The sequence below is a fragment of the Burkholderiales bacterium genome (genome assembly GCA_015075645.1).
Classification (GTDB): Bacteria; Pseudomonadota; Gammaproteobacteria; order Burkholderiales; family Casimicrobiaceae; genus VBCG01.
This window is the reverse complement of the sequence record JABTUF010000003.1, coordinates 55,780-113,450: the sequence shown is the minus strand read 5'-3', so window position 1 is coordinate 113,450 and position 57,671 is coordinate 55,780. Positions and strand designations below refer to the sequence as shown.

At 71.1% G+C, this 57,671-nt stretch carries 41 protein-coding genes and 1 tRNA gene (2 of these 42 only partly in view); 16 read left to right on the top strand and 26 right to left on the bottom strand.

Annotated features, from left to right (window positions below; genetic code table 11):
- Nucleotides 1-4,549: the 5' portion of a PASTA domain-containing protein gene (locus HS109_07410; protein MBE7522197.1), read on the bottom strand. Its footprint begins 4,541 nt before the window's first position; the window shows 4,549 of its 9,090 coding nt (coding positions 1-4,549); its start codon is at nucleotides 4,547-4,549; the stop codon falls past the left edge of the window.
- A gap of 112 nt (nucleotides 4,550-4,661) precedes the next feature.
- Here HS109_07410 and HS109_07405 point away from each other — a divergent pair, with 112 nt between their 5' ends.
- Entirely contained in the window at nucleotides 4,662-6,443 is a 1,782-nt protein-coding gene (locus HS109_07405) for a tetratricopeptide repeat protein (protein MBE7522196.1), read from the top strand.
- A 7-nt stretch (nucleotides 6,444-6,450) separates the two neighbouring features.
- Here the strand turns inward: HS109_07405 and HS109_07400 are convergent, their stop codons facing one another.
- The gene (locus HS109_07400; GenBank protein ID MBE7522195.1) at nucleotides 6,451-6,900 is read right to left on the bottom strand and encodes a RidA family protein; all 450 of its coding nucleotides are present in this window, start codon (nucleotides 6,898-6,900) and stop codon (nucleotides 6,451-6,453) included.
- A gap of 67 nt (nucleotides 6,901-6,967) precedes the next feature.
- On the opposite strand from HS109_07400, the gene HS109_07395 reads away from it, so the two are divergent.
- Nucleotides 6,968-8,122 (top strand): alpha-hydroxy-acid oxidizing protein, encoded by a 1,155-nt coding sequence (locus tag HS109_07395; GenBank protein ID MBE7522194.1) that lies wholly within the window; start codon nucleotides 6,968-6,970, stop codon nucleotides 8,120-8,122.
- A gap of 232 nt (nucleotides 8,123-8,354) precedes the next feature.
- A tRNA-Ala gene (locus tag HS109_07390) sits at nucleotides 8,355-8,430 on the top strand.
- A gap of 249 nt (nucleotides 8,431-8,679) precedes the next feature.
- Here HS109_07390 and HS109_07385 read toward each other — a convergent pair.
- Genes HS109_07385 through HS109_07375 form a run of 3 tightly spaced genes read right to left on the bottom strand, consistent with a single transcriptional unit; the run spans nucleotide 8,680 to nucleotide 11,453 of the window.
- Entirely contained in the window at nucleotides 8,680-9,489 is an 810-nt protein-coding gene (locus tag HS109_07385) for an enoyl-CoA hydratase/isomerase family protein (protein MBE7522193.1), read from the bottom strand.
- 26 nt (nucleotides 9,490-9,515) lie between these two features.
- Complete coding sequence (locus tag HS109_07380) at nucleotides 9,516-10,808, bottom strand: FAD-binding oxidoreductase (GenBank protein MBE7522192.1); 1,293 nt, start codon at nucleotides 10,806-10,808, stop codon at nucleotides 9,516-9,518.
- 9 nt (nucleotides 10,809-10,817) lie between these two features.
- Nucleotides 10,818-11,453: a helix-turn-helix transcriptional regulator gene (locus HS109_07375; GenBank protein ID MBE7522191.1), complete on the bottom strand. Its 636-nt coding sequence runs from the start codon at nucleotides 11,451-11,453 to the stop codon at nucleotides 10,818-10,820.
- Between the two features lie 99 nt (nucleotides 11,454-11,552).
- Here HS109_07375 and HS109_07370 point away from each other — a divergent pair, with 99 nt between their 5' ends.
- From HS109_07370 to HS109_07330, 9 genes are read left to right on the top strand one after another with little or no spacing between them, the layout of a single operon-like run.
- Entirely contained in the window at nucleotides 11,553-13,136 is a 1,584-nt protein-coding gene (locus tag HS109_07370; protein ID MBE7522190.1) for an NAD(P)/FAD-dependent oxidoreductase, read from the top strand.
- Complete coding sequence (locus HS109_07365) at nucleotides 13,133-13,975, top strand: ABC transporter permease (GenBank protein MBE7522189.1); 843 nt, start codon at nucleotides 13,133-13,135, stop codon at nucleotides 13,973-13,975. Before HS109_07370 ends, HS109_07365 begins: the two co-directional genes overlap by 4 nt.
- Nucleotides 13,972-14,748: an ABC transporter permease gene (locus tag HS109_07360; protein ID MBE7522188.1), complete on the top strand. Its 777-nt coding sequence runs from the start codon at nucleotides 13,972-13,974 to the stop codon at nucleotides 14,746-14,748. Before HS109_07365 ends, HS109_07360 begins: the two co-directional genes overlap by 4 nt.
- The gene (locus HS109_07355; protein MBE7522187.1) at nucleotides 14,745-15,806 is read left to right on the top strand and encodes an ABC transporter ATP-binding protein; all 1,062 of its coding nucleotides are present in this window, start codon (nucleotides 14,745-14,747) and stop codon (nucleotides 15,804-15,806) included. The genes HS109_07360 and HS109_07355 overlap by 4 nt, the downstream gene beginning before the upstream one ends.
- Before the next feature lie 14 nt (nucleotides 15,807-15,820).
- A complete protein-coding gene (locus tag HS109_07350; protein MBE7522186.1) occupies nucleotides 15,821-16,879 on the top strand; it encodes an ABC transporter substrate-binding protein in 1,059 nt (352 codons plus the stop codon).
- Between the two features lie 3 nt (nucleotides 16,880-16,882).
- The gene (locus HS109_07345; protein ID MBE7522185.1) at nucleotides 16,883-18,958 is read left to right on the top strand and encodes an acetate--CoA ligase family protein; all 2,076 of its coding nucleotides are present in this window, start codon (nucleotides 16,883-16,885) and stop codon (nucleotides 18,956-18,958) included.
- Between the two features lie 9 nt (nucleotides 18,959-18,967).
- A complete protein-coding gene (locus HS109_07340) occupies nucleotides 18,968-20,140 on the top strand; it encodes an acyl-CoA/acyl-ACP dehydrogenase (protein ID MBE7522184.1) in 1,173 nt (390 codons plus the stop codon).
- Entirely contained in the window at nucleotides 20,137-21,261 is a 1,125-nt protein-coding gene (locus HS109_07335; protein MBE7522183.1) for an aminomethyl transferase family protein, read from the top strand. The genes HS109_07340 and HS109_07335 overlap by 4 nt, the downstream gene beginning before the upstream one ends.
- Nucleotides 21,262-21,292: 31 nt before the next feature.
- Nucleotides 21,293-22,192, top strand: coding sequence for a DMT family transporter (locus HS109_07330; GenBank protein MBE7522182.1), 900 nt, complete (start codon nucleotides 21,293-21,295; stop codon nucleotides 22,190-22,192).
- Nucleotides 22,193-22,250: 58 nt separating this feature from the next.
- Here HS109_07330 and HS109_07325 read toward each other — a convergent pair whose 3' ends face one another.
- The 6 genes from HS109_07325 to HS109_07300 form a co-directional block, all read right to left on the bottom strand.
- Nucleotides 22,251-23,828, bottom strand: a complete 1,578-nt coding sequence (locus tag HS109_07325; GenBank protein ID MBE7522181.1) for a cbb3-type cytochrome c oxidase subunit I — start codon at nucleotides 23,826-23,828, stop codon at nucleotides 22,251-22,253.
- 3 nt (nucleotides 23,829-23,831) lie between these two features.
- A complete protein-coding gene (gene coxB, locus HS109_07320; GenBank protein ID MBE7522180.1) occupies nucleotides 23,832-24,506 on the bottom strand; it encodes a cytochrome c oxidase subunit II in 675 nt (224 codons plus the stop codon).
- A 55-nt stretch (nucleotides 24,507-24,561) separates the two neighbouring features.
- Nucleotides 24,562-25,377, bottom strand: coding sequence for an SCO family protein (locus HS109_07315; protein MBE7522179.1), 816 nt, complete (start codon nucleotides 25,375-25,377; stop codon nucleotides 24,562-24,564).
- 44 nt (nucleotides 25,378-25,421) lie between these two features.
- Nucleotides 25,422-26,216, bottom strand: a complete 795-nt coding sequence (locus tag HS109_07310) for a heme-copper oxidase subunit III (GenBank protein MBE7522178.1) — start codon at nucleotides 26,214-26,216, stop codon at nucleotides 25,422-25,424.
- A gap of 116 nt (nucleotides 26,217-26,332) precedes the next feature.
- Nucleotides 26,333-27,154, bottom strand: a complete 822-nt coding sequence (locus HS109_07305) for a helix-turn-helix domain-containing protein (GenBank protein ID MBE7522177.1) — start codon at nucleotides 27,152-27,154, stop codon at nucleotides 26,333-26,335.
- Between the two features lie 345 nt (nucleotides 27,155-27,499).
- Nucleotides 27,500-32,074 carry an Ig-like domain-containing protein gene (locus tag HS109_07300; GenBank protein MBE7522176.1) on the bottom strand — a complete coding sequence of 1,525 codons (4,575 nt, stop codon included), beginning with the start codon at nucleotides 32,072-32,074 and terminating at the stop codon, nucleotides 27,500-27,502.
- Between the two features lie 368 nt (nucleotides 32,075-32,442).
- Here HS109_07300 and rnk point away from each other — a divergent pair, with 368 nt between their 5' ends.
- On the top strand, nucleotides 32,443-32,856 hold the full coding sequence (rnk, locus tag HS109_07295; GenBank protein MBE7522175.1) for a nucleoside diphosphate kinase regulator: 414 nt from the start codon (nucleotides 32,443-32,445) through the stop codon (nucleotides 32,854-32,856).
- 34 nt (nucleotides 32,857-32,890) lie between these two features.
- Here the strand turns inward: rnk and HS109_07290 are convergent, their stop codons facing one another.
- A complete protein-coding gene (locus HS109_07290; protein ID MBE7522174.1) occupies nucleotides 32,891-34,264 on the bottom strand; it encodes a tetratricopeptide repeat protein in 1,374 nt (457 codons plus the stop codon).
- 385 nt (nucleotides 34,265-34,649) lie between these two features.
- On the opposite strand from HS109_07290, the gene HS109_07285 reads away from it, so the two are divergent.
- The 3 genes from HS109_07285 (at nucleotide 34,650) to HS109_07275 (ending at nucleotide 43,080) form a co-directional block, all read left to right on the top strand.
- Nucleotides 34,650-40,487, top strand: a complete 5,838-nt coding sequence (locus HS109_07285; protein ID MBE7522173.1) for an alpha-2-macroglobulin — start codon at nucleotides 34,650-34,652, stop codon at nucleotides 40,485-40,487.
- A 26-nt stretch (nucleotides 40,488-40,513) separates the two neighbouring features.
- Complete coding sequence (gene pbpC, locus HS109_07280; protein MBE7522172.1) at nucleotides 40,514-42,682, top strand: penicillin-binding protein 1C; 2,169 nt, start codon at nucleotides 40,514-40,516, stop codon at nucleotides 42,680-42,682.
- A 173-nt stretch (nucleotides 42,683-42,855) separates the two neighbouring features.
- Nucleotides 42,856-43,080 carry a dodecin domain-containing protein gene (locus tag HS109_07275; protein MBE7522171.1) on the top strand — a complete coding sequence of 75 codons (225 nt, stop codon included), beginning with the start codon at nucleotides 42,856-42,858 and terminating at the stop codon, nucleotides 43,078-43,080.
- A 45-nt stretch (nucleotides 43,081-43,125) separates the two neighbouring features.
- Here the strand turns inward: HS109_07275 and HS109_07270 are convergent, their stop codons facing one another.
- The 14 genes from HS109_07270 to HS109_07205 form a co-directional block, all read right to left on the bottom strand.
- A complete protein-coding gene (locus HS109_07270) occupies nucleotides 43,126-43,803 on the bottom strand; it encodes a hypothetical protein (GenBank protein ID MBE7522170.1) in 678 nt (225 codons plus the stop codon).
- A 10-nt stretch (nucleotides 43,804-43,813) separates the two neighbouring features.
- On the bottom strand, nucleotides 43,814-46,159 hold the full coding sequence (locus tag HS109_07265; GenBank protein ID MBE7522169.1) for a xanthine dehydrogenase family protein molybdopterin-binding subunit: 2,346 nt from the start codon (nucleotides 46,157-46,159) through the stop codon (nucleotides 43,814-43,816).
- Complete coding sequence (locus tag HS109_07260; GenBank protein ID MBE7522168.1) at nucleotides 46,156-46,458, bottom strand: MerR family transcriptional regulator; 303 nt, start codon at nucleotides 46,456-46,458, stop codon at nucleotides 46,156-46,158. Before HS109_07260 ends, HS109_07265 begins: the two co-directional genes overlap by 4 nt.
- Before the next feature lie 4 nt (nucleotides 46,459-46,462).
- The gene (locus HS109_07255; protein MBE7522167.1) at nucleotides 46,463-47,407 is read right to left on the bottom strand and encodes a DnaJ domain-containing protein; all 945 of its coding nucleotides are present in this window, start codon (nucleotides 47,405-47,407) and stop codon (nucleotides 46,463-46,465) included.
- Between the two features lie 91 nt (nucleotides 47,408-47,498).
- Nucleotides 47,499-48,380, bottom strand: a complete 882-nt coding sequence (locus tag HS109_07250) for a hypothetical protein (GenBank protein ID MBE7522166.1) — start codon at nucleotides 48,378-48,380, stop codon at nucleotides 47,499-47,501.
- On the bottom strand, nucleotides 48,373-48,642 hold the full coding sequence (locus HS109_07245; protein ID MBE7522165.1) for an acyl carrier protein: 270 nt from the start codon (nucleotides 48,640-48,642) through the stop codon (nucleotides 48,373-48,375). Before HS109_07245 ends, HS109_07250 begins: the two co-directional genes overlap by 8 nt.
- Before the next feature lies 1 nt (nucleotide 48,643).
- Complete coding sequence (locus tag HS109_07240) at nucleotides 48,644-50,104, bottom strand: long-chain fatty acid--CoA ligase (protein ID MBE7522164.1); 1,461 nt, start codon at nucleotides 50,102-50,104, stop codon at nucleotides 48,644-48,646.
- Between the two features lie 70 nt (nucleotides 50,105-50,174).
- Entirely contained in the window at nucleotides 50,175-51,131 is a 957-nt protein-coding gene (locus HS109_07235) for a tripartite tricarboxylate transporter substrate binding protein (GenBank protein MBE7522163.1), read from the bottom strand.
- A 122-nt stretch (nucleotides 51,132-51,253) separates the two neighbouring features.
- The gene (locus HS109_07230; protein ID MBE7522162.1) at nucleotides 51,254-52,531 is read right to left on the bottom strand and encodes an amidohydrolase family protein; all 1,278 of its coding nucleotides are present in this window, start codon (nucleotides 52,529-52,531) and stop codon (nucleotides 51,254-51,256) included.
- 29 nt (nucleotides 52,532-52,560) lie between these two features.
- A complete protein-coding gene (upp, locus tag HS109_07225; GenBank protein MBE7522161.1) occupies nucleotides 52,561-53,196 on the bottom strand; it encodes a uracil phosphoribosyltransferase in 636 nt (211 codons plus the stop codon).
- Nucleotides 53,197-53,210: 14 nt separating this feature from the next.
- Nucleotides 53,211-54,374 (bottom strand): DUF1688 family protein, encoded by a 1,164-nt coding sequence (locus HS109_07220; GenBank protein ID MBE7522160.1) that lies wholly within the window; start codon nucleotides 54,372-54,374, stop codon nucleotides 53,211-53,213.
- Between the two features lie 92 nt (nucleotides 54,375-54,466).
- Nucleotides 54,467-55,720: a GTP cyclohydrolase II gene (locus HS109_07215; protein MBE7522159.1), complete on the bottom strand. Its 1,254-nt coding sequence runs from the start codon at nucleotides 55,718-55,720 to the stop codon at nucleotides 54,467-54,469.
- Nucleotides 55,721-55,796: 76 nt separating this feature from the next.
- A complete protein-coding gene (locus tag HS109_07210; protein ID MBE7522158.1) occupies nucleotides 55,797-56,849 on the bottom strand; it encodes an ABC transporter ATP-binding protein in 1,053 nt (350 codons plus the stop codon).
- Nucleotides 56,846-57,671, bottom strand: the 3' portion of a protein-coding gene (locus HS109_07205) for a carbohydrate ABC transporter permease (GenBank protein ID MBE7522157.1). 14 nt of this gene lie beyond the right edge of the window; the window shows 826 of its 840 coding nt (coding positions 15-840); its start codon lies off the right edge, out of view — the gene reads right to left on this strand; it ends in the stop codon at nucleotides 56,846-56,848. The genes HS109_07210 and HS109_07205 overlap by 4 nt, the downstream gene beginning before the upstream one ends.

The following is a 57,671-nucleotide window of genomic DNA, read 5'->3' as shown; positions in this document are numbered from 1 at the left end:
CCGCGATGGTCGCCTGACCGGTCCTGCCGCCGATCGTCGCCGAGACCGTCGCCCCGCCTGCGGTCTTCGCAAGCGCGACACCGGTCGCGTCGACGCTCGCGATCGCCGGTGCGGAAGACAGCCAGGTCGCCGCGTACGTCACGTTCGCGCTGGTGCCGTCGTCGAACACCGCGGTCGCCTTGAACGCCTGCGTTTCGCCCGCGAGCCGCGCGAGCGGTCCCGGCCCGGGCTCGACGACGACCTGCGCGACCGGCTTCGCGAGCGGCGCGCCCGCCGACACCGTCAGCGCGACCGGCGGCGCGGAACCGGGCAGCAGCATCGTGCCGAAGTCCGGCGACTGCGCCAGCACGTCGCCCGCGGGCACGGTCGGCGAGAACACGGTCGACACCGACGTCGTGAGCCCCAGCGCGCCGATCGCCGCGTTCGCCTGCGCGAGCGTCTTGCCGACGACGAAGGGCACCGCGACCGGCTGCGGACCCTTGGACACGGTGAGGAACACCGCGGCGCCCTGCGCGATGTTCGGCGCGCCGGCCACCGGATCCTGCGCGAGCACGGTGCCGGCGGGCGACGCGTCGGCCACCTCCTGCAACAGCTGCGGGTCGAGCGCCGCGGCCACGACCGCCGCATTCGCGTCCGCGAGCATCAGGCCGACGACGTTCGGCACCGCGGCGCCGGTCGTCGTGAGATTCACCATGAACGACTGCTCGGCGTACGCGCCCAGCGAATCGGTCACGCGCAGGACGACGAACGTCCAACCCCAGCCGCACGGGTAGCCGTAGGAGCCGCAGGTCGGCTCGAAGCGGATGCGTCCGCCCGCCTCCATCGTCACCCACGCCGGCGCCGAGACGAGCGACCAGGTCAGCGTATCGCCCGCATCCGGGTCGATCGCGGTCGGCTGGTAGTAGTTCGTGACGAGGCCGCCCGGCGGCGTCGGGGCGAAGCGCTGCAGCAGGCCGGACGGCGGCGTCGACGTGATCACCGGCGGCCGGTTCGCCGGCGCGATCTTCACGAACACGGTCGCAGGCGCGCTCTCGCCGGCGCCGTCGTCGATCGCGTAGGTGAAGCTCGTGCCCTCGGTCTCGCGCGGGTCGCCGACCGTTCCCTGCTGCGCCGGGTTGCGGATCTGCACGGGAACATTGGCGTTGAGCTCGGCGTGGCCGTTGCCCGAGAAGTCGCCGTTGACGAAGTTGACCTGCGGATGGATCGCCGGACCGGGGAGCCAGTCGTTCGGCGCGCCGCGGAGCATCAGGTAGCTCAGCCGGTCGGGACCGGATACGTTGGTCGCGACGATGTCGACGTGGCCGTCGGCGTCGGCGTCGACGAGCTGCACGTCGTGTCCGGTGTAATAGCCGCCGTGCAGCCCCGACGAGGGATGCGACGCGCGCACGGCGCCGGTGCGACCGTTCAGCACGACGATCTCGCTGTGCGAGTTCGTGACGACTTCCGGCACGCCGTCGCCGTCGAGGTCGTACACCTGCGCGTTCGCGGTCCCGGAGTAGGCGGCCGCACCCATGCCGATCTGGCCGGGGATGAACGCGTAGGTCCAGCGGATGCGCCCGTCGGCGCCGATCGCGTACACCCTGCCCTGCGTGTTCCAGACGAACTCGGGCGCGCCGTCGCCGTCGAGGTCGGCGATCGTGAGCCACGAGGTCCAGTAGGTCGGCAGCCGGATGCGGCGCTTCTCGGCGCCGGTCGCGCCGTCGAGAATCAACAATCCGTTGAACTTGTAGAGGTCGCCTCCGTATTGCCCGCGCGGGCTCGCGCCGCTGCCGGTCTTGTCCATCGCGAGGACGTGGACGACCTCGGGGCGGCCGTCGCCGTCGAGGTCCGCCGCGAGCGCCTGGATCGGCTCGATCTCCGATTGCCACAGCAGCGTCCAGGCGCCGCCGACCTTCTTCCAGACGTCGCTGCCCGACACGATCTCGGGCGCGCCATCGCCGTCGACGTCGACGGTGAACGGGGCGAGCTCGCGCGTCGGGTCCCACGATGCCTGGGAGAGATTGCTCGGATTGGGCGCGGTCAGGATCGACTCGATCGTGCCGTCGCTGCGCATCAGGATCGTCGCGCGGCAGGCGACGTTGTCGTCGGCCGCGAGTCCGGTGAGCGCCCGGCAGCCGGTGCTGCGCGCGGGGCCGGTCACCGGCTGGTAGTAGCCGGCGTCGGCGCGCAGCGTCTGGCGGAACAGGATCGTCGGCGCGGCGCCCGGCGCGAGCCGCGCGACGTGCATGCTCGCGTACTGCGCGCCCGCGTACACGTGCTGGAAGCGATCCTCGGTCGACGGCGGCGCGCCCGGCGCCAGCACGTCGCCGAGCGGCCGCGAGACGCGCTCGGACATCCACTTGACCGCGCCCGTGCGTCCGTCGAGCGCGAAGATACGGTCGGCCGGCGCGTAGCCGGCGGCGAGGATGTTGCTGTCGCGCTCGCAGGACCCCAGGTTGCCGATGTACTCCGGCACACCGTCGTCGTCGACGTCCGCGAGCGCGGGTGCGGTGGTGGTCGCGAATCCGAAGCCGCAATCGGCGTAGCCGGTCCGATCGATGTCCCACAGCGTCGCGCCGGTGCGCAGGTCGACCGCCCGGTGGCCGACGAACTGGCTCGACAGCACGAGGTCCGGATAGCCGTCGCCGTTGACGTCACCCACCACCGGGAACGTGTTGACGATCTGGCCGGATGCATCGTTGCGCCAGGCTTCGGCGAGCCCGAACGCGGGGGCGGGCACGCTCGAGGGCGCGACGAAAGTGAACGCGCCGTTCGCGTCGAACGCCGAGAGCGTGCCGAGCGCGGGGTCGGTCTTCTTCACCGCCGACACCGGCCCGCCCGACGGGTTCTGGTCGTTCGCAAGCACGCCCGGCGCCGGAACGACCAGCGTTTCGCCGACCCGAACTTCGTAGGCGTCGTCGACCGCGACCGGAGCCGCCGCGGGCAGGAGCGTCAGGGTGAACGACGTCTGGTCGGTGAGCCCCGCAACGTCGCGCACGCGCACCGTGACCGTACGGTCACCCGCGCTCGCGCCCGCCGTCGGCCAGCGCAGTTCGTTGCCCGAGATCGTCATGCCCGGAGGGCCGGCGACGAGCGAGAAGGTCAGCGTGTCGCCCAGGTCGGGATCGCTCGCGACGATCCGCCGCACGAAGGTCGCGCCGCCGCGCACGACTTCGTTCGTCTGCGGCGCGATCGTCGGCGGCCGGTTCGTGTGCACGACCGTGACGTTGAAGCTGCGCGACGCGCTCGCGCCCGCTCCGTCGGTCACGCGCACGGTGAACGGATGCGTGCCGAGTTGCGCGGACGTCGGCGTCCAGTCGAGGAGCGGCGGCGGCGCGAGCGATGCGCCCGCGGGCGCGGCCGGCAGCGAGTAGGCGAGCGCGTCGCCGGCGTTCCCGTCCTTCGCCTCGAGCACGATCTGCAGCCTCGTTCCCAGTTCGATCGTGCGGTCGGCGATCGAGGCGAGCTGCGGCGCGCCGTCCTGCACCGTGACCGTCGTCGTCGCGCTCGCCGAGAGAGCGCTGTCGTTCGCGGTCAGGCGCAGCACGTAGGTGCCCGGCGCGTTGAACGACACCGACGACGTCGGCGAGGCCGGGTTCGCGAAGCTCGCGAAGGCGCCGGGCGGCCCAGAGTCGAGCGTCCACGCGGTCGAGAGCGCACCCGGCGGGCTCGGTAGCCCATCGTCGGTGGCGCTGCCCGAAAGCGTCGCGGCGGCCGGCAGCGTGATCGTCTGGCCCGGCCCCGCGCTCACGATCGGCGCGAGGTTCCCCGTGCCCCCGTTGTCGGTCCGAACATCCGCGTCGATGCGCAGGTGCAGGTACGTGTCGTCGACCTGCACGAACACGGCGACGATGTCGGCGTTCGGCGCGCCGTCGCCGGTCGGATCGCCGACGGCCGGAGGCACGCCCGCCCAGTCGCCGATCGCGCCATCGCGCACGACGTCGGAGGCGGCCCACGCGAGCCCGGCGAACGCGAACACGAACAGGATGCCGGCGAGCCTCGCGCGTTCCGGATGACGGCGCGCGAACCGGACGGCCAGCCACGCGACCGCGAGCGCCAGCGGAATCGCGGTCCAGGGCGCGAGCGGCACCGCAACGGCGGCGCTGCTCGATCCGTTTCGGAGCGTGACGAGGAACGAAGGTGTCGCGTCCGCGCCCGCAGCGCCGTCGCTTGCAACCGCCACTGCCTTCATGACGCCCGACGGTGGCAGCAGGGACCTCGGAATCGACCACTCGACGACGGCCGAGCCGCCGGCTCCCGCGCCGAGGCCGACCGGCCAGTCGCCCGGGTCGACGACGACCGGCGCGCCGAGCGAGCCACCGGTGCAGGTCTGCCGATCGACGCGGTCGACGTAGGCGCCGGTCGCCGTCGTGACGATTCGCGCGGTGACGACGAGTTCGATGCCGGTCAGCGCGCCGTTCGCCGTCGCGACCGGGCATCCGGTCGCGCCCTGGTCATCGGTGTCCAGCAGCACCCCCACCGAATGCGTGGCGGCGGAGGTCGCCCCGACGAGTGCGCAGGCCGCGAGACCGAGGGCCAGCGAGCGCAGCGACGTCAGCAACGAAGGCATCCGGTGTGTCGGGCAGGTAACGCGAGCACGCTACCGAACGCCTGTCCCGGCGGAACGTAACAACAGGTAACATGGCCGACGCCCCCTTGGTTCCTGTCGGCTACAGTGCCCCATGGCCGCCTCGGCGACAGCACCGCCCGATCTCGTCCGGGAAGAACTCGGACGGCTGATGGACAGCGAGTCGATGCGGCGCGCGCCCAGCCATGCGCGCCTGCTGCGCTACCTGGTCGAGCGGCGGGTGGCGGGCGACGAAACGGCATTGCGTGAGACTTCGATCGCACTGGAGGTCTTCCGGCGCGATCCCGCGACCTACGATCCGCGCACCGACCCGATCGTCCGCGTCAGCGTGCGGCGCCTGCGCGACCGGCTCGAAGCGCACTATGCGCACTACGATGCGCCACCCAAGCTTCGCATCGTGCTGCCGCGCGGAGGCTACGCTCCTGAGTTCGTGCCGCTGCCGGGTGCGTCGGCGGCTCCGGCGGGACTCGCCGTCCTTCGCACGCGCAACCTGACCGGCGAGGACGCGTTCGATCCGATCGCTCACGGCTTCGCCGAACAGCTCGCCGACCGGCTGGCCCATGCCGGACTGCCGCGCGTCGTCGCGCGTGCCTCGGTCGATCGGGCTCAGGCGACCACCGACGACCCGCGCGCGCTGGGATCGGGACTCGGCGTGCCGTGGCTCCTCGACTCGACGCTCGCGCGCGAGCCGCAGAACGCGCTGCGCCTGTCGGCGCGACTGCTCGCGTCCGACGGGGCGGTGCGCTGGGTCGAGACCGCCGTGGCGAACGACGGCGACCGTTACCGTCTCGTCGATCGGATGCTCGACTCGGTTGCGCTGCGCGTGCTCGACACCCTGCCCGGGGGTGCGCGTGCGCTCCCCGCCGCGGCGCAGGCGGACGCGCTGCCCGATGCCGCACGCACCGCGCTTTTGAGGTCGCGGATGATGCTCATGCAGCGCTCCGTGCCCGCCACCGACGAGGCGCTCGCGCTCGCCGAGACGACGGCGTCGTCGCATCCGCGGTCGGCCGACGCCTGGGCGGCGCTCGCCGCCGCGCTCTACAGCCGGCTCTCGTTCTGCGACCGGGATCCGGAACCGCTCGCGGCGCGCGCGATCGAGGCGGCGACGCGCGCGCTCGCGCTCGATCCGGAGCACGTGGTCGCGCTTCGCACCCGGGCGATCTTCGTCGCCAAGGCCGACGGCGATTTCGACGCCGCACGGGATCTCTTCGAACGGGCGTTGCGCTCGTTGCCGAGCGACACGTCGACGCGCCTCAACTACGCGGAACTGCTGACCTACGCCGGCCGGTTCGACGAGTCGCTCGTCCAGTTGAACCTCGCGCGCGCGCATGATCCGCTGTCGTCGTCAGTGCACATCGCCCGCGCGGCGTGCCTGTACCTCCAACGCCGATACGAGGATGCGGACGAGGCGTGGCTGCTGTGCCGCGCGTCGGGGGACACGAGCCTTTGGACCGTCGCCGGGCGGGGCATGAACGCCCTCGCCGCCGGACGTCTCGACGACGCGCAGGCGATGATCGGCGAGGCGCTCGCGCAGGCGCCCGGCCAGCCGCGCCTCGTCGTCTGGCAGGCCTGCATTCACGCCGCGCGCGGCGAGCACGATCGCGCGCTGGCGTGCGAACGCGAGTGCGCCAAGCAATCTCCATGGCTCTCGCCGGCGCATCGCGCGATGCCCGCGGCGATTCGCCGCGACCGCGAGACCACGCTGCGTCTGATCGCCGAGGCGCTCGACCGCCGCGACCTGGGGCTGCCGTTCGTGTCGATGGACCGCGCGCTCGACTGGCTGGCAGGGGACCCGGACTACGAGCGGCTGAGGCAGCGCTCGCCGATGTGGGCCGCGCGCGCGGCCCGGATCAGTCCGGTTCCGGACCGCCCGTAGCCCCGGGCTACTGCCCCTTCGTCTGGTCGAAGGTCCCGCGCCAGCCGGCGTCCGCCGATGTCGATGCGCCCGCGGGCTCCAGCACCGCGATCGCCTCGACCTCGATGCGCGCGCCGCGCGGCAGCGCCGCGACCTGGTAGGTCGAGCGTGCCGGATACGGCTCCCGGAAGCACGCGCCCATGATCTCGTTGACCTTCGCGAAGTCGCCCAAGTCGGTGAGGAGGATCGAGAGCTTCACGATGTCGTCGAGAGCACCGCCCGAGGCCGCGAGCACCGCGCGCATGTTGTCGAACACGCGCTTCGCCTGCGCCTCGATTCCGCCCTCGACGATCTGCATCGTCGTGGGGTCGAGCGGGATCTGGCCGGACATCCACAGCGTGTGGCCGCTGCGGATAGCCTGCGAATAGGGGCCGATGGCGGCGGGGGCGTCGGGGCTCTGGACGGCGTGCTTGGTCATGGCGGGGCTCCGGGTCGGAACGCCGAGTCTAGCAGGGGCATAATGCGCACTTCGGGAGGGAGTCACGATGGCCGTCATCACCTGCATCGAGGACCTGCGCGTCCTCGCCAAAAAGCGCGTGCCGCGCATGTTCTACGACTACGCCGACACCGGCTCGTGGACCGAGAGCACCTACTTCGCGAACGAGTCGGACTTCCGTCCGATCCGGCTGCGGCAGCGCGTCGCGGTCGACATCGACAAGCGCTCGGTCGCCGCGAAGATGATCGGCGTCGATGTCGCGATGCCGGTCGCGATCGCGCCGGTGGGCTCGACCGGCATGCAGCACGCGGACGGCGAGATCCTCGCCGCGCGCGCGGCGCAGAAGTTCGGCATCCCGTTCACGCTCTCGACGATGAGCATCTGCTCGATCGAGGACGTCGCGCAGGAGGTGGGCTCGCCGTTCTGGTTCCAGCTCTACGTGATGCGCGACCGCGGCTTCACCGAGCGGCTCATCGACCGCGCGAAGGCCGCCGGCTGCGGCGCGCTGGTGCTGACGCTCGACCTGCAGATCCTCGGGCAGCGCCACAAGGATCTCAAGAACGGTCTGTCGATCCCGCCCAAGCCGACGTTGCGCAACCTCGCGAATCTCGCGACCAAGCTCGGCTGGTGCATGCAGATGGCCGGCACGAAGCGCCGCGCGTTCCGCAACATCGTCGGCCACGTCGAGGGCGTGAACGACATGAGCTCGCTCTCCGAGTGGACCGCGCGCCAGTTCGACCCGCGTTTGAACTGGAGCGACGTCGAGTGGATCAAGCGCCGCTGGGGCGGCAAGCTGATCCTGAAGGGCATCCAGGACGTCGAGGACGCGCGCATCGCGGTCGACACCGGTGCGGATGCGCTCATCGTCAGCAACCACGGCGGGCGCCAGCTCGACGGCGCGGAATCGTCGATCCGCGCGCTGCCCGCGGTCGTCGACGCGGTCGGCTCGAAGATCGAGGTGCACATGGACGGCGGCGTCCGCTCGGGACAGGACGTGTTCAAGGCCTGGGCGCTCGGCGCGCGCGGCGTGTACCTCGGGCGCGCGATCGTTTACGCGCTCGGCGCGATGGGCGAGGCCGGCGTGACCAAGGCGCTCGAGTTGATCCGCAACGAACTCGACCTCACGATGGCGTTCTGCGGCAAGACGCGGCTCTCCGACGTCGGGCCGGACGTCATCCTGCCGGGGACCGCCCCATCACGCTGATCGCCCCCAGGCGGACACGCCAAAGCGCAAGGCGTGGCGGTCGAGCCCGCCCCGAACGCGGGACCCGGAACTCCCGCTGCGGCGGTTGCGCGAATCGACCGGCGGGCCGGCCGGCGCGAGATGCCCGGACCAACGATTCGAACCGCCGAGCCGAACCGCGCTCCGATGCCCCCGGGCGGTTCCGCGCCGTTTGCCGGCGCTCCCCATCACCGCTATAATGGAGGGCTCACGTGGGGACGTAGCTCAGCTGGGAGAGCGTCGCGTTCGCAATGCGAAGGTCGGGAGTTCGATCCTCCTCGTCTCCACCAACCCAATTCTGCGCCTCGGAGCCCGCATCCTGCGGGCTTCTTCGCGAAAGCGGCCACCAATCTGGGGGGCTGCCTGAGGGGACAGCCCCGCTCCGCGCATGTCCCATCGGCAGATCGGCGGTCAGAGGGGTCCGGCTCGAATGAAGGCGAGCGTCGCCGCTTCGGAACCGATGCAGTTGCGGCTCCGCGAATGTATGGGTGCCCGGACCGGGTTCAATCGAGTCTGACCCCATTGACCCGCCCGCGCTCCTAGCGCTTCCGGTCGCGCCACGCGAGCGCCGCGTTCAAGCCCTCCTCGCGCCGGATGCGGTCGAACTCGGCGCGCTCCGCGCCGCCGGCCGCCTCGATGTAGATGTCGAGTTCGAGCGCGGAAGCGAGCGCCTCGCGCAGGCCCATGGCGTCGTAGCTGCGGTTGATCGCGAGCTTGGACAGGCGCACGGCTTCCGGCGCCGCCGCGGCCATCGACCGCGCGAGCGCGCGCGCGCGCTCGAACTCCTCGCCGTCGGGCACGACCTGGTTGACGATCCCGAGCGCGAGCGCGCGCTCCGCCGTGATCCGGTCGTCGCCGGTCAGGAGCAGTTCCTTGGCGGCCTTGGGTCCCGCGACCCACGGCAGCAGCAGCGCGACCGCCCCCGATCCGAACTTCACTTCGGGCGAGCCGAACTTCGTCGACTGCGCGGCGACCGTCACGTCGCAGGCGAGCGCGAGTTCGAACGCGCCGCCGATGCAGTAGCCGTGCACCGCGGCGATCGTCGGCTTCGGCGCGTGCCAGAACGCCATGATGAAGTCGAAGTCGGCCTCGAGCACCTCGCGCCACTGCGCGAGCCCGCGCTGGCCCGCGGTGGCCGCGCCCGCCTTGAGGTCGAAGCCGGCCGAGAACGCGCGGCCCGCGCCGCGGACCACGATCGCCGACACCGCGTCGTTCGCGCAGAGTTCGTCGAGCGCGGCCCGGGTCTCCCGCACCAGCACGACGTCGAACGCGTTCAGCACCTTCGGACGGTTGAACGTGAGGACGGCGATGCGTTCCGCGATCTCCACCTCGATCGTGTCGTAGCTCATGGTCTGCGGCTCCACGCCAATGATCGTCAGGACACGCCGAGGCGGTCGAGCGCGCGCCACAGCGCGATCGCCGAGGCGACGCCCGCTGCCTTCAGCGGGTGGAACGGAATCGGCCGCACCGGCGTGACCGGAAGCACGGCGTCGTAGTCCGGATCGAGCGCGAGCTTCGCGAGTTCGCCGCCCATCGCGGTCTGCCACGCGACGCCGCGGCCCTGGCAGCCGATCGCCGCGAGCAGGTCGGGGCGCGGCCGATGCAGCCGCGGCAGGTAGTCGACGTGCACCGCGACGCGTCCGCCCCAGCGGTGGGTGATCGGCAGGTCCGCCAGCGCGGGGAAGTGGCGCCGGACGTGGGCGGCGAGGTGCTCCCAGTCGCTCGCATCGCGCGTGTCGCGGTAGGGCCCGCGTCCGCCCATCAGCAGCCGCCCGTCGTCGTCGAGCCGCCAGTAGCGGATCACGCGCCGGGTGTCGGCGAGCGTCTCGCCGTTCGGCAGGAACCTCGCGCGCAGCGCGGCCGGAAGCGGCGCGGTCGCGATCTGCAGCGAGTTGAGCGAGACGATCGAGCGCGCGAGCCCGGGCACGAGGCCGTCGGAGTACGCGTTGGTGGCGACGATCGCGGTCGTCGCGCGCACGCGCGCGCCCGAGGCGGTGGCCGCGCGCCAGCTCCCGCCGTCGCGCGCGAGTTCGATCACCCGCGCGCCGCGGTACAGCTTCGCCCCGGCGGCGAGCGCGACACGCGCGAGTTCGCGCGCGTAGGAGAGCGGCTGCAGCGCGCCCGCGCGGTGGTCGACGAACGCGCCGAGGTAGAGATCGGTGCCGGCGATCGCCGCGGTCCGCGCACGGTCGAGATACTCGACCCTCGCACCGCACCGCTGCCAGTCGTCGACGCGTCGCCGCGCGCGCAGTGCGGCAGGCTCCGAATGGATGCCCTGGATCCATGGGACGCGGCGCGCGCCGCAGCGCAGCCCGTGGCGCGCGACCAGGTCGAAGACCACGTCGGCGGTCGCGCCGGCGAAGCGCCAGAGGCGCTCGCCCCGCTCCGGGCCGAACATCGCCTCGAGTTCGGCGGGATCGTGCTTGAGGCCCGGGATGACCTGACCGCCGTTGCGGCCGGACGCGCCGAAGCCCGGCTCGTGGGCGTCGAGCACGACGGTGTCGACACCGGCCTGCGCGAGGTGCAGCGCCGCCGACAGCCCGAGGTAGCCCGCGCCGACGATGAGCACGTCCGCGCGAACCTCGCCGTCGAGCCCCGGGACCGCGGGCGCGGCGACCGCGGTCTCCTCCCAGACGTTCGCCTCGCGCGCCTCGCGCAGGGACGCCATGGCGTGCGATCAGTAGCTCGGCGGCGTGATCGCCCAGATCACTTCCGCTTCCTCGGCGTCGGGATTGCGGTAGCGGTGCTCGAGCGTGCTCGGGAAGCCGAAGCTGTCGCCGGCTTCGAGCAGGAACACCTTGCCGTCGACCCACAGTTCGAGCTTGCCGCGGATCACGACGCCGGCCTCCTCGCCGTTGTGCGCGTACGGCGCCGCGCCGGACGACGCGCCGGGCGGAAACCGGCTCGCCAGGAGTTCGAGCTGGCCTTCGAGCGTGGGACTCAGCAGTTCGTCGACGATCCCCGCGGAGAAGTCCAGCCTGCGCCGGCGGTTGCGCCGGACCACGTAGTCGCGCTCCCCCGGGGGGATTTCACCCGCATCGAAGAACCAGCTGATCGTCACGCCGAGCGCGCGGCTGATCGCGTGCAGCGCGTTGATCGACGGCGTCGCGAGGTCGCGCTCGAGCAGGCTCAGGTAGCCGACCGACAGCTCGGTCTTGCCGGCCAGCACCGCCAGCGTGTAGCCGCGCGCCTTGCGCAGGCCCCGGATCTCGCGGCCGAGGTGGCGGACCGGGTCGGGGGCGGCCGGCGCGGGGCGGCGCGAGGCCTTCGCGCGGGGGCGTGGCGCATGGTGCGGCGCGGCAACGGTCGACATTTTGTCCAGTTAAAAAAAGTGGCTGGAATTTATATTGACGAAAAACCGGCCCCAGTATAGTTTGCGCTGGCTTCGGCGTGCAACCGGGGGAGCGTGGGTATGTCCGACCGCTACGACGCCATCGTCCTCGGTGGCGGCCACAACGGACTGGTGTGCGGCAGCTATCTCGCGCGCGCGGGGCTCCGCACCGTCGTGCTCGAACGCCGCCACGTGATCGGCGGCGCCGCGGTGAGCGAAGAGATCGTTCCCGGCTTCAGGTTCAGCGTGTTCAGCTACCTGATGAGCCTGCTGCACCCGAAGGTGATCGCGGACTTCGACCTCCGCAACCACGGCTTCGAGGTCCTGCCGGCGACCGACATGTTCGGTCCGCTGCCCGGCGGCGACCACATCGTGTTCAGCGACTCGGTCGAGAAGACGCAGAAGAGCTTCGCGCGCTTCTCGGCGAAGGACGCGGCCGTCTATCCGGCGTTCGACCGCTACCTGATGGAATCGGTGGTGATCCTGCGCAAGGTCCTGCTGGACACGCCGCCCGACCCCTCGTGCCGCGACTGGAAGGCGTTCAGGCAAACCGCGTCGTTCCTGTGGAAGTACCGGCGCGTGCGCGGCAAGCTCTTCCGGCTCATCGATCTGTTCACGATGAGCGCCGACGACTACCTGTCGGAGTGGTTCGAGAGCCCGGTCGTCAAGGCGGTGCTCGCCTACTACTGCGGCATCGGCACCTTCGTCGGGCCGCGAAGCCCGGGCTCGGCCTACGTCGTCTCGCACCACCTGATGGGCGAGCACGCGGGCGCGGGCGGCTGGGGCTTCATCCGCGGCGGCATGGGCACGATCACGCAGGCGATCGCGTCCTACGGCCGCACGAAGGGGCTCGAGATCCGGACCGACGCGGAGGTCATCGGCATCGACACCGCCGACGGCAAGGTCACCGGCGTGACGCTCTCCGACGGCAGCCGCCTCCACGCGCCGATCGTCGCGAGCAACGTGTCGGCGAAGCTCACGTTCCTGAAGTTCCTGCCGCGCACCGCGCTCCCCGCCGAGTTCGTGCGCGACATCGAGACCTATCGCACCTACTCGACCGCGTTCAAGCTCAACATCGCCTGCGAGCGCCTGCCCTCGTTCACGTCGTTCGACCCCGCGGCCTGCGGCTTCGCCTACCCGACCTACACCCACATCGGCCCGACGATCGACTACCTGGAGCAGGCCTACCAGGACGCCCGGGCGGGCGACTGGTCGCGCGATCCGTTCGTCACCGTGGTCACGCCGAGCTACGTCGACGACACGGTGAGCCCGCCGGGCAAGCACGTCGTGCATCTCTTCGGCGGGCACGCGCCCCACACGCTGCGCGACGGCGACTGGCCCTCGCGCAAGGAGGCGTTCGCGAAGAACGTGCTGCGCATCGTCGATGAACACGCGCCGGGATTCTCGGACGGCATCATCGGCATGCAGGTGCTGACCCCGCCCGACATCGAGGCGATCATCGGCTCGCCGCACGGCCACATCTTCCACGGCGAACTGCAGGTCGACCAGTTGTTCTTCGCGCGCCCGGCGCCGCACTACGCCGACTACCGGAGCCCGATCCGCGGTCTCTACCAGTGCGGCTCGTCGGCGCATCCGGGCGGCGGGGTGGGCGGCGTGGCCGGCCACAACGCGGCGCGCGAGATCCTGAAGGACCGCGTGCGATGACGCCCACCGGCGGCAGGCTCGGGACCGTCGCGCTGCTTCTGCCCGCCGCGCTGGTCGGCCTGCTCGCGTTCATCGTGCCGCTCGTGCGACTCGTCGGACTGAGCTTCTCGGCGCCGGCGGGGCCGCTCGACGCCTACGCGCACGTCCTCGGCGACGACATCTACCGGCAGGTGTTCGCCAACACGCTCGTGATCGCCTTCACGGTCACGTTGATCGCGCTCCTGATCGCCTTTCCGATCGCCTTCGCGCTCACCCGCCTTCAGGGCGGCTGGCGGACCCTCGTGTTCGCCTGCGTGCTCCTGCCGCTGTGGATCAGCGTGCTGGTGCGCACCTTCTCGTGGATGCTGGTCCTCGAGCGCAACGGCCCGGTCAACCGGCTCCTGGTCGGAAGCGGGCTCATCGACGCGCCGCTCTCGCTGCTGTTCAACCAGACCGGCGTGCTGATCGGCATGGTGCACGTGCTGCTGCCCTACTCGGTGCTGCCGATCTACGCGGCGCTCGCGCGCGTCGACCCCTCGCTGCTGCGGGCGAGCGAGGGTCTCGGCGCGTCGGCGGTCACGACCTTCCTGCGCGTGCTGCTGCCGCTGTCGTCGCGCGGCGTCGCGACCGCCGCGACGTTCACGTTCCTGCTGTCGCTCGGCTTCTTCGTCACCCCGGCGCTCCTGGGCGGCGCGTCGAGCATGACGCTGTCGATGCTGATCGACAGCTTCGTGAGCGACCGTCTCGACTGGCCGCTCGCCGCCGCCGCGTCGGTGGTGCTGCTCGTCGCCGCGCTCGCGATCGTCGCGGTGGCGAGCCGGTTCATCCGTGTCAGCAACCTCGCCCGGGTCCACCGATGAGCGGCCGGCTCGCGCTCAACGGGTTCGTCGCGCTGGTGGTGGCGTTCGTCGTGCTGCCGATCATCGCGATCGTCCCGGCGGCGTTCAGCGCGCAGAGCTTCATCCGCCTGCCGCCCGAGGCGTGGTCGCTGCGCTGGTGGGACGCGTTCTTCCGCGACGCCTCGTGGCGGGTGACGCTGGTGACGAGCCTCCAGGTCGCCCTGCTGACGACGTCCGTCTCGGTCGTCTTCGGCACCGCGGCGGCGATGGGCATCGCGCGCTCTACGGCGCGCGCGCAGGCGCTGCTGACCGGACTCTTCCTCGGGCCGGTGGTCACGCCGGCGATCGTGCTCGCGGTCGCGCTCTACAGCATGGCGCGCGCCACCGGGCTCGTGTCGACGGTGACCGGGCTCGTCCTCGCGCACTCGATGCTCGCGCTGCCGTTCGTCGTGCTGAACGTCGGCGTGTCGCTCTCCTCCCTCGATCGGCGGCTGACGATGGCCGCGGCGGGCCTCGGCGCGGACGATTTCCACGTCTTTCGCACGGTGACGCTGCCGCTCATCCTGCCCGGCGTCGTCGGCGGCGCGGTGTTCGCGTTCGTCACCTCGTTCGACGAGGTGGTGCTGTCGATCTTCCTCGCCGGTCCGACGGTCAAGACGCTGCCGGTGCGCATCTGGGAGGAGATCCGCGTCGAGTACACGCCGGTGGTGGCGGTCGGCGCGACCGTGATGCTCGCGCTCGCGCTCCTCGCGGCGGCGACGAGCCGACTCGTCGGTCGAAGGAGCCGCGCGTGAGCGAGGTGCGCTTCTCGGGCGTCAGCAAGGCGTTCGGCGCGGTGCAGGCGCTGCACCCGACCGACCTCGAGATCCGGGCCGGCGAGTTCCTGACGCTGCTCGGACCCTCGGGGTCGGGCAAGACGACGCTCCTCAACATCTGCGCCGGCTACCTCGCCCCGAGCGGCGGACGCCTCCTCGTCGGCGGGCGCGACGTGACCGGACTGCCGCCCCGCCGGCGCAACATGGGAATGGTGTTCCAGAACTACGCGCTGTTCCCGCACATGAGCGTGGCGCAGAACGTGGCCTACGGCCTCACGGTGCGCCGCCTGCCGAAGCCGGAGATCGCGCGGCGCGTCGACGAGGCGCTGCACATGACGCGGCTCGACGGCTACGGCGGACGCGCGATCCGGGAACTCTCCGGCGGCCAGCAGCAGCGTGTCGCGCTCGCCCGCGCGATCGTGATCCAGCCGGACATCCTGCTGATGGACGAGCCGCTCGGCGCGCTCGACCGCCAGCTCCGCAAGGAGGTGCAGCTCGAGATCCGCCGCATGCACGCCGCGAAGCCGCGCACGACGATCTACGTGACGCACGACCAGGAGGAGGCGCTCGTCATGTCCGACCGGATCGCGGTGATGCGCGCCGGGCGCATCGTGCAGGTCGGCACGAGCGTGGAGCTCTACGAGCGTCCGGTCGACACGTTCATCGCGCGCTTCGTCGGCGAGTCGAACCTGCTCGAAGGCAGCGTCGCCGCACTCGCGGGCGGGCGCGCGGCGCTCTCGGTCGAGCGCCTCGCCGCACCGCTCAAGGGCCGTGCGGCGGAGGGCCTGCGGATCGGCGGTCCGGCGTCGGCGCTGCTGCGGCCGGAAGCGGTGCGCGCAGAGGCCGGCGGCCTGCCGGCGCGCATCGTCGAGCGCGTGTACCTGGGGGAACTCGTCGCGGTGCGCCTCGCGCTCGCGAGCGGGCACGAATTGTGGTCGCGTCGACTCGCCGGCGAGTGGGCCGGCGGCGACACCGTGGAGGTCGGCTGGGATGCGGGCGCGGTCTCGATCCTGCCGAATGCGTCGTTCGAAAGTTGAGCCAGGAGGAAGCCATGCAGAGGAAAAGACGGTTGCTGCTGTCGCTCGGTGCCGCGTCGCTCGCGAGCGGGACGCTCGGCCTCCCGGCCGGCGTCGCGCGCGCCCAGGGGCGGCCGCTCACGTTCTGTTCGTGGGGCGGCGCGCTCTCGGATCTCGAGAAGACGGCGTTGCTCGAGCCGTTCGCGAAGCTGAAGAAGATCGACATCGCGTTCGCGTCGCCGACCAACTACGCGAAGATCAAGGCGATGGTCCAGGCGGGCGCGCCGGAGTGGGACCTGGTGAACGTCGGCGGTCGTTTCATCGACCAGGGCAAGGACGTGCTCGAAACGCTCGACATGAGCCTCATCCCCAATGCGAAGGCGCTCGATCCGGGCTGGGTCACGAGCCGCGGGATCTTCACCTCGACCGGGGCCACGGTGGTGGCCTGGAACACCAAGGCGTTCCCGGCCAACAAGGGGCCGTCGTCGTGGAAGGAGTTCTGGGACGTCAAGGCGTTCCCCGGCCCGCGCGGCCTGTACAAGCAGCTCTACTACAACTACGAAGCGGCGCTGCTCGCGGCCGGCACGCCGCGCGACCGGATCTATCCGGTCACCGACGACAAGATCAAGCTCGTGTTCGAGAAGCTGCGCGAGATCAAGCCGCACGTGAAGGTGTGGTGGACCGCGGGCGCGCAGCCGCCGCAACTGCTTTCGAGCGGCGAACTCGCGCTGTCGTCGGCCTGGAACGGACGCATCCTCGCCGTGATGAAGGAGAACGCGCCGGTCACGATGACCTTTTCCGACGGCATCGCCTGGGGCAATGCGTGGGTGGTGCTCAAGGGCTCGCCGCACGCGAAGATCGCGATGGAGGCGATCAACTACGCCGTCTCCGAGGAAGCGCAGCTGCGCCTGCTCGAGGTGGGGACCTACGGCCCCTCGCTCGGGTCCGCGGCGGCACGGGCCACGCCCGAGCAGCAGAGGATCCTCGTCACCTCGCCGCAGAACGCGCGCCAGATGCTGATCATCAACGAGTCGGAAGCGGCGCGGTACTCGGCGAAGTACGAAGACGAGTGGAACCGGTTCATGCTCGGCTGACCGATGCCGCAGCACGCCCTCGCACCGCTGCTGGCCCCGCGCTCGATCGCACTGGTCGGGGCCAGCCAGCGGGCGAACACGCCCGGGCACGACATGGTGCGGATGCTCGCGCGCGGCGGGTTCCGCGGCACGGCGCACGCGGTCAACCCCGGCTACGACGCCATCGAAGGCATGCGCTGCGTGCCGGCGTTGAGCGACCTGCCCTCCGCGCCCGACCTCGCGGTGCTGTCGGTGCGCAACGACCGCCTCGAGGACACGCTGCGCGAAACGATCGCGGTCGGCGCGCGTTCGGCGGTGATCTTCGCCTCCGGCTACCTCGCCGGCGATCGCGCGCCGCCGCTCGCCGAACGGCTCGCGGCGATGGCGCGCGCGGCCAATCTGCCGATCTGCGGCGGCAACTGCATGGGGTTCTACAACGACCTCGACCGGGTCTGGATCTGCGGCTTCCCGAGCCCGCGCGAACCGCGGCCCGGCGCCATCGCGCTGATCGCGCATTCCGGCAGCGTGTTCGGCGCGCTCGCGCACAACGATCCGCGGCTCGCGTTCGCGCTCACGATCTCGCCGGGCTCGGAGCTGACGACCACCGTCGCCGACTACATCGACTACGCGCTCGAACGCCCGGAAGTCAAGGTGATCGGCCTCTTCCTCGAGACCGCGCGCGACCCGGCGGGATTCTCGGCCGCGCTCGCGAAGGCGGCGGAGCGCGGCGTGCCGGTCGTCGCGCTGAAGCTCGGGCGAACGGCGAAGGCCGCCGCCGCCGCGCTCACCCACACCGGCGCGATGGCGGGGAGCGACCTCGCCTACGAAGCGCTGTTCGACCGCCACGGCGTCGTGCGCGTCGAGACGCTCGACGAACTCGCCTGCACGCTGCTGCTCCTCTCGACCGGGCGGCGCGCGGCTCCCGGGGCGCTGGTGTCGATCCATGACTCCGGCGGCGAGTGCGAGATGTTCATCGATCTGGCCGATCGGGCGGGCGTGACGTTCGCCCCGCTCGCGGAGACGACGCGGCAGGCGATCGCGGCGCGGCTCGACCCGGGACTCGTCGCCACCAACCCGCTCGACGCCTGGGGCACCGGAGCCGATTTCAGCGCGTCGTTCGAGGCATGCTTTCGCGACCTCGTCGCCGACGAGGGCGCCGCGCTCGGCGTGTTCGTCAACGACATCCGCGACCGCTACTACCTGAGCGACGGCTTCGCGCGCGCGGCCGCGGCCGCCGCCGCGACCACGGAGAAGCCGGTCGCGTTCGTCACCAACTACACGCAACTGCGACACGACGACGTGGCGATGCGGCTCACGCAGGCCGGCGTTCCGGTGCTCGACGGCACGGCCAACGCGCTCGCGGCGATTCGCGGCGCGCTCGCGTTGCGCGACTTTCGCGCGCGGCCATCCGATCCGCTCCCCGACGCGGGTACGGCGGACACCCGCCGCGCGGCGCGAGAGCGCATCGCCGCCGGCGGATTGGACGAAGCCTCGGGTCTCGCGATTCTCGCGGCGTACGGCGTGCCGGTGGCCGCGCACGAAGTCGTGGACGCCGAGGACGCCGCCGCGGCCGCCGCGGCGCGCATCGGCTATCCGGTGGCGCTCAAGACCGCGATGCAGGGGGTGCTGCACAAGACCGAGGCGCACGGCGTCCATCTCGCGCTGGCCGGCGAGGACGCGCTGCGGCGCGCGTGGCGCGATCTCGCCGCGCGGCTCGGACCACGCGCGATCGTCGCGGCGATGCTGCCGCCCGGTGTCGAGATCGCCCTCGGGATGATCCGCGACCCGCAGTTCGGGCCGGTGGTGACCGTGGGCGCCGGCGGTGTGCTGGTCGAACTCTTGCGCGACCGGCGCGCCGCGCTGGCGCCGTTCGGCGTCGCCGCCGCCACCCGGATGCTCGACGGTCTCGCGATCCGGCGCCTGCTCGACGGGCATCGCGGCGCGCCGGCGGTCGACGTCGGCCGTCTCGCGCTGGCTGTCAGCCGCTTCTCGATGCTCGCCCACGACCTCGCCGACGTCGTGGCCGAGATCGACGTCAATCCGCTCGTCTGCGGCCGCGACCTCGCCGCCGTCGATGCCCTCGTCGTACCTCGCTCCTGACCGGCCCGCATGGATCTCACGCTCCCCGCCGAAGACCTCGCCTGGCAGGCGCGCGCCAGGACGTTCGCCGAGACCGTGCTGTTCCCGCACGAACTCGCGCTGGAACTCGACGGCGCGCTGCCGCAGACGACGAAGGACCGATTGCGCGACGCCGTCGTCGAGCATGGATTCAACGCCATCAACCACGCGCGCGAGGTCGGCGGGCAGGGCTTGACCCAGTTGCAGCAGACGCTCGTCAACGAGGAACTCGGCAAGGCGACCGGCGCGCTGTGGGCGGTCGTCTGGCATCCGGCCGTGCCGCTCAGACACGGGACCCCCGCGCAGATCCGCGACTACCTGACGCCGAGCTGCCTCGGCCGGCGGCGCGCGTGCGTCGCCGTGACCGAACCGGATGCGGGATCCGACACCGGGCTCATCCGCACTTCCGCCGTCCGCCGCGGCGACGGCTATCTCATCTCCGGCGAGAAGTGGTTCGTCACCAGCGCGGACGCCGCCGACTTCATCATCGTGCACGCGCTCGTCGACGGCGACCCGGCGCGGCCCACGCTCTTCCTCGTGGACAGCGACGCCGCGGGCATCACCGTCAAGCGCGAGCCGAAGTTCACCCACACCTACGTGTTCGGGCACCGCGAACTCGTGTTCGACGAGGTCGCGGTCGGTGAGGACCGCGTGCTGGGCGGCGTCGGCCAGGGCCTCGAACTCACCAAGGACTGGTTCGTCGAGGCGCGGCTGCAGATCGCCGCCAACTGTCTCGGCGCGTCGATCCGCGCGTTCGAGCTCGCCAACGCCTGGGCGTCGAAACGCGTACAGTTCGGCGTCCCGATCCGGCGCCACCAGGCGATCGAGTTCATGCTGGCCGACATGTCGGTCGAGATCATGGCGGCGAAGAGCATGATCTACCGGGTCGCGTGGCAGATCGACCAGAAGATCGACCGCAAGGTCGCGCACGCGCACGCCAGCGTGATCAAGCTCCACGCCTCCGAGATGGCCGGCCGCGTGCTCGACAAGGCGGTGCAGATCTTCGGCGGTCGCGGTTACATGCGCGAGAACGCGGTCGAGCGCCTGAGCCGCGACGTGCGCGTCGACCGCATCTGGGAAGGCACTTCCGAGATCCAGCGCGCGATCATCGGCGGACAGCTCGAACGGCGCGGTCCGCAGCTCTTCACGGGATGGCATCGATGAACCTCATCAAGCGTTCGCCCTACCACCACAAGTTCGTCGCGGCGGGCGCGACCTTCGTCGACCGGCTGGGGTTTCCCTCGCCGATGAGCTTCACCTCGACCGAGCGCGAGCACCGCGCGACCCGCGAGGCCGTGGGCGTGTTCGACGTCTACTACCAGGTCGCGGTCGAGGTCGCCGGGACGGACGCCGCGTCGTTCCTGCAGACGGTGGTCGTCGCCGACGCGGCGGGGCTGCCGGTGCATCGCGCGCTCTACACGTCGCTGTGCGCCGAAGCCGGCGGCATGATCGACGACCTCACCTGCTTTCGCCTCGCGCCGGACCGCTACTGGCTCTTTCCCACGCCCTCGCGCGTCGACGCGGTGCTCGCCACGCTCGACGCCGCGCGCGCGGGTCACGCGGTCGTGGTCACCAACCTCGGCTACCGCAACGCCTACCTGTCGATCCAGGGCCCGCAGTCGCGCGCGCTGCTCGCGGCGCTGACCGACGCCGACCTGTCCACGCCGGCGCTGCCGTACTACGCGTTCACCTTCGCGCGGGTGGCGGACGTGCCCGAGGTCCTCGTGTCGCGCACCGGCTACTCGGGTGAACTCGGCTACGAGATCTTCTACCCGGTCGAGTACGCCGAGCACGTCTGGGATCGCGTGTTCGAGGCCGGCGCGAGCCTCGGCGCCGAGCCCTGCGGACTCGGGGCGCTGCGCACGCTGCGGCTCGAAAAGAAGTACGTGCTCTACGGGCTCGACGCGAACGAGACGACCACGCCGCTCGAGGCCGGCCTCGCGTGGACGGTCAAGTTCGACAAGCCGTGCTTCGCGGGCAAGGCGGCGCTCGAAGAGCAGCGCATGACCGGGCCCGCGCGGCGGCTGGTGCAGATCGAGTTGCCGACGCTCGACGCCGTGCCGCCGATCGGGGCGCGGATCGTCGCCGACGGCGAGGAGGCCGGAAGCGTCACGTCGGCCGACCGCGGCTACACGGTGGGCAGGGCGCTCGCGCTCGCGTACGTCGCGAGCGCGCACGCGACGGCGGGCCGCGAGGTGGACGTGGCGTGGTCCGACGCCACGGTGCGCGGCCGCATGCACCTGCGGCCGATCTACGATCCGGAAGGCCGGCGCCTGCGCACCTGATGGCCGATGGCCGCGTGGTAACGTCGCGCCCGTGAGCGATCACGACACGCGTGCTCGCGCGAACCGCGCCGGCATCCTGGCGATGGTCGCGGCGATGGGCTTCTTCGTCGTCAACGACACGCTGGTCAAGGTCGTCAGTCAGAGCCTTCCGGCCGCGCAGCTCATCTTCATCCGCAGCGCGATGGCCTCGCTGCTGGTGCTGACCGTCGTGCTGGCGACCGGAGCGCGCTCGCACATCCGCGAGATCGGGCGCGGCTGGGTGCTCGTCCGCGCGGGCCTCGACGCGGTCTCGACGCTCCTCTTCCTCGTGTCGCTGTTCCACCTGCCGATCGCCACCGCGACGTCGATCATCTCCTCCGCGCCGCTCGTCATCGCGCTGCTCGCGGCATTCACCCTCGGCGAGCGGGTGCCGGCAGCGGTGTGGCTCGCGACGGCCGCCGGCTTCGGCGGCGTGCTGATGATCGTCCAGCCGGACGCGGGAGCGCTCAACCCCTACGCCGCGGTGTGCTTCGCGTCCACCTGCATCGTCGCGGTGCGCGACCTCATCACGCGGCGCGTGCGCGATGCGGTACCCTCGATCGTCATCACGCTGTCGACGGCGCTCGCGGTGACGCTGCTCGCGCTCGTGCTGTCGGCGTTCGAGGGCTGGCGGCCGATCGGCGCGCGCGATCTCGCGATGCTGGCAGCCGCGGCGATCTGCCTCGCGGGGGCCTACGTGATGATCGTGCGCAGCACGCGGCGCGGCGACCTCTCGGTGGTGGGCCCGTTCCGCTACTCGCAACTGCTGTTCGCGGTCGTCGTCGGCTACCTCGTCTGGGGGGACGTGCCGAACCCGCTCGCGTGGTGCGGCCTCGCGCTCCTGGTCGTTTCGGGCGTCCACGTGCTGCGCGCGAGCCGAAGACCGGGCGTCAGCTCCCGCCCCGGCGATTGACGCGGATTGCAGGTGCGCGGGCGGTGCACGGCCGGCGCCCCGCGCCGGCGACCCGTCGCTACTTGCGCCCGTATCCGTACGGACTCCAGTCGGGTCCGATCCGGGGCGGCGTCGGAAAATTGCCCGGCGGCGGCGGCGAAGGCGTCGTCCACTCGAGCGAGCGCGAGCCCCAGGGATTGTCACCGGCCTTCGGACCACGCAGCAACCCGTCGATCCAGCTCCAGAGCACGACCACCGATCCGATCAGGATCACGACCGCGCCCCCCGACATGAACGCCTGCAGCCCGGCGACCTGCGGGAACTGCTCGAAGTCGAAGTAGCGCCGCGGCATGCCGTACAGGCCGGCGATCATCATCGGAAAGAACACCAGGTTGATCCCCGCGAAGGTGAACAGGAACCCGATCCAGCCCAGCGCTTCGTTGTACATGCGCCCGGTCATCTTGGGGAACAGGTAGTAGATCGACGCGAAGATCGCGAAGGTCCCGGACACCGCCATCACGTAATGGAAATGGCCCGGGATGAAATAGGTGTCGGAGAGGTTGAGGTCGAGCGAGGCCATCGCCAGCGGAATCCCGGTGAGCCCGCCGATCAGGAACGTGAAATTCACCGCCAGCGCGTAGAGCATCGGCGTGCGGAAGCTGATGGAGCCCCGGTACAGCGTACCGAGCAGACTGATCATCAGGAGTCCGACCGGCACCGAGATGAGGAGCGTCGTGACCATCTGTCCCAGGCGCAACCAGTCGGGCATGCCGGCCGTGTAGAGATGATGCACCCAGACCTCGCCCGACAACAGCAGCACGCCGCCGATGCCGCCGTACACGGCGGCCTTGTAGTTGAACACGCGGTTGCGCGCGAACGAGGCGATGATGTCGAACGTGATGCCGATGAACGGCAGCAGGATCACGTACACGGCCGGATGCGAGTAGAACCAGAACAGGTTCTGGTAGATGAGCACGTCGCCGCCGTTCGCCGGATTGAAGAAATGCGTTCCCAGATACTTGTCGAACGCGAGCATCGTCACCGCGACGCCGAGCACCGGAACGAAGATCAGCTGGATGATGAACGCCGCGACGATCGACCACACGTACATGTTGAGCTGGTTCCAGCCCATGCCCGGAGCCCGCAGGTAGGTGACGGTGGTCAGGAAGTTGACGGCGCCGAGAATCGAGGAGAAGCCGATCAGCAGCACGGTGAACGTGTAGAACGCGGTGTTGCCGGCGGTCTTCAGCGAGTAGGGCGGATAGCCGGTCCACATGAGGTCGGGCGGGTCGGGAACGACGAACGTCAGCAGCGCCATCACGATGCCGGCGAAGAAAAGCCACACCGAAAGCGCATTGAGGCGCGGGAACGCGACGTCGCGCGCGCCGATCATCAGCGGCACGCAGTAGTTCGCGAGGTAACCGGTCAGCGCCGGAATCTGGAACCCCAGGATCATCGCCGCGCCGTGGAAGTACAGCCAGACGTTGTAGTCGCTCGGGTTCGCCGTGAGGTCCGGACCCGGACTGTGCAGTTCGTAGCGCATCAACATCGCCATGATCCCGGCGACCGTGAACGCCGCGAGTGCGCCGATCAGGTAGAGGACGCCGACCCGCTTGTGGTCGGTGGTGAAGATCCATGCCTTCCACGAGAACGCCATCGCTCAGCCTCCCGGCGTCGCCGACTTCGCGTCGGCGACCTTCTTCGCCTCGGCGTCGTACCACGCGGCGAATTCCGCCGGCGGAACGACGACGACCTTGCCGAACATCTTCGAGTGCATCATGCCGCAGTACTCGGCGCAGGTCGCGATGTACTCGCCGGTCTTCTGCGGGTAGAACCACAAATAGGTCACCCGCCCGGGCATGCTGTCCTCCTTCACCCTGAAGTCGGGCAGGTAGAACGAATGGACGACGTCGATGGCCGTCATCCGCAGCATGACCGGCCTGCCGGCGGGCACGCGAAGCTCGTTGGTGACCTGCACGCCGTTGGGGTAGGTGAAGTCCCAGCGCCACATCGCCGACTCGAGTTTGATCTCCAGCCGGTCGGCCGGAACCTCGCGATACCAGTTCCAGAGCTGCCAGCTGCGCGCGGCCAGAAACAGGTCGTCCGCCATGAACACGAATACCGGAATCACGACCCAGCCGACGGCCGCCATCTTCGACAGCGGCGGTCCGTCGCCCTCTTCGTCGGTCGAGCGGCGGCGATAGCGCAGCATGAAGACGAGGCCGACCAATGCGAACACCGCGAAGATGACGCCCACGTCGAGCAGGTAGTCGCGCCACAACCGATCCCACCCCGCCGCCGGGTCGTTGATCGCCGCGGTCGCGACCGAGGGCATGGCCAGGGCCGGGATCACCCATCGTGCTGCGGGCCGGAGACGTCGAGGGACTGGACTAGGCACCGTGGGCCTCCTTGCGGCGAAAACGGCGGAACAGCGAGAACGCCGCGACGATCGCGGCGAACCCGAGCGTGAGCGACCCGGCGGCGATGAACAACGGGGCGTTGAGCACGTACCGGCCGTCCTTGTAGCTGTAGCTGAAGCAGACGCCGGAGAGGATGTCGAGTACCCGCGTGGACTCGGAGACACGGCCCCAGTCGCTCTCGATCATGGCGAGTTCGACGTCGCGCTTCCCGATGCTGGCGGCGGGCAGATAGCGGACGACGCGTCCCTCCGGCGAGAGGACGATCAGCACGTTGGGGTGCAGGAACATCCGGTCGCGGACCGACCAGAAGTATCGGTAGCCGACCGACTCGGCGATTCGACGTATGTCGTCGCCCTGCTCGAACAACGCGAAGCGCCACCCGCGTGCCGCTTCGCGCTCGAGTCCGACGGTGCGCACGAAGCCGCGAACCGAATCCGGCCGATCGCGCCGGTCGAACGAGAGCGTCAGCACGCGGAAGTCTTCGCCGGGCAGGAACCGATCGACTTCGCCGATCGCCTGGGCGAGCCGGCGGTTCACTGTCGGACAGGCCCCGTCGCAGCTGTAATACGAGAGGAGCAGCAGCAACGGCTTGCCGAAGAGTTCGCCCAGCACGAACGTGCGTCCCTGTTCGTCGACGAGCCGGAGATCGCCGCCGATCGGCGTTCCGAGGTGGCGGGACTCGTCGATCGAGAGCACCGCCGGGTCGATGTGGGAGTCGGGCGTGCGCCCGTACTGCGCCTCGACGACGCCAGCGGTGGCACCGATCAGGCTCAGGACCGCAGCCACGAATCGCGCGCTCCGACCCCGCGCCACCGCCCGTGTCCCTCGCATCACCAGAAGTAGACCTGCGAGACGACGAACAGCCACACGATGTCGACGAAATGCCAGTACATGCCGCCGGCCTGGACGAACGTCCGGTTGGTGCGTCCGGCGACCGCCGGCAGCAGGATCGCGACGAAGATCCCCAGGCCGACGATGACATGGGCCGCGTGGAAACCGGTGATCGCGTAGAACGACGTGGAGAACGCGTTGGTCCCGAACGTGAATCCGGCGCCGATCAGCAGGCTCCATTCGTAGGCGGACAGCGCGACGAACGCCGCGCCCAGGAGCATCGTCAGCGAAAGCCAGCCCGTGAAGCCAGCGCGGCCCGGCCGCTCGTGCGCGACCTCGGCGGTGTGATAGGTGAAGCTCGAGGCGATGAGGAGCACGGTCATCACCAGAGGAATCGCGCGTGGCATCGGCACCGAGCCCGCCGGCGGCCAGACCGGGGCCGACAGCCGCATGAACCAATACGCGGCGAAGAATCCGACGAAGATCAGCGCCTCCGCCAGGATGAACCAGGGCATCGCCGGCACCGCGAGCCCCTCTCCGGGTCCACCGATCGCCTCGCGAACCCAGCCGACGATGCTTGCGACGACCAGCGGAACGCCGACGCCGAGCAGCAGGATCGCCATCAACGACCTGCCGTAGACGAAGTGCATGGAGAACGCGAGCGGTCCGACGGCCAGGATGCCCACGGTCATGATGAACGGCCAGGGACTCGTCTCCCAGTGCAGCCCCCCCGCGGCCGCAACGCCGTGCGTCGCGTGCAACGCGCCCCCTCCGCCTGCAGCGACATCGGACATGCGCTCCTCCCTGTCTGATCCCCGGGGCCGATGTCGGCGCCTGGCCCGCAGTTTCGCTGGAGTCTAGGCGTGGACGACCGTCGGTCGGCCGCGGCGAAGCGCAACGGTGACGCAGATCACCGTTCCACGCCTCCCGGATCACGCGGCAGCCCGGCCTCCGGCGCCGGCATGCGGCCGAGCGCGGCCAAGCGATCGGCATCGAGGATGCGTACGCTCCGGCCCCGGACTTCGAGAAGGCCGTCGCGCTCGAGGCGGGCGAACAGCCGGCAGACGGTCTCCTTGGCGAGCCCGAGAAATCGTCCGATGGCGCGCCGGGACATGCTCAGAGGGATCTGCGTGCCGGAATAGCCGCGACGGCGGATGCGGTCCGAGAAATCCATGAGGAAGATCGCGAGCCGCTCCTCGGCGACGGCGATCGCCAGCCGGGAGCGCAGCGACTGGTCGTGCAGGATCTGCTGACTCATGATCCGGACCAACTGCCGCTGGACCGTGGGAACGCGCGCGCCGATCGCCTCGAGACGGTCGAACGGGACCTCGCACAGACTCGTGGCCTCCAGCGTACGCGCGCCGAAGCGATGCACGCCGGCGCCGATCGCGTCGAGCGCAAGCAGCTCCCCGGGCAGATGAAACGCGACGACCTCGCGGCGCGCGTCCGCCTCGATCGTGTAGGTCTCGACCGAACCGGCGCGCACGGCGAGCACCGATCCGAATCGATCGCCGGGGCGGAACAGATGCGCGCCTTTGGGCAGGAGTCTCGGGCGCTTGATGATCCGATCGAGCAGGTCGAGATCCGCACTGCCGGTGCCCACCGGGAGGCACAGCCGGAAGAGCGTGCAATCGCGGCAGGCGACCAGTGCCGACGGCACCGACGTGACGGCCGCCGGCGAGCTCGGCCGGCTCTCGTCGGCGTCTCGACATCCCTGGACCGGCGCCCGCATGGGAGTACCCGTCCGGCGACGCGCCGGCGACCTTCGCGCACGCACCTTGCCCGAACCTCGCGGTCCATCCCCCACCGGGCTTCTCCCCCGCCAGTTGCCACGCCGGCCGAGGCCTCGGCCCGACCCGCCGTGGCGGCAAGCCTACCCGCGATCCGGTCGGGCGCGCCACTCCGGGCGAGGGGCGGCGCCGGCCCGCGAGACGCCCGTGTGTGAACCGGCCGAGTCACCACCTCCGGCTCACGCCGATTCGAGTCGTCTCACCGCCGCACTGCCGAGGCACGCGGTCCGTTCCCGAGCCAACGAACACGCGCGCGACCGCGACCAACAGGCGGGCACGTCGACCGGTCACGAAGGGCGCCGACCCGGCGGCGGGCCGTGCTCGCCGCCTCCACAGGCCGGCCGCCGCCCTCGTCTTCCCGCAGCGATCATGAGCAGCATCGCAAGCATCAGCAGGGCGAGCGGATGGGTCGCGGGGACGGGACGCGCGGACGCGGCCTGGATTCCGATGCCGCCGGGGTCGACGATCGTCCCGTTCGACTCGAGGTCCGAGTCGCCGGTGCCGCCGTCGACGAACGCGACACTGGCGCGGTTGCCGTTCACGGTTACGGCCAGCGCGTACCAGTGGGGAGACGGTTGGTCGGCCGTCGGGCCGAACTTCCAGTACGCCACGCCCGGCGGGATCGGCGACGGATAGTCGATGACGAGGGTGAGCACCGCGCCGCATCCGGAAGCGCTGAACTGGAACAGCCCGAAAGGCAGCGTGATGCCCGGGGGTGGCGGGGCGCCCACGGTTCCCGCCGACACGAACGCCGCGCTCTCGAACCGGCAGCCCGCCTGCGGGCTGGACAGGCATGCGGTCGCCATGCCACCCGACGGCAGAGGTCCGCTGAAGCAAGCAGGATCGGGCGGGACGAGCGCGAAGAACACGTCGGCCGCGGCCGATGGCAGAAAACCCGCGTCGCCGTCGTAGCGGGCGGACAATGCGATCGGGCCTGCGATCGCCGGCGCCACGTCACACGACGCGACGCCATCGACATCGGTGACGCCGTCGCAGGGGAGCGCACCGAGCGAGAAGTGCACCGGCTGGCCGGCGATCGGCGCGTACGGGTCGACCGAGACATCGAACAGCGCGGCTTTCAGCGTCGCGGTCGCGCCGAGCGAGCCACCGCCCGGCGACGACGCGATCGTGAGGAAGGTGGCGTGGCGAGCCGCGGTCCAGCGAATGCGTGTCGTGCCGGACTTGTAGCTCGCGTCGCCGACGCTGGCCGTCACGATGATCCGGTCGTCTCCGGTGTGCGCACCGACGAGATCGAAGGTCGCGACGCCTGCGGCATCGGTCGTCGCCGAGCGGATCTGCGCGTTGGCGCCTTCGACCCCGACATGCACCGGCGTGCCCGCCGGCACCACGATGTTCCTGAACGTCGCGGTGAACGTCACCGACGTTCCCTGCGCCGGGTCCGGCGTCACCACACCGGGCGCGAGTTCGAGCGACGGCACTGCATTCGCCGCGTCGAAACCGCATTCGCCGTCGTCTTTCGACAGGCGGAGAATCGTTTCCAGACCGCTGAAGTAGAGGCATCCATCCGGTCCGACGACTCCGGACGGCGAGCCCCCCTGCGTGAGGTCGGTGAACGTCGGGGGGTCGCTCGTGATGTCCGCGAGCCGCAGGCCGGTGGGTCCCAGCACGATCAGCGACTTCGCAGCACCCGACGGGTGGACTTCGCCTATCGAAAGCCAGTAGATCGAGGTGAGCCCGCCGATCTCGGTGACCGTCGCCGGCTGCGGCTGGTCCGTGCCGGCAATCCGCTGGACCTTCGGCGCCGGATCCAGGTAGTTGGACTGCACGAACAGCGTTCCATCGGGCGCGAACGCGAGCCATCCGGAGGGCGATCCCGGCAACGTCGCGTAGGTGCTCACCGATGCGGTGGTCGCGGGGTCGGAGACCCGAAAGACGCGCGCGTCGTTGGTGCCGCCGCCGAAGCACGTGTCGTCGTAGAACAGATCGCCCGACAGCGGATCGATCGCGAGGCCTTGCGGGCAAGTCGCCGGCGAGACGACCGTGCGCAGGATCGCTCCGCTGTCCGGGTCGATCTCCACGATCGCGCCGGAAAAGAGCCCGCCGCCGGTCGCCGAGCGCGCCGCATAGAGCCTGCCGTCCTTCCCGAACACCGGCTGCGCCAGCGTCGGACCGTGGGTCGCGAGCAGGTTGCCCGAGGTCGCGGCGCCGCCGCTCGCGGACAGGCGGAACAGCTTGCCGTCGGGGAACGACGCGACGTAGGCGCTCCCTTCCCCGTCGAAGACCGGATTGGATGCGCCGGCGCAGCCGAACGAGATGCCGGAATAGGTGAACGCCGATGCCGCGTAGCCGTTCGACCATGAGGTGATCGCATAGCCCGGTGCCGCTGTCGGCACGCTCGTCGCGCAGGTCGACGTGGGCTGGCCGGTGAACTGGACGTCCGCGGTTCCGGGAACCGGGACGTCGCCGTCGGTGACGTCGACCGCGCTGTAGGAGACGGTTTCGGCATGCGTGTTGGTCGCGGTGAACTCGACCTTGCCGGCGGCGTCGGTAACACTCGGGCTCGGTCCGCTGATGATCGAATGACCGCTGCCCTGGGCCAGGGCGATCAGCTTGCCCGGCGTCGGCCGACCGAGCGAATCCTGCAGCAGCACCGTGATCGTCGTCGTCGCCATGCCATCGTTCAATACGGAGTTCGGCGCCGCCGAGATCGACGCGGCGGCGGCCGGCGGCACGCCGAAGACGACCTCCACGGTCGTGGTCAGCACGAGCGAATCGGTGAGGTCGGTGGCGGTGAGCGTGACGACCTCGGTCACGAGGTCGGTCACGGTGAACACCGCTGCGGTTCCGGTCGCCGTGGTCGCCACCGATGCCGGAGTCACGATCGCCGAACTGCCGGCGCCGGCTGCGAGCGACACGGTCTTGCCGCCGATCGGGTTGCCGTTCGCGTCGCGCACCTGAACGACGATCACGGCTTGCGCGATTCCGTCGGCGGGAACCTCCGGATGCGGCGGATGTTCGAGACCGTTGTCGACCGACGAACGATGTTCGACCGTGGATCGAGCCGCGTCGGCCGCGCCGAGCGACGCGCCCTTCAGGGCCAGCAGCAGCGAATTGAGGCGAACGCCTCCGAGTCCGACATGCGCGAAATCCGAACCGAGCGCCGCCGCAGCGCGAAAGGCGCTCGGACCGTGCGGATACACCGCGGTGTTGAACGCACCGAGGTTCGTGCCCAGTCCCTCGTTGAGGATCGCCGCGAAGCCGGCCCAGGTCGGTGCGGCCATGCTGGTTCCGCCGTAGAACTTGCCGTTCGGGCAGCCGCCGTCGTTCGCCTGGCAGATCGTGCGTCCGTGGTTCGGATCGGCGTTGGCGACCAGGTCCGGCACCGATCGACGCGACGACGCCGTCCAGCCGTCCTGGTACGCCGGCCGCTCGAAGAACGCCGACAACCCGTAGCCGCCCTGGCCCGTCGGCTGGAGGTCCGCGGTTCCGTCCCACCAGGCCTCGCTCGCGACCTGCCTGCCCAGGCCGAGTTCGACCGACGAGCCACCCACCGCCGTGGCATGCGGTGAGCTCGCAGGGACGTGCACGACGTTCGCGGATCCATCGAGGCAGGTCGAGCCGCGATCGCCCGTTGCGTTGAATGCGCTGATGCCCGACGCCGCGGCGGCCGCGAAGATCGAGTCGATGCTCTGCACATCGGCGAGCGTGGTCTGGTCCTCGCAGTAGGCCCACGAGTTGCTGATGATCGTCACACCGTCGTTGACCATCGCGTTCAGCAACGTCTGGAAACTCGTTCCGCCACCGGTGAACGGCGCATCGTAGACGACGACCTGCGCGCCGGGTGCGACCGCGAGCGCCGAGACGATGTCGAGCAGCACCTCCGACTGGTCCACGCCCGGTGCGACGCCGCCGTTCACGGCGACGCGCGACACCTGGGCGGCGAGTTCCGGACGTCCCGCGAGCGCGAAGAAATCCGCGACATCCGAGGCATCGTAGCTATCGAACGACAGCAGGCCGATCGTCTGTCCGGCACCGCTCAGCGCGAGCCAGTCGTCGTTGCCGACCTTCTCGACGGCATCACCGGCCCTTGCCGGCGCCTCCGTCGCTCCCGTCTGCCCGCCGCGGCCCGACGGCGAAAGTTCGACGCCCTGCGGGGTGGCCGAGGCGCGCCGCTTCGGTCCGCCCCCGCCCGGTTCCCAGGGCCACCTGAGGTCGTTGCACCACGAGAAGTAATCCGTCATCAGCTGATTGGCGACCTTGGCTCCTCCGTTGGTGACGGCGAACAACCCGTTGATGACCGCGCAGAAGGCCTTCTTCAATGCGACGGTGCTCGAACGGGGCCGCGCAAGGTCGGACAAGCCGATGATCGCCTGCACACGCGACGCGAGGTCGGCAGGCAGCATTGGCTCGTTCGCGTTGGCGCGGAAGATCTTGTCTCCAATTCGATAGTCGGCGATCGAAACGGAAAGGGCCGACTCCGCCATGGCGCGCGTCCCGCGGAACGTGAGGGTCAGGCGATTCGCGGAACCCTCCGACAGCGCGAACCCCCGCTGCTCGAAGTAGCTCCTGACGTGTTCGTAGCTGTCCGGAGTTGGCCCGAACCGATCCGACACTTCGATCGGCGAAATGTGGCGTCGATAGCTCGCCGACGCGGGATCCCGCAGGGCGAGGAGGTACGCCTCGAACTCGTCCTGGTGATCGCGTCGAAGCACGACGGTGAGCGAAACCGGCTCGTCACCGGTCGCGACCTTGTCATGCGGCAGTACCGTTTCCCGGACACCGGCCGGCAGAAGGTGCCCGGACAGCGCGACCAGATCCTCGGCATCGGACGGCGCAGCGAGGGCGGCGATCAGCACACCGGCGCAGAGGAGCCGCAGGCGTCGAACGAGGGATCGTGGCACGGGGTTTTTCCGATCACCCGGGAAATGAGCTGCGGTCGGCAAGCGCCGCGGCGACGGACGCGTCGATTATCCCGATACGATGTGGCCGAGGGAGGCGCGAACAGGTGACGCGAGGGTGACAACCGCAACAGCAACGCCTGATCATCTTCTCCCGGCGGGCGCGAACCGACCGCGACGGGACCGGGTCGCGCGAGTCGAATCCTCGAGCGTCGGGCGCGGCATCGAAGCAGCCGCTGCGCCGGAACTGTCCGGCGGAAGGTCGGCCACGGCGTTCGCCCGCGAGGACCTTCCCGCTTCTCGTTTACGGCTGTCGCGGACCTCCAGACCGGTCGGTGTAGTCTGTCGGGAACCTCGCGATGGAGCGCACCATGAAGGCACGACCGAAGATCATCCTGTCCGCGACCGACGCCGAGCGCCTCGACCAGCTATTGGTGGCCGTCCCGAAGATCGAGTTCTTCGGACGGGACGAACTCGAAGCCGAACTCGCGAATGCGACCGTCGTCGAGCCGCAGCAGGTGCCGCCCACGGTGGTGACGATGAACTCCACGGTGCGGTTCACCGTCGCGTCGTCGCAGCAGGAGTTCGAGCTGACGCTCGTCTATCCGAAGGACCGGGACACGAGCGAGAAGTCGATCTCGATCCTCTCCCCGGTCGGCAGCGCACTGCTGGGCCTGGCGCAGGGAGACGAGATCGAGTGGCCCGCCCCCGGCGGCGGTCTCGTCAAGGTGCGGGTCAAGGAAGTCGTCTACCAGCCGGAGCGCGCCGGGGTATACCACCGCTGACCGGTTCGACGCAGCGGTCGCGCGTCCGGTCGCGTCAGTTCCCCGCCCCCGGCACGCGCAGTGCGAGGAGCGGTCCCCAACGCCGATCGTCGCGCAACGGTGCGAAGCTCGGGTCGCTCGACAGCATCATGACGTTCGGGTCTTTCGTGTCGATGGCCAGCTCGAGCAGCGCGAACGCTTCGTCCGTTCGTCCGCAGCGCAGCGCGACGATCGCCAGCACGTAGGGCGAGACGCAGCGCTCGCCGAAACGCGCGCGCATGCGCGCGATCGTCGCGTCGGCGTCGGCCACCCGGCCGGCCATCCCCTGCGCGGCGGCGAGGCTCGCGTGGCAGTTCGGATAGTCCGGCGCCAACGCACAGGCGCGCTCGTAGTGCTTCAACGCGTCCCGGGCATCGCCGCGCACCATCGCGATCACCGCCGCGAGCCCCTCGACCGGTGCGCTGTCCGGCGCGATGTCGCGCATGCTCGCGAGTTCGGCCTGTGCGTCATCGAACCGCCCCTGCGCGATGCGCAGGTTGACCATGTGCATGCGCGCGTTCGCGTATTGCGGATCGAGCCGCCGTGCGAGCGAGAGCTCACGCTCGGCAGCGTCGAAGTCGCCACGGGCAAGCAGGTGGCTGCCGAACGCCGAGTGCACGAACGGCGCCTGCGGGGCGAGCGCGATCGCACGATCGAAGCTCTCCTGCGCGGCCGGCCAGTCGTACTCGAACTGATGCTGGATGGCGCCGAGCAGTGCATGCGCCACCGCATTCGACGGATCGACGTCGAGCGCGGCGCGCAGCGCCTCGGAGGCGTGCTCGGAGGCCGGGCCGGGCTCGTGGTACCAGCCCGCAGCGAGATTGAACCAGGCGCGTCCCAGCCCCACGAGTGCGGGCGCGTAGCGCGGCGACTCGCGCAGCGCCGCTTCGAAGCGTTCCAGCGCGGATTCGAGCGTCGGGCGCGACAGCGGTTGGCGCAGGAAGTGCTCACCCCGCTCGACCAGGTCCCTGGCTTGGCGCGTTTCGCCGTCGTCGGCGGACACGCGCCAGTGCAGCGTCGGAACGTAGCTCCCGACCGGCAGCCGGAACTCGATGAGCGCGTCCTCGCCCTCGTCCTCGTAGAACCGCTCGAGGCGCTGGCGCAAGCGCCGCGCCTCGACGCGCACGATCGTGTCGCGCCCGGGATCGAAGGCGTCGATGGTGCGGTCGAATACTTCGAGCGCGAGTACCGGCTCCTTCAACGCGCCATGATTGCCGTCGACCGCCCGTTCGACGAGATGCCGCAGGAAGCGCTGGTGGCGCCGCGACGTGCGGAACACTCGGCTCTCCGCGACGCGCGCGAGTTCGCTGTCGATGAGCGAGCGCGCGATCGCCGCCCCGGGCCGAGCGAGCGCGGGGCGATCGTCGGGTTCGTGGGGGCAGGGCACCACCGTTCGCGCAATCCGTCCCAGTCGTCGTCGGAGTGTAGCCGACCGGGTCTCGAGGGGGGTGACCGTCCGGCGGGCTCAGAAGTCGGTCGGCGGCGTCCGCGCTCATGGTCGGTCAGGCCTGATGCCGCCGGGCATCCCGGTGGGTCAGACTTCAGTCTGACGGGGTTCGCCGGATCGAGGCGAAGTTCGTCCGGCTTGAAGCCGGACCCACAATCGTCCGACTGAAACCGGACCCGCGATCCAATCGATGCGCCCGCGGTTCGCCATGATCTTCCCGCGGTCCGCCATGCCTGCCGTGCGCCGCGATGTTCTAATGCGCGGGAGCGGGATGTCCCCGCGAGGACTTTCGATGTCGCCCCTCCGGATCGCCCGCGCCGTCGCCTGGATGGCGCTCGCCGCCTCCGCCGCGCTCCACGCCCAGGTGGACCGCTTCACGCCGCAAGGCGAGGTCAAGGGCGTGCGGCAGGCCACCGCGCGCTTCGCGCAGCCGATGGTCGCGTTCGGCGATCCGCGCCTCCCTGAACCCTTCGATGTCGACTGCACCGAGAAGGGCGTCGGACGCTGGGCCGATCCGCGCAACTGGGTCTACGACTTCGACCGCGATCTCCCCGCGGGCGTGCGCTGCTCGTTCAGGCTCAAGGCCGGCCTCGCGGCGGCGGACGGCACGCCGGTCGCGGGCGGCGCGAGCTACGCATTCACCACCGGCGGGCCGGCGATCGTGCGAAGCCTCCCCTGGGACGGCGCGAAGATCGACGAGCGGCAGGTGTTCATCCTCGGGCTCGATGCACCGGCGAAGCCGGAGACGATCCTCGCGCACGCCCGCTGCGTCGCCACCGGCGTCAACGAGGAGATCGGCGTGCGCCTCGTGTCCGGCGACGAACGCAGGACGATCCTCGACCACCGCAAGTCGTTCGCCGCCTCGTACCTGCGCGCGGTCCTCGTCGACAGCGAGGCGGGGCGCGCGCGCGCCTTCCTGTTCCGCCTGCCGGCGTCCGGCAGCGACCACGAGCGGTTCCTGAAACTGCGCGACGCGCCCGACTCGCCGCTCGTCACCCTCGCCTGCGCGCGCACGCTCCCCGCGGACGCCGAGGTGAAGCTCGTCTGGGGCCGCGGCATCGCCGCCACGACCGGCGTGGCCACCTCGCGGACGCGCTCGCTCGCCTTCCGGGTGCGCAGCGCGTTCCGCGCGTCGTTCAGTTGCGATCGCGTGAACAAGGACGCGCAGTGCATCCCGATCCTGCCGATGACGCTCGCGTTCTCCGCGCCGATCGCCCGCGCCGACGCGGTGAAGATCCGGCTCGTCGACGCCGCCGGCAAGGCGATGCCGGCGACACTGCCGAAGGACGACGGCAGCGGCATCACGTCGGTCACGTTCGGCCCGGGCCTCGCGGAGCGCGCGCGCTACCGCGTCGAACTCCCCGACGGCTTGAAGGACGACGCCGGCCGGCCGCTCGCGAACGCGCGATCGTTTCCCCTTGCGGTGCGCACCGATGACGCGCCGCCGCTCGCGAAGTTCGCGGCCGACTTCGGCATCCTCGAACGCTCGCTGCCGGGCGGGGCGAAGCCGATGCTCCCGGTCACGGTGCGCAATGTCGAGGCCTCGATTCCCGGCGCGACGAGCGTCGTGCGCACCGTCGCCCCGACCGCGAAGGACCGCGCCCCGGTCCCCGGCAAGGTCGCGCGGATCGCACCGGGCGACGAGGCGACGATCGTCGCGTGGTTCCGGCGCCTCGCGCATGCGAACCGGATCGAGCGCGACCACGATTCCAAGACCGACACCTGGGTGGTCAGGCGCAACGGCTACGCGACGACGATCTTCAACAGCGCCGACGCGGTGACGCGCATCCAGGTGCCGAAGCCCGCGGGCGCGCGCGCCTTCGAAGTCGTCGGCATCCCGCTCGCCGCACCGGGGTTCTACGTCGTCGAACTCGCGAGCCCGAAACTCGGCGCGGCGCTCATCGGCAGCCACGAGACCTACCACGTGCGCGCGGCGGCGCTCGTCACCGACCTCTCGGTGCACGTCAAGTTCGGCCGCGAGTCCTCGCTCGTGTGGGTCACGCGGCTCTCCGACGCGACCGTCGTGCCGAACGCGACCGTGGCCGTGCGCGACTGCCGCAACCACGTCCATTGGGAAGGGCGCACCGACGCGTCGGGCATCGCGCGCATTCCCGCGGCACTGCCGCCGCGCGACGACCTGCCCGCGTGCGAGGGTGAGGACGATCGACGCGAATACGTCGTCACCGCGCGCACCGCCGACGACATGGCGTTCGCGTTCACCGACTGGGGCGAGGGCATCGCGCCGTGGCGCTTCAACCTGCCCACCGGGCGCTGGGACGGCCCGTTCGTCGCGCACGCGGTGATGGACCGCACGCTCGTGCGCGCCGGCGAGACGGTGTCGATGAAGCTCTTCGTCCGCCGGCAGACCGGCGACGGCTTCGCGTTCGTCGCACCGGGCGCCCTCGGGCCGACGCTCACGATCCGCCACCAGGGTTCGGACCGGGAGTATCCGGTCCCCGTGCGCTGGTCGGAGGGCGCCGCGGCATCGGGCGTCGCGAGCTTCGCGGTGCCGAAGGACGCGTTCTCGGGCGCCTACCAGGTGTTCGTCAATGACACGCTCTCGCCCGGCTCGAAGGAATCGCAGCAGCGGCTGGCGGGGAGCTTCCGCGTCGAGGCCTTCCGCGTCCCGCTCTTGCGCGCCCGGATGCAGGCGCTCGGCACGCCGCTCCTGGCACCGCGCGAGGTGAACCTCGACGTGCAGGTCAATTACCTGTCGGGCGGCGGCGCGGCCGGACTCCCGGCGACGCTGCGCACCGTGGTCGAACGCAAGACCGTGTCGTTCGCCGACTACGACGGATTCGCGTTCGCCGGCGGCGACGTCGTCGAGGGACGCGAGACCTGGGGCGACGCGCGCGTGCAGGCGGGCGCGTTCACCTTCGCCGACCCGGAACTCGTCGACGAGGACGGACGGCCGGCGCCGACGATCCGCGGGACCACGCTGCCGCTGAAACTCGACCCGGCCGGCGGCGCGCGCGCCACCGTGAAGGACGTCGCGACCGCCGACACGCCGCAAGAACTCGTCGCCGAACTCGAGTACCGCGACCCCAACGGCGAGTCGCTCACCTCGTCGACGCGCGTGACGCTGTGGCCCGCGGGCCTGGTCCTCGGCATGAAGCCGGACAGTTGGGTGGCGTCGAAGGAGCGCGTGAAGTTCACCGTCCTCGCGCTCGACCCCGCGGGCAAGCCCGTGGCCGGCGTCGCCGTGCGCACCGACGCGTTCGTGCGCGAGCCGTTCTCGCACCGCCGCCGGCAGATCGGCGGCTTCTACGCCTACGAGCACGGCTACGACACGCGGCGCGTCGGCGACCTGTGCAACGGCATCACCGACCGCCTCGGCATGCTGGTCTGCGAGGTCGCGCCCCCGGCCACCGGCAACCTGATCCTTCGCGCACGCGCGAGCGACGCGGCGGGACGCGCGGTGGTCGCGCGCACCGAAACCTGGGTGGCGGGCGACGACGACGCCTGGCTCTCGGCCTCCGACCACGACCGCCTCGACCTCCTGCCGGAGCAGAAGCGCTACGAACCCGGCGCGCGCGCGCGCTTCCAGGTGCGCACGCCGTTTCGCGAAGCGACCGCGCTGGTGACCCTCGAGCGCGAAGGCGTGCTCGACGCGTTCGTGACCCGCGTCGAGCGCGCGAATCCGGTGCTCGAGGTTCCGCTGCGCGGCGGCTACGCGCCGAACGTGTTCGTCTCGGCGCTGCTCGTGCGCGGGCGCATCGGCGAGGTCGCGCCCACCGCGATGGTCGATCTCGGCAAGCCGGCGTTCCGGATGGGATTGGCCGAGATCGCGGTCGGCTGGGCCGCGCACGAACTCGCGGTGCGCGTCGTGCCGCCGAAGGACACGTTCCGCACGCGCGACAAGGTCCCGGTGTCGATCGCGGTGCGGCGTCCTGGCGGCAGCGCGCCGCCCGCAGGCAGCGAAGTCGCGCTCGCCGCGGTCGACGAGGGACTGCTCGAACTGCTGCCCAACACGTCGTGGAAGCTCCTCGACGCGATGATGACGCGCCGCGGCGACGAGGTGGAGACCGCCACCGCGCAGATGCAGGTGATCGGCAAGCGCCACTTCGGACGCAAGGCGGCCGCGCCCGGGGGCGGCGGCGGCCGGTCTCCGTCGCGCGAACTGTTCGACACGCTCCTCTTGTGGCAGGCGCGCGTCCCGCTCGATGCCCAGGGCAACGCCGCGGTCGAGATCCCGCTGAACGACTCGCTCACGAGCTTTCGCATCGTCGCGGTCGCCTCGTCGGGCGCGGGGCTCTTCGGCACCGGCGAGGCGTCGATACGCTCGACCCGGGACCTGATGCTGCTCGCCGGCCTGCCGCCGCTCGTGCGCGACGGCGACCGCTTCCGCGCGATCGCGACCGTGCGCAACGCCTCGACGCGCCCGTTCGACGTCGCGGTGCGGGCCCGTGCGACCGCCGCGGGGAAAGCGGTCGCGGGGATCGAGCCGCGCACGCTCGCGCTCGCCGCCGGCGAGGCGCGCGAGATCGGCTGGGACATCGCCGTGCCCGACGGGGCGACGTCGATCGCATGGAATTTCGACACCGAGGAGACCGGTGCGGGACCGGCCGCAGCGCGTGCGCGCGACGCGGTCAGGATCGCGCAGACCGTCGTGCCCGCGGTACCGGAACGCACCTTCCAGGCCACGATGCTGCAACTCGCCTCGCCGACGACGATGCCGGTCGCCCGGCCCGCCGATGCGCTGCCCGGCCGTGGCGGCATCGACGTCGAGATGCGTGCGAAGCTCGCGGGGTCGCTGCCCGGCGTGCGCGAGTACCTCGCGCGCTACCCGTTCACCTGCTTCGAGCAGCGCGCGTCGGTCGCGATCGGACTCGAGGATCCCGACCGTTGGGCTGCCCTGATGCGCACGCTGCCCGACCACCTCGACCGCGACGGCTTCGTCCGCTACTTCGCGACGATGCGCGAAGGGGACGACGTGCTCACGTCCTACCTGCTCTCGGTCGCGCACGAGGCCGGCTACGCGATCCCCGAATCCGAGCGCCTGCGCATGGAGGACGCGCTCGTCGCGTTCGTCGAGGGCCGCGCGCGGCGCGCCTCCGCGCTGCCGACCGCGGACCTCTCGATCCGCAAGGTCGCCGCGCTCGAGGCGCTGTCGCGCCGTACCTCGCCGCTCGACCCCCGCTGGCTCGACGCCATCGCGATCGACCCGGACCTCTGGCCCACGTCGGCGGTCATCGACTGGTATCTCGTCCTGAAACGGCAGCCGAAGCTGCCGCAGCGCGACGCGCGGATGCGCGCCGCCGAGGAGATCCTGCGCGCGCGCCTGAACTTCCAGGGCACGACGATGGGCTTCTCGACCGAGAAGTCCGACGCCCTGTGGTGGCTGATGGTGTCGGCGGACGCGAACGCCAACAAGCTCGTGCTGGCGATGCTCGACGCTCCGGCGTGGCGCGAGGACATGCCGCGCCTCGTTCGCGGCTCGCTCGGCCGGATGCAGCGCGGCCGCTGGAACACGACGGTCGCCAACGCCTGGGGCACGCTCGCGCTCGCGAAGTTCTCCGCCCGGTTCGAGACGACACCGCCGTCCGGCACGACGACCGCGACGCTCGGTGCCGCCGCCTTCGCGCACCGCTGGCAGCCCGACGACGGCGCGAAAGCCTTCGCGGAACGCCTCGCGTGGCCCGACGCGAAGGCCGACCTCGCGCTCTCGTCGGACGGTCGCGGTGCGCCATGGGTCACCGTGCGCAGCGTCGCCGCGATCCCGCTCACCCAACCGTTGTCGTCCGGCTACCGGATCACGCGCACCGTCACGCCGGTGCGCCAGCAGGCGAGCGGGATCTGGCAGCGCGGCGATCTCGCGCGTGTCACGCTCGACGTCGAAGCCCAGTCGGACATGGCGTGGGTCGTCGTGAGCGACGCGCTGCCCGCCGGCGCGACCGCGCTGGGCCGCGGCCTCGGCGGCGAGTCGGTCCTCGCGACCGCGGGCGAGAGGCGCGTCGGCACCGTCTTCCCCGCGTTCGAAGAACGCGTGCCCGGCGCCTTCCGCGCGTACTTCCGCCACGTGCCGAAGGGCCGCTTCACGATCGAGTACACGCTGCGCCTCGACAACCCCGGCGAGTTCGCGCTGCCGCCGACGCGCGTCGAGGCGATGTACGCGCCCGAGATGTTCGGCGAGTCGCCGAGCCCTTCCTGGAGCGTGCGGCCGTGACCGCGGCGCGCGTCGCCATCGCGGCGATGCTCCTCGTCGCGCTTGCGTCGCCGGCCGCCGGTCCAGGGTTCGACCATGCGTCGCCCTCGTTCGCCGAGGTCCGCGCCGCGTTCCGCTCGTCGGACGCGGTGCTCGTCGACCGCCGCGGCGCCGAACTCGGGCACGCACGCGTCGATCGCAGCGCGCGCCGTCTCGACTGGATCGCGCTCGACGACGTGTCGCCCGCGATGGTGGCGGCGACGCTCGCGGGCGAGGACCAGCGCTTCTTCGAGCACGGCGGCGTCGACTGGTCCGGTCTCGCCGTCGCGGCCTACGACAGCGCGTTGAGGCTCGTCGACGGGCGGCGCCCGCGCGGCGGATCGACCATCACGATGCAACTGGTCGGGCTCGTCGACCCGGCGCTGCGCGCCCGGTCCGGCGAAGCACGCAGCTTCGGCCAGAAGTGGGACCAGGCCGCGGCGGCGCTCGCGCTCGAACGGACGTGGTCGAAGCGCGAGGTGCTCGAGGCGTATTTCAACCTCTCGCCGTTCCGTGGTGAACTCGTCGGCATCGGCGCTGCGTCGCGCGCCCTGTTCGCGAAGGCGCCGTCGGGACTCGATGCGCGCGAGTCGGCGATCCTGGTCGCGCTCCTGCGCGGACCGTCGTCCGGCCCCGTGCTCGTCGCGCAACGCGCCTGCGCGGTGGCGCGCGCGGTGACGGCCGCGGCCGACTGCGACGCGATCCGCGCCACCGCCGCCTTCGCGCTCGCCGGCGGCTATCGCCCGCGTCCCGATCGCGACCTCGCACCGCATCTCGCCGCCCGCCTGCTGCACACGCCAGGCGAGCGGCTCGCCACCACCCTCGATGCCGACCTGCAGGCCTTCGCGCTCGCCACGCTCGCCGACCACCTGTCCGGACTCGCGGAGCGCGGCGTCTCCGACGGCGCGATCGTCGTCCTCGACAACGCGACCGGCGAGGTCCTCGCGTGGGTCGGATCGAGCGGCGAACGCTCGCAGGCGCGCAACGTCGACGGCGTCCTCGCGCCGCGCCAGGCGGGATCGACGCTCAAGCCGTTCCTCTACGCGCTCGCGCTCGACGAGCGCAGGCTCACCGCGGCCTCGCTCGTCGACGACAGCCCGCTCGCCATCCCCACCGCGCGCGGCGTCTATGCGCCGCAGAACTACGATCGCGCGTTCCGGGGCAGCGTGAGCGTACGCACCGCGCTCGCGGGTTCGCTCAATGTTCCGGCCGTCCGCACGCTGGAACTCGTGGGCCTCGACCGCTTCCACGACGCGCTTCGCGCGCTCGACTTCGACACGCTGACCGAGCCCGCCGACCACTACGGCGCCGCGCTCGCCCTCGGGAGCGCCGACGTGTCGCTCCTCGCGCTCGCCAACGCCTACCGCACGCTCGCCAACGGAGGCGCCTGGAGCCGCACGCGCGTCGTCGCCGCGGGCCCCGGCGCACCGATGCGCCGGCCGATCGGTGTCGATGCGAGCGGATCGCGGCGCGTCTTCGGCGCCGCCGCCGCCTTCGTCGTGGCGGACATCCTGTCGGACCGCGGCGCGCGCGCGGTCACCTTCGGACTCGAGAATCCGCTCGCGACGCGCGTGTGGAGCGCCGTGAAGACCGGGACGAGCAAGGACATGCGCGACAACTGGTGCGTCGGCTTCACCTCGCGCTTCACGGTAGGCGTGTGGGTCGGCAACTTCTCCGGCGAGCCGATGCACGATGTCTCGGGCGTGACCGGCGCCGCGCCGATCTGGCGCGACCTCGTCCACCGGCTGCACCGCGACACGCCTTCGACCCCACCAGCCGCGCCGCCCGGGCTCCTGCGCACCGAGGTCACGTTCGATCCGCCCGTCGAAACCGCTCGGCCGGAGTGGTTCCTGCGCGGGACGGCCATGCGAACCGTGCGCGCGGCTGCGCGCGACGATGAGGACCCCGCCGCCGCGCTCGCTCCGCGCATCCGCTATCCGGCGCCCGACACGATCATCGCGATCGACCCCGACATCCCCTCCGCGCGACAGCGCGTTGCGTTCGTTGCCAGCGGCGATCACCCTTCGCTCGAGTGGACGGTGGACGGCGAGCCGCTCGGTGAACGGGGCGGCCGCGTGCTGTGGGCGCCGGTGCCGGGCCGCCACGTGGTCGCGCTCACCGACGGGTCCGGCGGCGCGGCCTCGTCCGTGACGATCGAGGTCCGCGGCGCGATGTGAGCGAGGCGGCCGGCCCCGGCCGCCCACGGCACTCCCGGCCACGGCCATGGGCGTGCTGCGCTGCGCAACGCGTCGCGCGGTACGCGCCACGCACGCGAAGCTCCCTCTTGCGTATCATGGTCGTGTCCGCGCGGCGCCCGCCGGGAGCCGCGCGTCGATCCCGAGGAGGAACCATGGCGAAGAAGAGCGGAAACGACGGCGTCTACCGGGTGACCGAGGTGATCGGCACCAGCACCGTGTCGTGGGAGGACGCCGCGAAGCACGCGGTGGCGATGGCGAGCAAGTCGTTGCGCGACCTGCGCATCGGCGAGGTCACGAAGCTCGACATGAAGATCGAGGGCGGCAAGGTCGTCGCGTACCGCGCGCGCGTCCAGCTCTCGTTCAAGTACGAAGGTTAGCGGTACGGTGAGGTGGCGGCCGGTCGCCGGTGATGCATGCCGGTGTCACCGGCCCCACTTCTCCAGGTAGAGGCGGTACGCCTCGTCCCACTCCGGCCCGACGCCCCCCTGGCCGTAGCTCGCGTGCGTGAGCGCGATCGGCCAGGTCCCCATCCGCAGTCCGGACGCTTCGCAGCTGCGGCAGAAGTCGGTGTCGTAGAAATGGAATCGGAAGCGCGGATCGAAGCGCACGCCCCGGTCGCGCAGCGTGCCGGCGCGCGCGGCGAGGAACACGCCGTCGAGCAGGGTCACGGTCTCCGGCGTGGTGCCGAACCGGCTCGGGACCGACGACTCGCGTGTGCCGTGGAACACGCCGCCGGAGAGCTTGGCGTGATGCTCGGCTTCGGTCGCGCCCGCCGCGGCCCATGACTGCTGCTTCGGGTCGCGCACCCGGTTGCCCGCGACGCCGATGACGTCGTAGGCCGCGAGCCCATCCTCGAGCCGGTGGGCGATGTACCAGTCGTCGATCCAGACGTCGTCGTGGACGAACGCCAGGATGTCCTCCGGCTCCGCCAGGTCGATCGCCTGGTTGTAGGCGCGGCCGAGCGGCTCGCGGTTCTCGTAGGCGATCGCGATCACGGTCGGCGAGAACTCCACGATGCGCGCGAGCGAGCGCGCGAGCATCGCGTCGCGCTCGAACTCGGCCTGCGACGCCCGCGTGCAGGAGACGAACCAGACGCGCACGATCCGTCGATCAGCCTGCCGCGGCACCGGCGAGCACGCGCCAGACCCGCTCGGACGTGAACGGCATCTGCAGCGCTTCGGCGCGCTCGCCCGCGCCGGCGCGCACCAGCGCGTCGATCACGGCATTCGCCACGGTCGGCGTCGCCCCGATCGTGCCGAGTTCGCCGACGCCCTTCACGCCCAGCAGGTTGTTGCGGCAGGGCGTGGACTCGTCCATCGTCATCGCGAAGTGGCGCACGAGCGAGGCGCGCGGCAGCGCGTAGTCCATGAACGTCGCGGTGAGCGGCTGGCCGGAAGCCGGATCGTGCACGAAGGCCTCGCACAGCGCCTGCCCGATGCCCTGCATCGCACCGCCCTCGAGTTGCCCGACGACGATCATCGGATTGACCACGCGGCCGACGTCGTTGACCGACCAGTAGCCCTCGACCGTCACCGCGCCGGTGTCGGGGTCGAGCTCCACCTCGCAGATATGGCAGCCGTTCGGCCAGGTCGCGTCGTCGACCGAACTGCGGCTGTCGACGACGATGCGTCCCCCCGGCTGCCTTCGCGCGAGATCGAAGAGCCCGATGCTGCGGTCGGTGCCGCCGATGCGAAGCTCCCCCTGCCGGTACTCGATGTCGCCCGGCGACGCCTCCAACGCCTCGGCCGCGAGCCTGCGCGCCTCGTCGACCGTCTCGTTCGCGGCGACGTGGATCGCCGACCCCCCGACGAAGAGCGAACGCGATCCCGCGCTGCCGAAGCCGGTGCCGCGGTCGGTGTCGCCTTGCACGATGCGGATGCGCTCGATCGGCACGCCGAACACGTCGACGGCGAGCTGCGCGTAGGTGGTCAGGAGCCCCTGCCCCATCCCCTGCGTGGCCGAGAACATCTCGATCTCGCCCTGCCCGTCCTCGCCCGCGCTCACCGTGACGGTGACCCGTTCGGTGAACACGTCGGCGCCGGTCCACTCGAGGAAGGTCGCGATGCCGCGACCACGCAACCTGCCCTGCTGCCGCGAACGCGCGGCGCGCGCCTCGAACCCGCGCCAGTCCGCCAGCGCGAGCGCGCCGTCCATCACCTTGGCGAACTGCCCCGAGTCGTAGGTCTTCGCCATCGGGTTGCGCCAGGGCATCTGCTCCGGGCGCAGCATGTTGCGCCGACGCAGTTCGACCGGATCGATGCCGGTCGCTCGCGCGACGGCGTCCATCAGCCGTTCGAGGAAGTAGATCGCCTCGGGCCTTCCGGCACCGCGGTAGGGTCCGGTCGGCGTGGTGTGGGTCAGCACCGCCCGTACGCGGACGTCGATGGTGTCGATGTCGTAGATCGAGGTCGTCACCCACGGGCCGATCAGGAGCTGGATGACCACGCCCGCCGGTGTCGCGTACGCGCCGAGGTTCGCGCGCGAGTCCACCCGAAGCGCGAGGATGCGCCCGGTCGCGTCGAGCGCCGCTTCGATCCGGGTGTTCACGTCGCGCCCGTGCGACGCGGCCAGGAATTCGTCGATGCGCTCGGCGCACCAGCGGACGCCGCGGCGAAGCGTGCGCGCGCAGTGCGCGGTCACGACATCCTCGGCATAGAGCGTCGTCTTCATGCCGAAGCCGCCGCCGACGTCGCCGACGAGCACGCGGATCGCGTCGGGCGCGAGTCCGAGTACCCCGGCGAGTTCGTCGCGCCAGCCGGTGGGCGTCTGGCAGCTCGTGCGGATCTCGAGCCGCCCCGTCGCGTCGACCGACGCGAGCGTCGTGCGCGGTTCGATCGGCGCGGGGATCACGCGCTGGTTGACGAGGTCGAGCGAGACGACGTGCGCCGCCGCTGCGAACGCCGCCGCGACCTTCGCCGCATCGCCGTGCCGCGCTTCGCAGGCCACGTTGCCGGCCGCGTCTTCCCACACGAGTGCGGCGCCCGGGGCCACCGCGGCATCGACGTCGGCCACCGACGGCAGCGGTTCGTAGCGCACGTCGAGGGCCTCGGCGGCGTCGCGGGCCTGATGCGGCGACCCCGCGACGATCGCCGCCACGCACTCGCCTACGTGCCGGACGACGCCGAAGGCGAGCGCATGCTGCGGCGGCGCCGCGGTGGGCGAGCCGTCCGCACGCCGGAAGTCGGCCGACTGCACGAGCGGGCGCACGCCCGCGCGCAGCAGGTCGGCGCCGGTCAGCACCGCGACCACACCCGGCATCGCGCTCGCCGCCTTGGTGTCGATCGCCACGATGCGCGCGTGCGGGTGCGGCGAGCGCAGGAAGTGCACGACGAGTGCGCCCGGGAGCGCGGCGTCGTCGGCGAAGAGGCCGCGCCCGGCGAGGAGGGCATCGTCCTCGACCCGCCTCACCGCGCGTCCGCTACCGAAGCGCGCCGCGGAGCCGCCGGCGGTGCTCACCGCAGCCTCGCTTTCAGGCGCTCGATCTCGTCCATCAACCCGAGCACCAGCGCGACCGCCGGAGCGTCGATCTCGAAATCGTGCGCGAGGCGCGCTGCCGTGCGCGCCCGCCGCAGCGTGGTCGCCGCGAAGCGCCACTCGCCCGCGATCGTCTCGTCGGGCGCGAGCGCGCCCTCGTCGATCCAGGCGCGCACCTCGTCCTCGTGCGCCGCGCTGGCGCGGCAGAGTTCCACCAATGTCAATCGGTAGTCGATCTCGACGTGGACGTCGGCGGATTCGGGTGCGGGCCGGTCGCTCATGGGTTCATCCTCGATCCGTGGTGCGCGCGGCCGCGCCGAACGCCTTCGCCATCGCGCGGTACGCGTCCTTCTTCGCCTCGGTGTCGGCACGCGGCAGCACGATCGACACTTCCGCGTAGAAGTCCCCGGGCGGGTCGCCGGGGATCCCGCGTCCGCGCAGCCGGAGCCTGCGGCCGGCGCCCGAGTGCGCAGGCACCGCGACGTCGACCTCGCCCGAAGGCGTGGGTACGCGCACGCTGCCGCCGAGTTCCGCGTCCCAGGGCGCGAGCGGCACGTCGACCGAGACGTCGGCGCCCTCGACCCGGTAACGCGCGTGCGGCGCGAACGCGATCTCGAGGAAGAGATCGCCGTTCGGGCCGCCGCGAAAGCCCGGGCCGCCCTGCCCGGCGAGGCGCAGGTGCTGGCCGGCGCGGATGCCCTTCGGGATCGACACCTCGAGCGTGCGCTCGCGCATCGCCACGCGGCCTTCCGCGTCGAACTCGGGCATCCGCAGCGACAGCGAGCGCCGCGCGCCGTGGTAGGCGTCCTCGAGATCGATGACGACCTTGGCGTGATGGTCTTCTCCGCGACCGGGCGACGCGCCTCGCCGCGGCGCCTCGCGCCCGCCCATCCGTCCGAACAGCGACTCGAAGAATTCGCTGTAGTCGGCGTGCTCGCCGCGCGGGGCTTCGCCACCGCGGAACTCGTAGCCGGCGTCCCAGTCGGGCGGCGGCGTGAACTCCTGCCCGCTCTTCCAGTTCGCGCCGAAGCGGTCGTAGGCGGCGCGCTTCTCGGGATCCTTCAGCACCGCGTAGGCCTCGCCGACTTCCTTGAACTTCGTCTCGGCCTCCTTCTCGCTGCTGACATCCGGATGGTACCGGCGCGCGAGCCTGCGGTAGGCGCGCTTGATGTCGTCGAGTGTGGCGGTGCGCGGGACTCCGAGCGTCTCGTAGTAGTCGCGGAACTGCATCCCTCAAGGATAGCGCGCGAGCGGCCGTCGGAGAACGGCTCCGGACGGATGCCCGCCCGGACGAGGGTGGCTAGCGCCGGCCGGCCGGAGATCAGGACCCCGGCACATCGCCGAAGAAGCGATCCATCAGGCCCTGCAGCCGGCCGGTGTTCCATGCGTCGAACAGCGCGTTGTGCTGTGCGCACTCGGGCACGATGATGTGCGTCGCCGGCAGGAGGTCCTGCATCGCGCGCGCCTTGGCCTGGTCGGGTTCGTAGCCTTCGCCCGACACCAGCAGCACCTCGGGCAGGCGTCCGGCGTTGCGGCGGACCGCATCCTCGAAGCCCGAGACGTCGATGCCCTGCATCCGCTCGTGCTCGCGGACGAGTCGAGGTGTGACGCCGCCCACCGAGACGGCGCGCGCGGCACCGAGTTCGACCGCCGTCCACACGGCTGCGAGCCCACCAGCGCTCGTGCCGATGCACACCGCCTGCCGGAGCTTCTCCGGCGGGAAACGCGCAGAGATCGCCGCGATCGTCGAGGGCAGGTCCGTGCCCAGGCTGTCGACGCCCTTGAGGAAGAACGCGCGATGGAGGTCCATCAGCAGGAGGACCTCCAGGCGGTCCGCGGGGCAATGCTGCAGGAACAGCGAGATCGGCATCAGCAGCCGGTGCGTGTCGGCGGTGAACCCGATCACGAGGCGCCGCCGCGCGCGCGCCGCCGCGTCGCCGGGCGCCGCGTACCAGTTGACGCCGCGGCTCCAGGATTCGCGCACGTAGCCCTGCACCGGGCGTCCGCCGCCGCGCAGCAGGGTGTCCATCCGGTCTACCCAGTGCTGGCTCGCAGGAGGCAGCGGAGCACGCCGCGAGCGCGCGCCGTCGATGATCGAGCAGATGTCCGCGGCCGTCAGCGAGACCTCCATCCGGATGTGGAGCTTGTTGATCTCGTTGACCGTCCTGCAGCGCAGGATCTCGTGGACGTAGGCGTCAAGCACGAAGGCGCCTTTCGACCTCGCCGGCGATCGCTCCGAGCGACGGATGGCGATCGATCTCCTCCGGCAGCATCGACACGCCGGTGCAGAGCTCGATCGCGATGCAGAGTTCCATCCGCGCGAGGCTGTCCATCGCGAGTTCGGCGATCGTGAAGTCGCGCTCGCCCGCCACGAACGCGCGGCGGCGACCCTGGTGCGTGAGGTAGGAGACGCCGCCGGCCTCGAGGCCGTCGGCCATGGCCTCGCGGAGTATTCGCGCATCCATGTCAGGACATCCTCCCATGGAACAGTCTCGCGGCCTCGCGGCGCGGCACCTTGCCCTGCGGATTGCGCGGCAGCGCGGCGACGATCTCGATCCGGCGCGGCGCGCGCGTTCCGAGCCGGGCCCTCGCCCAGGCGACGAGTTCCGCGGCCGAGACCGCCCCGCCGCCCCGAAGTTCGACCGCGGCGGCGGGTATCTGGCCGTGGATGTCCGACGCGACGGCGAACGCCACCGCACACGCGACGGCGGGGTGCGACTCGAGCGCCCGCTCGATCTCGACCGGGAAGATGTTGATGCCGTTCAGGATCATCATGTCGTCCATGCGCCCGTGGATCGAGAGGATGCCACGCTCGTCGAGCGAGGCGAGATCGCCGGGGAGGAACCAGCCGTCGCGGAAATGGCGCGCCGTGGCCTCCGGATCGCCGACATAGGCGCTCGCCATGCCTGGGGTCCTGATGCGAATCGCTCCGATCTCGCCCGCAGCGACCGGCGCGCCGTTCTCGCGCGTGACCTCGACCGTCGCGTGCGCGGCCGGCGGGCCGACCGACTCGCCCGCATCGTGCATCGACGGACCTGCGACCGCGACGAACGACGTCTCGGTCGTTCCGTAGGAGACATACAGGTGCGGCGATGCGGCCGCGATCAGTTCGCGCCGCAGCGCGTGCGGAACGCGTGCGCCGCCGATCCGGAGGTTCACCTCGCCGGCGAGCGGACCCTCCTCGCGGCAGGTCGCGACCAGGTCGGATGCGTGGACGAGCGAGAGTTCGAGCCAGTCGGCCCGGTCGCGCTCGCACTGGTCGCGCAGCGAGCGGCAGTGTTCGTCGGCGAATAGACAGGCCGATCCCCGCCACAGCGTGTACAGCCGCTGGCGACGCGAGTTGTTGTATTCGATGTGCGCGGGCCGCAGCACGCGCCGGCCATCGCACCCGACGTGCGTCTCGGCGTGCATCGCGAGCTGCCGTTCGCTGAACGCCACGATCTTGGGTTCGCCGGTCGTGCCCGAACCGGTGAAATGCAGCGTCGACGCGCCGGAGGGCGGGGGCAACGCCGTCCCGCGATGCGACCGGCCGCGCGCAGCGCGAAGGATGCCTTCGAGGTCGAGCCAGCGCACGCCCGGAACGGCGTCCTCCGGGCGATCGCCGAGCACGGCCGTGACGCCGACGCGCGATGCGAGCCGTGCGCGCATCGCGCCCGGGTCGCGCGATCCGAGCGCCACCTGCGGCAGTCCGAGGACCATCAGCGCCAGCGTCGCGAGCGCGTGGTCGATCTCGCGGCGCGCGGTCAGCGCCACGAACGCGCCCGCGCCGAGCCCCCGGGCGGCGAGCGCGAGAGCCAGGGCGTCCACCTCGGCCGCGAGCGCCGCGTAGGTCAGCGTTTCGCCGGCGTGGACGAGCGCGGGCGCGTCGGGCGTGTACGCCGCGTGGCGAAGCAGCCGTTCGTGGAAGTCACCGCGCGGCGGCGTCATCGCCTCACCGTGCCGCGAAACGGAGCCCTCCGCCCATCGCGCGCGCCGTCGATCATCGGAAGCACGTCGTTCAGGTGGATGAACGCTTGCGGTAGCGCTCGAGTTCGGTCCGGTACAGGCCGAGCGCGCCCTGCGGCGAACTCGCGAGGACCTCGGCGCCGACATCGGAGAGCGCCTGACGCACCGGCGCCAGCGTGAGCAGCGTGCGGAACAGCGCGTTCAGGCCGTCGACATCGCGGTCGGACATTGCGGCGGGCGCCCAGACCGCCTGCCAGAGTCCGAAATCGAAACCGGGGGCGATCGTCTCGGCGATCGTCGGCAATCGGTCGAGGTCGGTCAGGGTGGAGCGCTTCGCCGTCGTCACCGCGAGCGCGCGAATGCGGTCGTGATGCGTGAGAGAGGCCGACGCGCCGGCCGTCAGGAAGTCGATGCGACCGCCGAGCAGGTCGTTGAGGGCAGCGCCCGATCCCTGATAGGGGACGTGCAGCGCCTCGACGCCGAGGCGCGCCATCAACTCCTCCGCGCACAGGTGCGTCGCGTTGCCGACGCCCGCGGATCCGTAGGTGATGCCCGGATGCGACTTCGCGTAGTGCGCGAATTCGGCCGCGGTGTGCACCGGCAGCGACGAACGCACGATCAGCACCATCGGCGAGGTCGACGTCGCGATCACCGGCCTGAGCGCCTCGATCGCCGCGGCGTTGTCCGGATGGGCGATCGCCGACGTCGCGAACAGCAGCACGTCACCGTTCGGCTCGCTCGCGGCGACGCGTGCGATCGCGCGCGCGCTGTTCGCTCCGGGAACGTTCTCGACGATCGCGCCGCGACCGGTCGCCTGCGCGAGTTCCGGCGCGAGGACGCGCGCCACCCGGTCGGCGGCGCCGCCCGGCACGAATCCGACGACGAGACGGATCGTGCCGCCCTTCGCCTGGGCCCGCGCGGCCGACGTGCCGAGCGCCGCCGCAGCGGCGGCCCCCAGCACCAGCTGACGTCGCGTACGCGACGAAGGCCCGCGCTTCCCAGCCGTCATCGGGACTCCCGGTCGTGCCGGCGCGCGCCTTTGTCGGCGGGTCGGCGAGAGGCGCAAGTATAGCCATCCGCGAGAGCGCCGCGCCTGCGCTCGTCATGGCGCGAGCGCGACGGGCCGGTTCGTCAGCGCCCGGACAGGAAGCCGGTCGTCGCCGGACGGCCCGGGAGGTCGAGGGCCGCGCGCGCCGAAGCGGCGGTCGAGACGATGCGGCCCGCGCGCACGACCGCGAGTCGAGGCGCTCGCAACCTGATCGCCTCGACAGGATCGCGCGCTTCGAGCAGCACGAGGTCCGCGCGGCAGCCCTTCGCGATGCCGTAGCCATCGAGACCGAGGATCGACGCAGGCGTCGTCGTCACGGCCGCGAAACATCGGCGCATCGCGTCCTGCCCGGTCATCTGCGCGACGTGCAACCCCATCGAGGCGACCTCCAGCATGTCGCCGCTGCCCAGCGGATACCACGGGTCCATCACGCAGTCGTGCCCGAACGCGACCGGCACGCCGGCCGCGAGGAGTTCCGGCACGCGGGTCATGCCGCGGCGCTTCGGGTAGGTGTCGTGCCGGCCCTGGATCGTGATGTTGATGAGCGGGTTCGCGATCGCAGCGACCCCCGCCTCGCGCATCAGCGGGATCAGCTTCGACACGTAGTAGTTGTCCATCGAGTGCATCGACGTCAGGTGCGAGCCGGCGACCCGGCCCTGCAGTCCCAGCCGCTGCGCGTGGTACGCGAGCGTCTCGACGTGGCGCGACATCGGGTCGTCGGTCTCGTCGCAGTGCAGGTCGACGCGCTTGCCGAGGTTCGCGGCGATCTCGCACAGCACGCGCACGCTCTCGGTTCCCTCGGCCATCGTGCGCTCGAAGTGCGGGATGCCGCCGACGACGTCGACGCCCATCGCGAGCGCGCGCTCGAGGTTTCCGAGCGCGCCCGGAGAGCGGAACAGCCCGTCCTGCGGAAACGCGACGAGCTGCAGGTCGAGGTACGGCTTCACGCGCTCGCGCACGTCGAGGAGCGCCTCGACCGCGAGGAGGCGCGGGTCCGAGGTGTCCACGTGCGAGCGGATCGCGAGCAGCCCCTTGCCGACCGCCCAGTCGCAGTAGGCGAGTGCACGCCCGACGATCGCGTCCTGCGTGAGCGTCGGTTTCAGCTCGCCCCACAGCGCGATGCCCTCGAGCAGCGTGCCGCTCGCGTTGACCCGCGGCATTCCGTAGGTCAGCGTCGAGTCCATGTGGAAGTGCGCGTCGACGAAGGGCGGCGAGACGAGCATCCCGCCGGCGTCGACCGTGCGATCCGCCGAGGCGGAGATCCGGGGCGCGACGTCGGCGATGCGCCCGCCGTCGCACAGGATGTCGACGTCCGTCCTGCCGTCGGGCAGCGTCGCGTTTCGGACGAGCAGGTCAGCCATGGCGCCGATGAGGCCCCGATTCGCGACGGCTACTTGGTGCCGAAGATGCGGTCGCCCGCGTCGCCGAGACCGGGCAGGATGTACGCGTGATCGTTCAGTTCACGGTCGATCGCGGCCGTGTAGATCGGGACGTCCGGATGCGCCTGCCGGAAGGTCGCGATGCCCTCGGGACAGGAAACGAGGCACACGAACCGGATCGAGCGGGGACGCGCCTCCTTGAGGCGCTCGACCGCCGCGACCGCCGAGTGTCCGGTGGCGAGCATCGGATCGAGCACGATCGCGTCGCGTTCGCGCATGCCCGAGGGCATCTTGAAGTAGTACTCGACCGCGACGAGGGTCTTCGGGTCGCGGTAGAGGCCGATGTGGCCGACGCGCGCGCCCGGCACCACCGACAGGAACCCGTCGAGGAGTCCCATCCCGGCGCGGAGAATCGGCACGAACACGAGCTTCTTGCCGTCGATCAACCTTCCGGTCATCGTCTCGAGCGGCGTCTCGATCTCGACGTCGTGCATCGGCATGTCGCGCGTGACCTCGTAGGCCATCAGCGTGCCGACCTCGGTCAGGAGCCGCCGGAACGACGTCGTGCTCGTCTCCTTCTTGCGGAGCAGCGTCAGCTTGTGCTGGATCAGCGGGTGGTCGAGGACGTGGGGGTGGGCGTTCGTCATGGTCACCTCGAGTGTCAGAAGACGGTGCCGTCGCTGTCGATCGCGAGCGGCGGTTCGCCGCCGCGCAGCCTCGCGGCGGTCTCGCGGCCCGCGGCCCAGGTGCCGCCTTCGAGAATGCAGGCCAGCGGCAGGTCCGGGCGGCCGAGCTTCGCGCGGATGCGCGGCGCGAGTTCGTCGACCAATGCGACCGTCAACGCCCGCCATTCGACCACGAGTTCGCTGCCGACCGCGTGGCGGCGACGGGCATCGGCGGGGTCGCGCAGCGCGAGAACGCCCGTGTCGAGCAGCAGGCCGCCGTTGCGGTACTCGGGCAGCGCGGTCAGCACGTCGCGCCCGACGATGCGCTGAGCGGCGCGCTCGAACGGCTCGAACAGCGAATAGGCGAGCCATTGCGAGAGCTTGTGGAACGGCACGTAGCCCTCCGACACGCCTTCGCCGCCGGCGGACGGATGCGCCCAGGTGTCGCCGAGCGCCACGCCGCCCAGCGAGGCGCCGTTCGGCCAGATGGTGCCGAAGCGTTCGAGCAGCACCGCGAGGAGCGAGGCGGCGGGAACGTCGCCGCCGCGCTCGATGAGCGGCAGGAACGGCAGCGACGGCCGTGCGTCGACCGTGGACAGGCGTCGCAGCAGCGCGGCCCGGCCGTCCAGTCCGACGAGCGGATTCGCCTCGCTCGCCTGGAAGATCGGCGCGAGCGTCGCCGCGTCGATGCGCGCGAGGGCGCGGGCGTCGGCGCGTGCCGGATCGCCGGGCGTTGCCGAGAACGTCCCCGCGAGGAACGCGCGGAAGCTCGCGACCCCGAGCCCCTCGGAACGCGCGTAGCGCCCGCCGGTCTCCTGCTCGACCCAGGTCCAGCGCGCCCCCGCGCCGGCGTCGACGAGCACGCTCGCGATCGTGAGGTCGATGCGCGCCAGCGCCGCCTCGATCGCGCTGCAGCCGTCGAGCGCGCGGTCGAGCACGGCGGCGCGATCGACGCCACCCGCCTCGAAATGGCGCCAGCGGCTGTGGTAGGGAATGACGAGCGACGGATAGCGGCGTCGCGTCACCTCGGCGACGAGGGTCGCGCAGGCTTCGAGCTTCGAGCGATCGACCGCGAGGTGTCGCGTGCGTCCCGCGTCGGCGGCAGCGAGGATGTTCCGGCAACGCTCGCGGATGACGGCCGGATCGCGCAGGACCCCCATCCCGTCGCCGGCCGAATCCGGACTCGACCGGAGCGCCGTCCCGAATTCGCCGCGCCCCCCGCCGTCCGCGCGCCCGGCCCGCCCGGGAGGGATCACAACTCGCGGCCCTTCGTCGCCTTGAGCCGCGCCTCGTCGGGCTTCGCGCCCTCGGTGAAGTAGCCCGCCGCCATCTTCGCGTCCATCTCGACCTTCGCGTCGGCCGGGATGAGGTCGTCGGGAATCGGGACGCGCTCGCCGACCTCGATGCCGCCGCCGACGATCGCGTCGAACTTCATGTTGCTCATCGAGACCAGGCGATGGATGCGCCGGATGCCGAACCAGTGCAGCACGTCGGGCATCAGTTCCTGGAAGCGCATGTCCTGCACGCCCGCGACGCACTCGGTGCGCAGGAAGTAGTTCGACGCCGAGTCGCCGCCCGCCTGCCGCTTGCGCGCGTTGTAGACGAGGAACTTGGTGACCTCGCCCAGCGCGCGACCCTCCTTGCGGCAGTAGACCACGAGCCCCACGCCGCCCGTCTGCGCGCCGCGGATGCACTCCTCGATCGCGTGGGTGAGGTAGGGGCGGCAGGTACAGATGTCGGATCCGAACACGTCGGAGCCGTTGCACTCGTCGTGCACGCGCGCGGTGAGCGTCACCGACGGATCCGCGAGATGCTTCGGATCGCCGAACACGTACGCGGTCTGCCCGCCGATCGGCGGCAGGAACACCTCGAGATCGCTGCGCGTGACGAGTTCCGGGTACATGCCGCCGGTCTCCTCGAACAGCACGCGGCGCAGGTCGCTCTCGACGACGCCGAAGCGCGCGGCGACGCCCGGCAGCCACCACACCGGCTCGATCGCGGCCTTCGTCACGACGGCCCCGCCGTTCGCGAGCAGAATGCGCCCGTCGGCGACGAGGCGCCCCGCGGCCATCGCCGCGTGCACTTCCGGCAGGTCGATGTGCGCCTTCGTCACCGCGATCGTCGGGCGGACGTCGTAGCCGGCGGCGATCTCGTCGGCGAACACCCCGGCCACGACCGCGCCGAACGGATCCATCGAGACGATCTTCGTCGGGTCGCCCCACTGCGGGTACGGGCCGATCGGATCGGTGGGCGCGGTATTGGTGAGATCGGGCTTGTGCCCGCGCACCAGCGCGCCGGCGGCGACCGCGAGCGCGCGGTACACGCCGTAGCTGCCGCTGTGCGTCCCGATGACGTTGCGCTGGCTGCGGTTCGTCGTGCTGCCGACGATCGGTCCGCGCGCCTTCGGGTCGGCACGGCCCCAGTGGATCGGCAGCGCGCCGTACGCACCTTCGACCGGGTGCGAGGTGAGGCGGATGTGCTTGGGCTTGTGGGCGTCGGGCGTCACGGGCGGACCAGCGGAATGCGCATCTTGCACATTATGCGCCACGGTCAATGCCGGTAGCGTCCGTCGGGACGACGGGTCATCGCCTCCGGCCTGAGGGGCTCTCGAAGAGATGGATGGCGTCCGGAGGGAAGGAGACCCGTACCGCGTCTCCCTCTCGAACCGGGGGGCGGTGATCCGAGCGCATCTTGAGCAGTCGATCGCCGACTTCCACGTCGACGATCGTGGTATCCCCGAGATCCTCGACCAGGTAGACGCGCCCCGGGATACCCGTTTCGGCGAGCCGGACCGCGCCCGGACGTACGCCGACGGTCACCTCGCCGTCTGCTCCCGGCTCGAATCCGAGCGGAATGGTATGCCCTGCCACCTGGAGTCCCCCACCGGACACGCGGCCGGGGATGAGGTTCATCGCAGGACTGCCGAGGAATCCCGCAACGACCACGGTAGCGGGACGGGCGAACACCTCCTCCGGCGTTCCGACCTGCACGATCCGCCCTTCGACGAACACCGCGAGGCGATCGGCGATCGTCATCGCCTCCTCCTGGTCGTGCGTCACGTACACGGCGGTCGCTCCCAGCGCGCGCTGCAGCTTGCGCAGCTCGACACGAGTCTCCACGCGCAGCTTCGCGTCGAGATTGGACAGCGGTTCATCCAGCAAGAACAGGCGCGGCTTGCGCACGATGGCGCGCGCCAGCGCACACCTTTGCTGCTGTCCGCCGGAGAGCTGCCCCGGGCGGCGGTCGAGCAGGTGATCGATCCGCACGCGGGCGGCGGCGTCTCGCACCGCCGAAGCGATCTCCGCCTTCGGCACGCCCACCATCCTCAGCGGAAAGGCGATGTTCCCGGCCACGGTCATGTGCGGATACAGCGCATAGCTCTGGAACACCATCGCGACGTCCCGCTCGCCCGGCTCGCGATCGGTCACGTCCTCGCCGTCGACGATCACGCGGCCGGCATCGGCGGTCTCGAGACCCGCGAGGATGCGCAGTGTCGTCGTCTTGCCTGAGCCGGAGGGCCCCAGCAGCGCGAAGAACTCGCCCGGCCGTATCTCGAGATCGATCCCATGCAACGCGGTGAACGTGCCGTGTCGCTTCACGATTCCTTCCAGCGCGACGTGGCCCTTACCGCTCATCGCCGCCCGCCTCCCTTGACCGCTCCCACGGTGAGTCCTTTGACGATGTGGCGCTGGGCGACGAGTCCGAGCACGATCACCGGCGCCATGGCGAGCATCGCCCCGGCGGCGAGGCGCGCCCACTGCGTCTGCTCGACGGAGATGAAGTTGAACATCGCGACCGTCACGGGCCGCACGCGGTTGCCGCCCAGCACGACCGCGAACAGGAACTCGTTCCACGCGTTCAGGAACACGAAGATCGTGGTGACCGCGACGCCCCCGCGCACCTGCGGCAGGATCACGTGCCACAGGGCACGGAGGCGCCCGGCGCGGTCGAGCAGTGCCGCCTCCTCCATCTCCGGTGGAACGTCCTCGAAGTAGGAAACCATCAGCCAGATCGCGAAGGGCAGCGAGAACGTGATGTAGATGACGATCAGCCCTCCGTAAGTGTCGAGGCCGGAGATCTTCTGCAGCACGAGGTAGTAGGGAATGATCAGGCCGACCGGTGGAAGCATCTGGGTGGCAAGCACGTAGAATCCGCCGGCGCGCTTCGCCGGCAGGGTCAGCCGCGCAAGTGCGTACGCCGCCGGAATCGCGAACAGCATCGTCGCGAGGGTCGCCGACCCCGCCACGATCAGGCTCGACGCGAGGTTGGGCAGAATGCTCGAAGACCCGAACATCACGTCGCGATAATTCGCGAGCGTCGGCTCGAAGACCACCAGCGGCGGGTAGGCAAGGACGTCCCGCTCGCTCTTGAACGAAGTGAGCAGGCCCCAGAGCACCGGCACCACCCATGCCGCCATGAACGCGCAGGCGAGCACCAGGAGCGCGAGCGAACGAACG

What these genes read in the sequence shown, in the direction of transcription:
- HS109_07405 (MBE7522196.1), top strand. Translation starts at nt 4,662, where the DNA reads ATGGCCGCCTCGGCGACAGCACCGCCCGATCTCGTCCGGGAAGAACTC.
- HS109_07400 (MBE7522195.1), bottom strand. Translation starts at nt 6,900, where the DNA reads ATGACCAAGCACGCCGTCCAGAGCCCCGACGCCCCCGCCGCCATCGGC.
- HS109_07395 (MBE7522194.1), top strand. Translation starts at nt 6,968, where the DNA reads ATGGCCGTCATCACCTGCATCGAGGACCTGCGCGTCCTCGCCAAAAAG.
- HS109_07385 (MBE7522193.1), bottom strand. Translation starts at nt 9,489, where the DNA reads ATGAGCTACGACACGATCGAGGTGGAGATCGCGGAACGCATCGCCGTC.
- HS109_07380 (MBE7522192.1), bottom strand. Translation starts at nt 10,808, where the DNA reads ATGGCGTCCCTGCGCGAGGCGCGCGAGGCGAACGTCTGGGAGGAGACC.
- HS109_07375 (MBE7522191.1), bottom strand. Translation starts at nt 11,453, where the DNA reads ATGTCGACCGTTGCCGCGCCGCACCATGCGCCACGCCCCCGCGCGAAG.
- HS109_07370 (MBE7522190.1), top strand. Translation starts at nt 11,553, where the DNA reads ATGTCCGACCGCTACGACGCCATCGTCCTCGGTGGCGGCCACAACGGA.
- HS109_07365 (MBE7522189.1), top strand. Translation starts at nt 13,133, where the DNA reads ATGACGCCCACCGGCGGCAGGCTCGGGACCGTCGCGCTGCTTCTGCCC.
- HS109_07360 (MBE7522188.1), top strand. Translation starts at nt 13,972, where the DNA reads ATGAGCGGCCGGCTCGCGCTCAACGGGTTCGTCGCGCTGGTGGTGGCG.
- HS109_07350 (MBE7522186.1), top strand. Translation starts at nt 15,821, where the DNA reads ATGCAGAGGAAAAGACGGTTGCTGCTGTCGCTCGGTGCCGCGTCGCTC.
- HS109_07345 (MBE7522185.1), top strand. Translation starts at nt 16,883, where the DNA reads ATGCCGCAGCACGCCCTCGCACCGCTGCTGGCCCCGCGCTCGATCGCA.
- HS109_07340 (MBE7522184.1), top strand. Translation starts at nt 18,968, where the DNA reads ATGGATCTCACGCTCCCCGCCGAAGACCTCGCCTGGCAGGCGCGCGCC.
- HS109_07335 (MBE7522183.1), top strand. Translation starts at nt 20,137, where the DNA reads ATGAACCTCATCAAGCGTTCGCCCTACCACCACAAGTTCGTCGCGGCG.
- HS109_07325 (MBE7522181.1), bottom strand. Translation starts at nt 23,828, where the DNA reads ATGGCGTTCTCGTGGAAGGCATGGATCTTCACCACCGACCACAAGCGG.
- coxB (MBE7522180.1), bottom strand. Translation starts at nt 24,506, where the DNA reads ATGCCCTCGGTCGCGACCGCGGCGATCAACGACCCGGCGGCGGGGTGG.
- HS109_07310 (MBE7522178.1), bottom strand. Translation starts at nt 26,216, where the DNA reads ATGTCCGATGTCGCTGCAGGCGGAGGGGGCGCGTTGCACGCGACGCAC.
- HS109_07305 (MBE7522177.1), bottom strand. Translation starts at nt 27,154, where the DNA reads ATGCGGGCGCCGGTCCAGGGATGTCGAGACGCCGACGAGAGCCGGCCG.
- rnk (MBE7522175.1), top strand. Translation starts at nt 32,443, where the DNA reads ATGAAGGCACGACCGAAGATCATCCTGTCCGCGACCGACGCCGAGCGC.
- HS109_07285 (MBE7522173.1), top strand. Translation starts at nt 34,650, where the DNA reads ATGGCGCTCGCCGCCTCCGCCGCGCTCCACGCCCAGGTGGACCGCTTC.
- pbpC (MBE7522172.1), top strand. Translation starts at nt 40,514, where the DNA reads ATGCTCCTCGTCGCGCTTGCGTCGCCGGCCGCCGGTCCAGGGTTCGAC.
- HS109_07275 (MBE7522171.1), top strand. Translation starts at nt 42,856, where the DNA reads ATGGCGAAGAAGAGCGGAAACGACGGCGTCTACCGGGTGACCGAGGTG.
- HS109_07260 (MBE7522168.1), bottom strand. Translation starts at nt 46,458, where the DNA reads ATGAGCGACCGGCCCGCACCCGAATCCGCCGACGTCCACGTCGAGATC.
- HS109_07255 (MBE7522167.1), bottom strand. Translation starts at nt 47,407, where the DNA reads ATGCAGTTCCGCGACTACTACGAGACGCTCGGAGTCCCGCGCACCGCC.
- HS109_07245 (MBE7522165.1), bottom strand. Translation starts at nt 48,642, where the DNA reads ATGGATGCGCGAATACTCCGCGAGGCCATGGCCGACGGCCTCGAGGCC.
- HS109_07240 (MBE7522164.1), bottom strand. Translation starts at nt 50,104, where the DNA reads ATGACGCCGCCGCGCGGTGACTTCCACGAACGGCTGCTTCGCCACGCG.
- HS109_07235 (MBE7522163.1), bottom strand. Translation starts at nt 51,131, where the DNA reads ATGACGGCTGGGAAGCGCGGGCCTTCGTCGCGTACGCGACGTCAGCTG.
- HS109_07230 (MBE7522162.1), bottom strand. Translation starts at nt 52,531, where the DNA reads ATGGCTGACCTGCTCGTCCGAAACGCGACGCTGCCCGACGGCAGGACG.
- upp (MBE7522161.1), bottom strand. Translation starts at nt 53,196, where the DNA reads ATGACGAACGCCCACCCCCACGTCCTCGACCACCCGCTGATCCAGCAC.
- HS109_07220 (MBE7522160.1), bottom strand. Translation starts at nt 54,374, where the DNA reads ATGGGGGTCCTGCGCGATCCGGCCGTCATCCGCGAGCGTTGCCGGAAC.
- HS109_07210 (MBE7522158.1), bottom strand. Translation starts at nt 56,849, where the DNA reads ATGAGCGGTAAGGGCCACGTCGCGCTGGAAGGAATCGTGAAGCGACAC.